Annotated in this window: 51 protein-coding genes and 1 pseudogene (1 of these 52 only partly in view); 32 read left to right on the top strand and 20 right to left on the bottom strand. The window is 71.7% G+C overall.

The features are described 5' to 3' along the window. Positions 1-128 precede the first annotated feature (128 nt). The 4 genes from ABD714_RS10995 to ABD714_RS11010 form a co-directional block, all read right to left on the bottom strand. Complete coding sequence (locus tag ABD714_RS10995) at positions 129-1,595, bottom strand: aldehyde dehydrogenase (NADP(+)) (RefSeq protein ID WP_344812382.1); 1,467 nt, start codon at positions 1,593-1,595, stop codon at positions 129-131. Positions 1,596-1,660: 65 nt separating this feature from the next. After that, on the bottom strand, positions 1,661-2,764 hold the full coding sequence (locus ABD714_RS11000; protein ID WP_344812383.1) for a mandelate racemase/muconate lactonizing enzyme family protein: 1,104 nt from the start codon (positions 2,762-2,764) through the stop codon (positions 1,661-1,663). After that, positions 2,761-3,732 carry an NAD-dependent epimerase/dehydratase family protein gene (locus tag ABD714_RS11005; protein WP_344812384.1) on the bottom strand — a complete coding sequence of 324 codons (972 nt, stop codon included), beginning with the start codon at positions 3,730-3,732 and terminating at the stop codon, positions 2,761-2,763. The genes ABD714_RS11000 and ABD714_RS11005 overlap by 4 nt, the downstream gene beginning before the upstream one ends. 124 nt (positions 3,733-3,856) lie before the next feature. Beyond that, positions 3,857-5,251, bottom strand: a complete 1,395-nt coding sequence (locus ABD714_RS11010) for a Gfo/Idh/MocA family protein (protein ID WP_344812385.1) — start codon at positions 5,249-5,251, stop codon at positions 3,857-3,859. 176 nt (positions 5,252-5,427) lie between these two features. On the opposite strand from ABD714_RS11010, the gene ABD714_RS11015 reads away from it, so the two are divergent. From ABD714_RS11015 to ABD714_RS11030, 4 genes are all read left to right on the top strand, one after another. Continuing rightward, entirely contained in the window at positions 5,428-6,441 is a 1,014-nt protein-coding gene (locus ABD714_RS11015; RefSeq protein ID WP_344812386.1) for a LacI family DNA-binding transcriptional regulator, read from the top strand. A 75-nt stretch (positions 6,442-6,516) separates the two neighbouring features. After that, on the top strand, positions 6,517-7,680 hold the full coding sequence (locus ABD714_RS11020; protein ID WP_344812387.1) for a M24 family metallopeptidase: 1,164 nt from the start codon (positions 6,517-6,519) through the stop codon (positions 7,678-7,680). Further along, positions 7,677-8,429: a ThuA domain-containing protein gene (locus ABD714_RS11025; protein WP_344812388.1), complete on the top strand. Its 753-nt coding sequence runs from the start codon at positions 7,677-7,679 to the stop codon at positions 8,427-8,429. Before ABD714_RS11020 ends, ABD714_RS11025 begins: the two co-directional genes overlap by 4 nt. Then, on the top strand, positions 8,426-9,580 hold the full coding sequence (locus ABD714_RS11030) for a Gfo/Idh/MocA family protein (RefSeq protein ID WP_344812390.1): 1,155 nt from the start codon (positions 8,426-8,428) through the stop codon (positions 9,578-9,580). Before ABD714_RS11025 ends, ABD714_RS11030 begins: the two co-directional genes overlap by 4 nt. Positions 9,581-9,677: 97 nt before the next feature. Here the strand turns inward: ABD714_RS11030 and ABD714_RS11035 are convergent, their stop codons facing one another. After that, positions 9,678-10,307 carry a fasciclin domain-containing protein gene (locus tag ABD714_RS11035; RefSeq protein ID WP_344812391.1) on the bottom strand — a complete coding sequence of 210 codons (630 nt, stop codon included), beginning with the start codon at positions 10,305-10,307 and terminating at the stop codon, positions 9,678-9,680. A gap of 204 nt (positions 10,308-10,511) precedes the next feature. Between ABD714_RS11035 and ABD714_RS11040 the strand changes: the two genes are divergently transcribed. The 3 genes from ABD714_RS11040 to ABD714_RS11050 all read left to right on the top strand — a co-directional run bounded on the left by ABD714_RS11040 (position 10,512) and on the right by ABD714_RS11050 (position 13,421). Then, positions 10,512-10,973, top strand: a complete 462-nt coding sequence (locus ABD714_RS11040; protein WP_425562380.1) for a DUF3151 domain-containing protein — start codon at positions 10,512-10,514, stop codon at positions 10,971-10,973. Between the two features lie 65 nt (positions 10,974-11,038). After that, positions 11,039-12,322, top strand: a complete 1,284-nt coding sequence (locus tag ABD714_RS11045; RefSeq protein ID WP_344812392.1) for an adenylosuccinate synthase — start codon at positions 11,039-11,041, stop codon at positions 12,320-12,322. Positions 12,323-12,380: 58 nt separating this feature from the next. Beyond that, positions 12,381-13,421 (top strand): LacI family DNA-binding transcriptional regulator, encoded by a 1,041-nt coding sequence (locus ABD714_RS11050; RefSeq protein ID WP_344812393.1) that lies wholly within the window; start codon positions 12,381-12,383, stop codon positions 13,419-13,421. Positions 13,422-13,452: 31 nt separating this feature from the next. Here ABD714_RS11050 and ABD714_RS11055 read toward each other — a convergent pair whose 3' ends face one another. Together ABD714_RS11055 and ABD714_RS11060 are read right to left on the bottom strand one after the other, a co-directional pair. Continuing rightward, the gene (locus ABD714_RS11055; RefSeq protein WP_344812396.1) at positions 13,453-14,118 is read right to left on the bottom strand and encodes a ThuA domain-containing protein; all 666 of its coding nucleotides are present in this window, start codon (positions 14,116-14,118) and stop codon (positions 13,453-13,455) included. Positions 14,119-14,148: 30 nt separating this feature from the next. Further along, positions 14,149-15,171 (bottom strand): LacI family DNA-binding transcriptional regulator, encoded by a 1,023-nt coding sequence (locus tag ABD714_RS11060; protein ID WP_344812398.1) that lies wholly within the window; start codon positions 15,169-15,171, stop codon positions 14,149-14,151. A gap of 132 nt (positions 15,172-15,303) precedes the next feature. Here ABD714_RS11060 and ABD714_RS11065 point away from each other — a divergent pair, with 132 nt between their 5' ends. From ABD714_RS11065 to ABD714_RS11075, 3 genes are read left to right on the top strand one after another with little or no spacing between them, the layout of a single operon-like run. Beyond that, entirely contained in the window at positions 15,304-16,449 is a 1,146-nt protein-coding gene (locus ABD714_RS11065; protein WP_344812399.1) for a Gfo/Idh/MocA family protein, read from the top strand. Then, positions 16,446-17,621 (top strand): dihydrodipicolinate synthase family protein, encoded by a 1,176-nt coding sequence (locus ABD714_RS11070; RefSeq protein WP_344812400.1) that lies wholly within the window; start codon positions 16,446-16,448, stop codon positions 17,619-17,621. Before ABD714_RS11065 ends, ABD714_RS11070 begins: the two co-directional genes overlap by 4 nt. Beyond that, positions 17,618-18,484, top strand: a complete 867-nt coding sequence (locus ABD714_RS11075) for a sugar phosphate isomerase/epimerase family protein (protein ID WP_344812401.1) — start codon at positions 17,618-17,620, stop codon at positions 18,482-18,484. Before ABD714_RS11070 ends, ABD714_RS11075 begins: the two co-directional genes overlap by 4 nt. Before the next feature lie 105 nt (positions 18,485-18,589). Here the strand turns inward: ABD714_RS11075 and ABD714_RS11080 are convergent, their stop codons facing one another. From ABD714_RS11080 to ABD714_RS11095, 4 genes are read right to left on the bottom strand one after another with little or no spacing between them, the layout of a single operon-like run. Next, positions 18,590-19,885 (bottom strand): glycoside hydrolase family 32 protein, encoded by a 1,296-nt coding sequence (locus ABD714_RS11080; protein WP_344812402.1) that lies wholly within the window; start codon positions 19,883-19,885, stop codon positions 18,590-18,592. Then, on the bottom strand, positions 19,882-20,763 hold the full coding sequence (locus ABD714_RS11085; protein ID WP_344812403.1) for a carbohydrate ABC transporter permease: 882 nt from the start codon (positions 20,761-20,763) through the stop codon (positions 19,882-19,884). Before ABD714_RS11085 ends, ABD714_RS11080 begins: the two co-directional genes overlap by 4 nt. Positions 20,764-20,821: 58 nt before the next feature. After that, positions 20,822-21,790 carry a carbohydrate ABC transporter permease gene (locus tag ABD714_RS11090; protein ID WP_344812404.1) on the bottom strand — a complete coding sequence of 323 codons (969 nt, stop codon included), beginning with the start codon at positions 21,788-21,790 and terminating at the stop codon, positions 20,822-20,824. Then, positions 21,790-23,181 carry an ABC transporter substrate-binding protein gene (locus ABD714_RS11095; protein WP_344812405.1) on the bottom strand — a complete coding sequence of 464 codons (1,392 nt, stop codon included), beginning with the start codon at positions 23,179-23,181 and terminating at the stop codon, positions 21,790-21,792. Before ABD714_RS11095 ends, ABD714_RS11090 begins: the two co-directional genes overlap by 1 nt. Before the next feature lie 120 nt (positions 23,182-23,301). Here ABD714_RS11095 and purD point away from each other — a divergent pair, with 120 nt between their 5' ends. The 6 genes from purD (at position 23,302) to ABD714_RS11125 (ending at position 29,577) form a co-directional block, all read left to right on the top strand. Next, positions 23,302-24,612 (top strand): phosphoribosylamine--glycine ligase, encoded by a 1,311-nt coding sequence (purD, locus tag ABD714_RS11100; RefSeq protein WP_344812406.1) that lies wholly within the window; start codon positions 23,302-23,304, stop codon positions 24,610-24,612. Further along, positions 24,609-26,042: an adenylosuccinate lyase gene (gene purB / locus ABD714_RS11105; protein ID WP_344812407.1), complete on the top strand. Its 1,434-nt coding sequence runs from the start codon at positions 24,609-24,611 to the stop codon at positions 26,040-26,042. The genes purD and purB overlap by 4 nt, the downstream gene beginning before the upstream one ends. After that, the gene (locus ABD714_RS11110; protein WP_344812408.1) at positions 26,039-26,848 is read left to right on the top strand and encodes an SDR family NAD(P)-dependent oxidoreductase; all 810 of its coding nucleotides are present in this window, start codon (positions 26,039-26,041) and stop codon (positions 26,846-26,848) included. The genes purB and ABD714_RS11110 overlap by 4 nt, the downstream gene beginning before the upstream one ends. 101 nt (positions 26,849-26,949) lie before the next feature. After that, positions 26,950-27,744 carry an ABC transporter permease gene (locus ABD714_RS11115; protein WP_344812409.1) on the top strand — a complete coding sequence of 265 codons (795 nt, stop codon included), beginning with the start codon at positions 26,950-26,952 and terminating at the stop codon, positions 27,742-27,744. After that, complete coding sequence (locus ABD714_RS11120) at positions 27,737-28,582, top strand: ABC transporter permease (protein ID WP_344812410.1); 846 nt, start codon at positions 27,737-27,739, stop codon at positions 28,580-28,582. The genes ABD714_RS11115 and ABD714_RS11120 overlap by 8 nt, the downstream gene beginning before the upstream one ends. A gap of 2 nt (positions 28,583-28,584) precedes the next feature. Continuing rightward, positions 28,585-29,577 (top strand): ABC transporter ATP-binding protein, encoded by a 993-nt coding sequence (locus ABD714_RS11125; protein WP_344812411.1) that lies wholly within the window; start codon positions 28,585-28,587, stop codon positions 29,575-29,577. Positions 29,578-29,592: 15 nt separating this feature from the next. On the opposite strand, the gene ABD714_RS11130 is transcribed toward ABD714_RS11125, so the two are convergent. The 4 genes from ABD714_RS11130 to ABD714_RS11145 form a co-directional block, all read right to left on the bottom strand. Further along, the gene (locus tag ABD714_RS11130) at positions 29,593-30,114 is read right to left on the bottom strand and encodes a hypothetical protein (RefSeq protein ID WP_344812412.1); all 522 of its coding nucleotides are present in this window, start codon (positions 30,112-30,114) and stop codon (positions 29,593-29,595) included. Continuing rightward, positions 30,111-31,607: an FAD-dependent oxidoreductase gene (locus ABD714_RS11135; protein WP_344812413.1), complete on the bottom strand. Its 1,497-nt coding sequence runs from the start codon at positions 31,605-31,607 to the stop codon at positions 30,111-30,113. Before ABD714_RS11135 ends, ABD714_RS11130 begins: the two co-directional genes overlap by 4 nt. A 94-nt stretch (positions 31,608-31,701) precedes the next feature. Then, positions 31,702-33,762 (bottom strand): AAA family ATPase, encoded by a 2,061-nt coding sequence (locus ABD714_RS11140; protein ID WP_344812414.1) that lies wholly within the window; start codon positions 33,760-33,762, stop codon positions 31,702-31,704. Between the two features lie 55 nt (positions 33,763-33,817). Next, positions 33,818-34,621: an alpha/beta fold hydrolase gene (locus ABD714_RS11145; protein WP_344812415.1), complete on the bottom strand. Its 804-nt coding sequence runs from the start codon at positions 34,619-34,621 to the stop codon at positions 33,818-33,820. Between the two features lie 86 nt (positions 34,622-34,707). Here ABD714_RS11145 and ABD714_RS11150 point away from each other — a divergent pair, with 86 nt between their 5' ends. Beyond that, the gene (locus tag ABD714_RS11150) at positions 34,708-35,352 is read left to right on the top strand and encodes a TetR/AcrR family transcriptional regulator (protein ID WP_344812416.1); all 645 of its coding nucleotides are present in this window, start codon (positions 34,708-34,710) and stop codon (positions 35,350-35,352) included. Positions 35,353-35,522: 170 nt separating this feature from the next. On the opposite strand, the gene ABD714_RS11155 is transcribed toward ABD714_RS11150, so the two are convergent. Next, entirely contained in the window at positions 35,523-35,723 is a 201-nt protein-coding gene (locus tag ABD714_RS11155; RefSeq protein ID WP_344812417.1) for a PspC domain-containing protein, read from the bottom strand. 174 nt (positions 35,724-35,897) lie between these two features. On the opposite strand from ABD714_RS11155, the pseudogene ABD714_RS11160 reads away from it, so the two are divergent. Then, positions 35,898-36,758 (top strand): annotated as a pseudogene (locus tag ABD714_RS11160) (phosphoribosylaminoimidazolesuccinocarboxamide synthase); the annotation flags it as partial. A gap of 20 nt (positions 36,759-36,778) precedes the next feature. On the opposite strand, the gene ABD714_RS11165 reads toward ABD714_RS11160, so the two are convergent. After that, complete coding sequence (locus ABD714_RS11165; RefSeq protein ID WP_344812418.1) at positions 36,779-37,228, bottom strand: DUF4190 domain-containing protein; 450 nt, start codon at positions 37,226-37,228, stop codon at positions 36,779-36,781. 151 nt (positions 37,229-37,379) lie between these two features. Between ABD714_RS11165 and purS the strand changes: the two genes are divergently transcribed. The 3 genes from purS (at position 37,380) to purL (ending at position 40,666) form a co-directional block, all read left to right on the top strand. Beyond that, a complete protein-coding gene (gene purS, locus ABD714_RS11170; protein ID WP_425562381.1) occupies positions 37,380-37,625 on the top strand; it encodes a phosphoribosylformylglycinamidine synthase subunit PurS in 246 nt (81 codons plus the stop codon). Beyond that, complete coding sequence (gene purQ / locus ABD714_RS11175; RefSeq protein WP_344812419.1) at positions 37,625-38,302, top strand: phosphoribosylformylglycinamidine synthase subunit PurQ; 678 nt, start codon at positions 37,625-37,627, stop codon at positions 38,300-38,302. The genes purS and purQ overlap by 1 nt, the downstream gene beginning before the upstream one ends. A gap of 102 nt (positions 38,303-38,404) precedes the next feature. Then, a complete protein-coding gene (gene purL, locus ABD714_RS11180; protein ID WP_344812420.1) occupies positions 38,405-40,666 on the top strand; it encodes a phosphoribosylformylglycinamidine synthase subunit PurL in 2,262 nt (753 codons plus the stop codon). A 170-nt stretch (positions 40,667-40,836) separates the two neighbouring features. Here the strand turns inward: purL and ABD714_RS11185 are convergent, their stop codons facing one another. Next, positions 40,837-41,619 carry a sugar isomerase domain-containing protein gene (locus ABD714_RS11185; RefSeq protein ID WP_344812421.1) on the bottom strand — a complete coding sequence of 261 codons (783 nt, stop codon included), beginning with the start codon at positions 41,617-41,619 and terminating at the stop codon, positions 40,837-40,839. A gap of 97 nt (positions 41,620-41,716) precedes the next feature. Here ABD714_RS11185 and ABD714_RS11190 point away from each other — a divergent pair, with 97 nt between their 5' ends. The 4 genes from ABD714_RS11190 (at position 41,717) to zwf (ending at position 46,514) form a co-directional block, all read left to right on the top strand. Further along, positions 41,717-43,051, top strand: a complete 1,335-nt coding sequence (locus ABD714_RS11190) for a dipeptidase (protein ID WP_344812422.1) — start codon at positions 41,717-41,719, stop codon at positions 43,049-43,051. Between the two features lie 589 nt (positions 43,052-43,640). Further along, on the top strand, positions 43,641-44,354 hold the full coding sequence (locus ABD714_RS11195; protein ID WP_344812423.1) for an SDR family oxidoreductase: 714 nt from the start codon (positions 43,641-43,643) through the stop codon (positions 44,352-44,354). Positions 44,355-44,601: 247 nt separating this feature from the next. Further along, positions 44,602-44,868: a hypothetical protein gene (locus tag ABD714_RS11200; RefSeq protein ID WP_344812424.1), complete on the top strand. Its 267-nt coding sequence runs from the start codon at positions 44,602-44,604 to the stop codon at positions 44,866-44,868. Positions 44,869-45,005: 137 nt separating this feature from the next. Further along, on the top strand, positions 45,006-46,514 hold the full coding sequence (zwf, locus tag ABD714_RS11205) for a glucose-6-phosphate dehydrogenase (RefSeq protein ID WP_344812425.1): 1,509 nt from the start codon (positions 45,006-45,008) through the stop codon (positions 46,512-46,514). Positions 46,515-46,590: 76 nt separating this feature from the next. Here zwf and ABD714_RS11210 read toward each other — a convergent pair whose 3' ends face one another. Beyond that, positions 46,591-47,526 (bottom strand): hypothetical protein, encoded by a 936-nt coding sequence (locus ABD714_RS11210; protein WP_344812426.1) that lies wholly within the window; start codon positions 47,524-47,526, stop codon positions 46,591-46,593. 58 nt (positions 47,527-47,584) lie between these two features. After that, positions 47,585-49,351, bottom strand: coding sequence for a CDP-glycerol glycerophosphotransferase family protein (locus ABD714_RS11215; RefSeq protein ID WP_344812427.1), 1,767 nt, complete (start codon positions 49,349-49,351; stop codon positions 47,585-47,587). 246 nt (positions 49,352-49,597) lie between these two features. Between ABD714_RS11215 and purF the strand changes: the two genes are divergently transcribed. The 7 genes from purF to ABD714_RS11250 form a co-directional block, all read left to right on the top strand. Beyond that, a complete protein-coding gene (gene purF, locus ABD714_RS11220) occupies positions 49,598-51,076 on the top strand; it encodes an amidophosphoribosyltransferase (protein WP_425562382.1) in 1,479 nt (492 codons plus the stop codon). Positions 51,077-51,202: 126 nt separating this feature from the next. Next, positions 51,203-52,285, top strand: a complete 1,083-nt coding sequence (gene purM / locus ABD714_RS11225; RefSeq protein WP_344812428.1) for a phosphoribosylformylglycinamidine cyclo-ligase — start codon at positions 51,203-51,205, stop codon at positions 52,283-52,285. Between the two features lie 156 nt (positions 52,286-52,441). After that, positions 52,442-52,654 carry a DUF3073 domain-containing protein gene (locus ABD714_RS11230; protein WP_344812429.1) on the top strand — a complete coding sequence of 71 codons (213 nt, stop codon included), beginning with the start codon at positions 52,442-52,444 and terminating at the stop codon, positions 52,652-52,654. A gap of 39 nt (positions 52,655-52,693) precedes the next feature. Beyond that, positions 52,694-53,815, top strand: coding sequence for a DUF4870 domain-containing protein (locus ABD714_RS11235; RefSeq protein ID WP_344812430.1), 1,122 nt, complete (start codon positions 52,694-52,696; stop codon positions 53,813-53,815). Positions 53,816-54,026: 211 nt separating this feature from the next. Continuing rightward, the gene (locus ABD714_RS11240; RefSeq protein WP_344812431.1) at positions 54,027-55,016 is read left to right on the top strand and encodes an alpha/beta hydrolase; all 990 of its coding nucleotides are present in this window, start codon (positions 54,027-54,029) and stop codon (positions 55,014-55,016) included. A gap of 39 nt (positions 55,017-55,055) precedes the next feature. Further along, positions 55,056-56,318 (top strand): NAD(P)/FAD-dependent oxidoreductase, encoded by a 1,263-nt coding sequence (locus ABD714_RS11245; RefSeq protein WP_344812432.1) that lies wholly within the window; start codon positions 55,056-55,058, stop codon positions 56,316-56,318. A gap of 12 nt (positions 56,319-56,330) precedes the next feature. Continuing rightward, positions 56,331-57,149, top strand: the 5' portion of a protein-coding gene (locus tag ABD714_RS11250; RefSeq protein ID WP_344812433.1) for a glycoside hydrolase family 13 protein. 807 nt of this gene lie beyond the right edge of the window; only the first 819 of its 1,626 coding nucleotides appear in the window; the start codon lies at positions 56,331-56,333; its stop codon lies beyond the right edge, outside the window.

Here is a 57,149-nt window from a genome sequence, read left to right on the forward strand (position 1 = left end):
CGCTCGTTCCCGCCGACGCCCACGGAAGTCGCTCCCGACTGGGCCCGCAGCGGCGCGACACACCGCTCAGGCACCCGATCGGGGAGAGTTCTCCGCACCTTCCCGCTGCGGCCACCCACGGCGCGGACTCAGACCTCGAGCACGCCGTCCACCCGGCGCGGCACGCCGAGCGGGTTGCTCTCGTGCAGCTCCGGCGGCAGGGCCGCCTCGGGGGCGTCCTGGAAGGTGAGGGGCCGCAGGAAGCGGCGGATGGCCGTTGCTCCGACCGAGGTGTGCACCGACGTGGTGGCCGGCCACGGGCCACCGTGGTGCTGGGACCAGGTGACCGCGACACCTGTCGGCCAGCCTCCGAACAGCAGCCGACCCACCCGGGGGGCGAGCAGCGCGGTGAGGTCGCGGACGTCCTCACCCTCGGCGGCGTGGATGGTGCCGGTCAGGCTGCCTTCGACCGTGGCCAGGGCCGCGGCCAGCTCGTCGGCGGAGGCGTACGACACGAGCAGGGTGACGGGTCCGAAGCACTCGGCGAGCAGGGCCTCCGGGTCGTCGACCACGGCGGCCGCCGTGGTGGCGAGCACCAACGGTTCCGGAGCGTCGGCGTCAGCGGCCGAGCGGGCGCCGGCGACCACCGCCACGGCGTCGTGCTCGGCCAGCGCCCCGAGCCCCTGGCCGAAGCCGGTGGCGATCCGCTGGTTCAGCAGCGGAGCGGCCGTGGCCCCGCCCATCGAGGCGGCCACCAGCTGCTCGAACCCCGCACCGGCGGGCACGAACACCACGCCGGGCTTGGTGCAGAACTGCCCGGCCCCCAGGGTGAAGGAGCCGACCAGGCCCGTCGCCAGCGCGGCGCCGTCCTCGCTGACCGCGTCGGCCGTCACCACGACCGGGTTGATGCTGCCCAGCTCGGCGTAGAACGGGACCGGCGCGGGCCGCCCGCTGGCCAGGTCGAACAGGGCGCGGCCACCGGTCAGCGACCCGGTGAAGGCGCCGGCGGTGATGGCCGGCTCCTGGATGAGCACGCGGCCGGCTTCGGTGCCCTCGATCAGCCCGAAGATGCCGTCCGGGGCGCCGGCCCCGGCCAGCGCGGCGGAGACCGCCGCGGCGGTCCGGCGGGACAGCTCCGGGTGGCCGGAGTGCGCCTTGACCACGACCGGGCAGCCAGCCGCCAGGGCGGACGCGGTGTCGCCCCCGGCGACCGAGAAGGCGAACGGGAAGTTGCTGGCGGAGTAGACGGCCACCGGGCCGGTCGGCACCAGCAGGCGGCGCAGCTCCGGCTGCGGCGGCGTGGCGTCCGGGCGCGCGTGGTCGATGATGACCTCGAGATAGCCCCCGTCGCGGAGCACGGCGGCGAACAGCCGCAGCTGGCCCGTGGTCCGGCCCACCTCACCGGTCAGCCGGGCCTCGGGCAGGTGGGACTCGGCCACCGCGACCGGGACCAGCTCGGCCTTGGCGGCGTCGAGAGCGTCGGCCACCGCCTCGAGCCACCGGGCCCGCTCCTCGCGGGAGGCCGCGGCGACCGCCGGGGCTGCGGACGCCGCGGCGGCGGCCGCCTGGGGAGCGGTCAGGACGGCGGTCGGGGCGGGGGTGAGCGTGTCGGTCAACGTGTCTCCTCGGGTCGGCCCGGAGGGTGCCGGGCGAGCTCGTACGGTCTCGGGCGTGCGGGGTGCTACTGGCTTTCGGTGGCTGCTCGGGTCGAGGCGGGCTGGCCGGCGAAGGCGAACCCCAGCCCGGGTCGCTCCTCCACCACCAGGTCGCCGCCCTCCCGGCGGACGGGGGTCGGTGCGGTCACGAAGCCGAGGGGTTCCCAGCCCGCGTCCTCGACCTCCTCCACCCAGACCGTACCCGGGAGGGTCGCGGCGAGCTGGGCGGACAGGTCGGGCAGCAGGTGCGGAGCCAGTCCGCGGGAGCTGGATCGGGCCAGCTGGGCGATCCGCAGGAACGGGGTGATGCCGCCCACCCGGACGATGTTGGGCTGCAGGATGTCGATGGCCTCGGCGGCGACGAACTCGCGGTAACGGTAGAGCGTGTGGATGTTCTCCCCGCAGGCCAGCGGCACCTCGATCCGGCGGCGCAGGGTGGCGTAGCCGGGCAGGTCGTCGGCCCGCAACGGCTCCTCGATCCACCGCAGGTCGAAGCGGGACAGCGCCCGGATCGCCCGCTCGGCCGTCGGCAGGTCCCAGCGCTGGTTGGCGTCCACGGCCAGCCAACGCTGCGGCCCGAGGACCTCGCGGACCGCGGCCACCCGCTCCAGGTCGCGGTCCAGGTCGGGACTGCCGACCTTCATCTTGGCCCCGCGGTAGCCCGCGGCGACCCAGCGCTCGGCCTGGTCCACCAGCTCGTCGAGGGAGTAGTGCAGGTTCACCCCGCTGCCGTACGCGGGCAGTCGGTCGGTGCGGCGGCCGATCAGCCCGGCCACCGAGGTGCCGGCGGTCCGCGCCCGCAGGTCCCACAGGGCCAGGTCCAGACCGGCCAGGGCGATGGTGGTCACCCCGGCGCCACCGGCCTCGTGCAGGTGCGCCCAGGCGTCGTCCCAGATCAGCTCGGGATGCGCCGGGCGGCCGACGGCGAACGCGGTGAGGTCGTGGTCGAGCAGGGCCTGCACCGCGTGCGGGCCGATGGTCGGAGTCCAGCTGAAGCCGACCCCGGTGGCGCCGCCGGCGTCCACCTCGACGACCACGAGGTGCAGCTCGGGCACGTCCGCCCCCCACGGACGCAGCAGCGGGCGGGTGAGCAGCCGGGTGCGGACCGCCTCGATCGGTGGCACGGTCACGGGACCGGGACCCCCGCACCACCCGAGCCGTCAGCGTCAGTGGTCGTCGGGGCGACCGCTGACGCTGACACGTCGGCAGGGGCGAGCGCCAGCTCGGTCCGCCAGCTGCGGGTCGGTCGCCAACCCAGCTCCGAGGCGGCCCTGGCGATCGAGAACGCGGGGCTGTCGCCGGTCAGGCCGGCAGCCAGGTCCTCGGTGCCGGGGAAGAACCGCGGGATGAGCTCGGCCAGCGGCTTGGTGGCCAGGGCGTCCGCGGCGCCGACGAAGAACGTCTGCCCGTTCTCCAGCTCGGGCGCACCGGCCAGCCAGGTGTCGACGAAGTCGGCGGCGTCCCGGGCGTCGACGTAGTTGAACAGCGAGACCGCGGCGAGGGCCGGATCGGCCAACCGCTCGGCGACGGTGTGACCCTGCTGGGTCGGGGCTCCCGCCCACTCCTCCGGCGACAGCACGAAGCAGGGCCGGAAGCTGCCGACGGCGACCGCCGGTCCCTGCTGGGCCGCGAACATCGCCACCAGGTGCTCGATGGCGGCCTTGGAGGCGGCGTACGCGTTCCACGGCCGCAGCGGGTGCTGCTCGTCGATCGGCAGGTACGCCGGTCGCCACCCCGTCGGGGCGCCGTAGCCGAGCGGGGTGGGGCTGGACGACGCGAGCACGCGGCTCGCGCCGTGGGTCACCGCCGACTGCAGGACGTGGAAGGCGATCGAGGTGTTCGTGTCCCAGATGACCGGCTCCGGGGCGCTGAACGGGGTGGCGATGGCGGCCAGGTGCACGACGGCCTCGGGCCGGAGCCGGGCGAAGACGGCATCGGTCGCCCCGGCGTCGGTGAGGTCGACCGACACCTGCTCGGCGGCCGGCAGACCCGCCAGCTCGGCGCGGTCCACGGAGATCACCTCGTGGCCGTGACCGACCAGGCCGGTGACCACGCTGGCGCCCAACCGGCCGGCACCTCCGGTGACGAGGACCTTCACGACCGCGCACCTCCGGTGACGAGGACCTTCACGACCGCGCACCTCCGGTGACGAGGACCTTCATGACCGCGCACCTCCGGTGACGAGGACCTTCATGACCGCGCACCTCCGGTGACGAGGACCTTCATGACCGTGCCCCGGGTGAGGTCACCGGCTCGGTCGCGTCGGTGCCGACCACGCCGGCGGCGGCGGCCTCACTCAGCGGGAGCCCGAACTCGGCGGTCTCCACCGCGCGACGCTCGGCCAGGCTGAGGTTGCCCGCCACCCCGACGATCACGCTGCGGATGCCGTCCAGGTAGCCGGCCGTCCGGCCGAGCGGGTCGTCAGCCACGCCGCGGAACAGGTCGTCCAGCAGCATCGCGTCGCCGCCGCCGTGGCCGCCCTCGCCGACGGGGATCTCGATCTCCTGCGCGGTCTCCCAGTGCCGCTGCAGCAGCACCCGCTCGCCGACCGGGCGGACCTCGTCGGACCCGGCCGCGTCGTGCACCGCCGACGGGTCGACCACGACCCCCTTCTTCTCGTTGGCCGACGCCAGGTGACCGCGCTCGACCACGTCCAGCTCGATCCGGCCCTCAGTCCCGTTGAAGGCGACGCGGTAGCCCTCCCACGGTCCGAAGGCGCTCAGCGAGTAGGACATGGTGGCGCCGCGGGCGTAGTCGACGATCAGGTTGAGGCTGTCCTCGACGGTGATGCTGTCGTTGAAGACGTCCAGGTCGCGCTGGTAGCCGTCCGCGGACTCGGCGTCGAGGTAGAGACCCTTGAGCAGCGGGTCGGCGGCCAGGTCCAGCCGGAACGGGTCGTTCGGGTCGTTGTCCCGGCTCAGCGGGGTGCGCTCGCCGAGGCCGCGGGCGTCGGCGTTGGTCCGGCCGTAGAACTTCAGCCCGCCGCTGGCGTAGACGCGGGTCGGCACGTCGGCCAGCCACCAGTTGACCAGGTCGAAGTGGTGGGTGCTCTTGTGCACCAGCAGCCCGCCGGAGACGTCCTTGCGGCGGTGCCAGCGGCGGAAGTAGTCGGCGCCGTGGGCGGTGTCGAGCAGCCACTCGAAGTGCACCGAGGTGACGTCGCCGATCGCTCCCTCGGCGATCAGGCGACGGACCACGGAGTTGCGGGGGGAGTAGCGGTAGTTGAACGTGACGGTCAGGTCGCCCGGCGAGGCGTGCACCGCGTCCACGATCGAGCGCAGTCGCTGGTCGTCGATCGTCATCGGCTTCTCGGTGATCACGTCGAGCCCGTGCTCCAGCGCGGCGGTCACGTAGATGTCGTGGGTGGCGTCGGGCGAGGTGACGATCAGCGCGTCCGGGCGGGTCTCCTCGAACAGGCGCGTCAGGTGCTCGGGGGCGTAGGTGGGCACCTCGGCCAGACCGTAGCTGTCCTGGTAGTACGCCATCCGGACCGGGTTGGGATCGCAGAGAGCCACCAGCTCACCCACGTCGGCGTGGGTTCCGGTGAGGGCCCCCACGTACATCCGGGCCCGGGAGCCGGTGCCCACGATCGCGTAGCGTCGACGCTGGTCGACCATCTGTGCTCCTCCATGAGTAATCGGTTTCTCGCGGTTTCAGCGTAGGCGCCGGCTGCTGGGAGCGCAAGCCTTTGCGTGATGCGGGAACCGGCCTCGACTTCGCGTGCGCCGGCGGCTAGGGTCGGCGACAGACCGACGGGAAATGGTTTCTCAGAGTGGTCGGCGAGGAGAGACCTGTGGGACGTCGACCCAGCCGCGACCGCGCGACCATCGGTGACGTCGCCACCGAGGCCAAGGTGTCCCGGGCCACCGTGTCGCGGGTGATGAACGGGCTCGCCACTGTCGACCCCGCCATCGCGGAGCGGGTGCGCGCGACAGCTGTCGCGCTCGACTACCGGCCCAACCAGGTGGCGCGGAGCCTGGCCCTCGGCCGGACTCAGACCATCGGGTACGTGGTGCCCGATCTGACCAACCCCTCCTTCCACTCCGGGCTGCGCGGACTGAGTCGTGCGGCGGCCGAGCAGGGCTACCGGGTGCTCGTGGCCGACAGCGCCGAGCACGCCGACGAGGAGCCGGGGCTGGCGCTGGACACGCGGCGGCGCTGCGACGCGGTGGTGCTGGTGGCGCCCCGGATGTCGGAGTCCGACCTCGCCCGGCTGCTGCCCGACCTGCAGCCGGCGGTGCTGCTCAACCGCGTGGTGGCGGGCGCCGGGCTGCCGCAGCTCGATGTCGACTGGGCGTCGGGCATCCGGGATCTCGTGCGTCACCTCTCGGGGCTGGGTCACCGCCGGATCGCCTACCTGCAAGGACCCGTGGCCAGTCGCTCGAACACCGCCCGGGAGCTCGCCCTGGCGGCGGCGACCGGCGTCGAGGTGATCAAGATCAGGTGCGGGGCCATGTTCCCCGACGGGCACGCCGCGGCCGGCCAGGTGCTCGACTCCGGTGTCAGCGCGGTGATCGCCTTCAACGACGTGGTCGCCCTGGGGCTGCTCGGGGCGCTGCACGAGCTCGGCACCGACGTCCCCGGCGCGCTCTCGGTGGTCGGCTTCGACGACATCCCGTTCGCTGCCTACACCTGGCCGCCGCTGACCACCGCCTGGGTGCCGCAGGAGGAGATGGGCCGGCTGGCCTGGCAGCGGCTGTCGGCCCTGCTCACCCCGGGCCACCCCGTCGTCGACGACGCACCGGTGCTGCTGCGCCCGCGGCTGGTGGTGCGGGGCAGCACGGGGCGTGCGCCCCTCCGGGTCTGACGTGACAACGAGCCAGAAACCGTTTACGCTCCTCACGCAAGCGTTTACGTCCGCCGCTCGACGTCGAGGAGCCTCATGACGACCGCCACCGAGTCGGCCGATCGGGCCGCCGCCCCGGGCCCGCGTCACGACCTCGCGGCCCAGCGGGCCGACCGCGCCGCCAAGCGCGAGCGCCTGCTCGACCTGCTCGCCCGTCACGGCGCTGACCGCCTGGTGCTGACCTCGGCCACCGCCTTGGGCTGGTATCTCGACGGGGCCCGGAGCCACGTGAGCCTGGCGGCGCCTCCCATCATCGCCGCGGTGGTGGACGCGTCCGGCGACACGGTGCTGGCCACCGACAACGAGGTGGACCGGCTGATCGGCGAGGAGCTGCCGCCCGGGGTCGACGTCCGGGTCGTGGCCTGGGACCAGCCGCTGCCCCTGCCGGCAGGTCCCGGCATCCTCACCGAGGACGACGTGACCACCGAGCTGCGCCGTCTCCGGGTGCCGCTGCTGCCGGTCGAGACGGCACGCTTCGCTGCGCTGGGGGCCGAGACCGCTGCCGTGCTGACGGGGGTGCTGCAACGCGCCCGACCGCAGCAGCGCGAGCTCGACGTGGCCGCCGAGGTCTCCGCCGAGCTCATCCGCCGCGGAGCCGAGCCGCTGGTGGTGCTGGTCGGTGGTGGCTCGCGCACCGGGGTGCGCCACCCGCTGCCCACCGCCGCCCCGCTCGGACGCCGCGCGCTGGTGGTGGTGTGCGCCCGCCGGCAGGGCCTGATCGTCAACGTCAGCCGCAGTGTCGTCTTCACCCCACCGACCGCCGTCGAGGAGGACGCCCAGCGCCGGATCCTCGCGGTGGAGGCGGCCTACTTCGACGCGCTCGTGCCCGGCGCCACCCTGGCCGCCGCCTTCCGGGCCGGCTGCCAGGCGTACGGCAGCCACGGCTTCGACCCCGACGAGTGGCGCCGCCACCACCAGGGCGGGGTCGCTGGTTACGCCGGCCGGGACCCGCGGGCCACCGGCCTCACCGACGACCCGATCCGGGTGGGCCAGGCCTTCGCCTGGAACCCCACCGGGGACGGGGCCAAGGTGGAGGACACCGTGCTGCTGACCGAGCAGGGTCTGGCGGTCCTCACCGTCGACCCGGCGTGGCCGACGATCGCGTACGGGGGTCGGCAACGTCCGGACCTGCTGCGGCGGTACCTCGATGCGCCGAGCGCGGCGAGCCCCACGGCCTCGGCACGGGGAGTCCGACCGTGAGCCGCCTCCGGGTCACCGTGTGGTCGGAGAACCACCACGAACGCCACGAGCCGGCCATCGCCGCGCTCTACCCCCGCGGCATCCACGGGGCCATCGCCGCGGCCCTCTCGGTCGACCGCGGGCTCGAGGTCCGCACGGCCACCCAGGACGAGCCGGAGCAGGGACTGGGCGGTGGGCTGCTGGAGAGCACCGACGTGCTGCTGTGGTGGGGTCACAAGGTGCAGGGTGACGTCGCGGACGCCCACGCCGAGACCGTCCGCCGCCGGGTGAGCGAGGGGATGGGCTTCGTGGCCCTGCACTCCGCTCTCAACTCCAAGCCGTTCCGCGCCGTGATCGGCACCACCGGTCGCAGCTTCGGGTTCCGGCACGGTGGCCGCGAGCTGGTCTGGACCGCCACCGCCGGCCACCCGATCGTCCAGGGCATCCCGCACCCGGTGATCGTGCCGGACTCGGAGATGTACTGCGAGCCGTTCGACGTCGACCAGGTCGAGGAGACGGTCTTCATCTCCGCCTTCGACGGCGGCGAGGTGTTCCGGTCCGGGCTGACCTTCCGGCGCGGACGCGGCAAGGTCTTCTACTTCGGTCCCGGACACGAGGAGTACCCGATCTACCACGACGCGACGATCCAGCAGATCCTGCGCAACGCGACCCGGTGGGCGGCCCCCGAGCCCCGGCCGACGCTCGTCGTCCCGACCGCCCCGCGCGACCGGGACAAGCCGGTCGGCTGGTTCGCCGGGAGCCCGTCATGAACGCAGGGACCACCCCGCCCGGAGCCGGGACCGCCTCCATCGCCGTGGTCGGCATCCACGGGCACGGGGCGTCGCACGTCCGGAACGCACTCAGCCGGGGTCGGCTGGTGGCGGTGATCGACCCGCGTCCGCCGGCCGAGGGCTCGCCCGCCGACCTCGCCGGCACCCCCTGGTACGCCGACCTGGACAGCTTCCTGGCCAGCGGCACCGGGGTGGACGTGGCGATCCTATGCACCCCGTTGCCCACCCACGCACCGATGACGACGACGCTGCTGCGGGCCGGGGCCGACGTGCTGCTGGAGAAACCGCCGACCACCACCATGGCCGAGTTCACCGACCTGCTCGCGGTCGAGTCCGAGACCGGCCGCATCTGTCAGGTGGGGTTCCAGAGCCTGGGTTCGGCGGCCCTCGCCGCGGTGACCGAGATCGTCGCGCGCGGGGACGTCGGCGAGGTCTCGCACATCGGGGTCGCCGGGACGTGGGTACGGGCGACGTCGTACTTCCGCCGCGCTCCGTGGGCCGGGAAGCGGCTGCTGGACGGTCGGCCGGTCGTCGACGGCGTGACCACCAACCCGCTCGCCCACGCGACGGCGACCGCCCTCCGGTTGGCGGACGCCCGCCGGGTGGCCGACGTGGTCGCGATCGACCTGGAGCTCTACCGGGCCAACGACATCGAGGCCGACGACACCTCCAGCCTGGTGCTCCGTTCCCGCACCGGGCCGACCATCGCGGCCGCGCTGACCCTGTGCGCTCCGGTGAACACCGACCCGTGGGTCGCGGTCTACGGCAGCGCCGGGGTGGTGCGGCTGTTCTACACCCGCGACGAGGTGAGTCTGGAGGTCACCGGCCAGGAGCCGGTGCGGACCAGCTACGAGCGGGTGGACCTGCTGCAGAACCTGCTGGACGCGCGGTCCGGTGCCGGTGCGCTGCTGAATCCCCTGGCCGACAACGGCGCGTTCATGGCGGTGATGGAGGCCGTGCGGCTGGCGCCGGACCCGGCTCTCATCGACGCGACCCAGGTGTCCTGGGAGCCGGTGGACGGAGCCGATCCGGCGGACGTGCACCCCGTGGTGCGCGGGGTGGCCGACGCGGTCCACCGGGTCGCGGCCAGCGGCACGGGGTTCCGTGCCGTGGCCGCTCCCTGGGTCTAGATCTTCTGCGGGACAGACCTTCCGGGACGTGGTCCCGATCGGGCCGGAGTCACCTCGCCGGGTGAACGGCCCCGGGCCGGAGCCGCCCGGTGCCGGATCAGAGGTTGACCGGGCGCAGCACCCGGTCGATGGCGTGGGCGATCTGCTTGTTGCCCTTGTTGATGTCGGCCTTGATCACGTACGGGTTGGCGTCGTCGGGATCGGCGTCGACCAGCTTGATGAACACGTAGCGCACCTTGACCCGCACGGTGCCGCCGGACGCCATCGTCAGGTCCGCGCCGTTGGCCTTGAGGGCCTGCTTGTAGGTGATCGTCGCGCCCGGCACGACGTGGTAGAGCAGCACGGCCTCGACGGTGTCGATGCCGAGTCCGGCGACGGCGGTGAAGACCGACTTCTCGCTGCGGTACGTGGTGCCGGTCAGGTCCTTGACCAGCAGCTGGAAGGCCCGGTCGGTGGGCAGGAAGGCCGTGACCCGCGTCTTGCCGTCGGCCAGCACCTTGACCGCACTGTCCGGCTTGGCCTTGAGCACCGCCTGGACGGCGTTGTCGACGATGTCGAAGTCGTTCCAGCTGCGGTCGAACCCGCTGCCGTCCTTGGCCAGCACGGCGGCCAGGCTGCGGTTCCCCGACGTCGAGCTGTGCGCCGATGCGGTGGGCGCGGCTCCTACGGCCAGGGCCCCCGCGACGAGCAGCGCGGCCCCCATCGTGGCGATGCGGCGAAGCACCATGTCGATCCTCCTTGATCTCGCCGGGCAGGGCCCGGCCGGTGATTGGTCGAGCCTTCTTCCCGGGGATCGGAGCATCCGGATGCGGACCCGGGACCGAGCGCTTTTTACTGGTGGGCAACGTTTTTCGCGGTGCTGCCGGGCGTGGGCTGCCCGCGGGTGCCGAACCCGACGGCGGACCCGTCGGGGACCACTAGGGTGGGCGGGGTGAGCGAACCTGTCACCCACCGCAACCTGCTGGCGGCCGCCGGCGCCGGACCCGCCCCGAGTCTGCTGCCCGTCATCGGGCCGGCTCTCACCGACGGAGCCGGTCACGCCGAGCTGGTCGCCGCGGTGGTGGCCGAGCCGGCCGGCAGCCGGGCCTGGGCCCAGCTGGCCGAGGAGGCCCTGGCCGTGGGGACGTCGGAGGGAGACGTGACCGCGTACGCCTACGCCCGCACGGGCTACCACCGTGGACTGGACGCCCTGCGCCGGTCGGGTTGGAAGGGGGCCGGGCCGATCCCGTACGAGCACGAGCCCAACCAGGGCTTCCTGCGCGCGCTCTGGTCGTTGGCCCGGGCGGCCCAGCGGATCGGTGACCTGGTGGAGTACGAGCGCTGCGCGCAGTTCCTCCGTGATTCCACCGAATCCGGCTACCGGGCCCTGACCAGCGCCTTCCCGCTAGAGTGAGGCAGTAAGAGTCCCCGCGGCACCGCTGCCCGGGGACTTCACTGCTGAGAGAAGGCGGCGATCACATGCCGGGCATTGTGGTGGTAGGAGCCCAGTGGGGCGACGAGGGCAAGGGCAAGGCCACCGACGAGCTGGGTGACCGGGTCGACTACTGCGTCCGCTACTCCGGCGGCAACAACGCCGGTCACACGGTGGTCGTGGCCGGTGAACGCTACGCCCTGCACCTGCTGCCGTCCGGGGTGCTGAACGCCAACTGCACGCCGGTGATCGGCAACGGGGTGGTGGTCGACCTCGACGTGCTCTTCAGCGAGATCGACGGTCTGGCCGCCCGCGGCGTGGACACGTCCTCGCTCCTGGTGTCGGCCAACGCCCACATCATCGCGTCGTACCACCAGACCATCGACAAGGTCACCGAACGCTTCCTGGGCAAGGCCAGGATCGGGACCACCGGACGCGGCGTCGGACCGGCCTACTCCGACAAGGTCAACCGGATCGGGCTGCGCATCCAGGACCTCTTCGACGCCTCGATCCTGCGGCAGAAGGTCGAGGCCTCGCTGGACCAGAAGAACCACCTGCTGGTGAAGGTCTACAACCGGGCCGCCCTCGATCCGGTCCAGGTCACCGAGCACCTGCTGTCCCACGCCGAGCGGATCGCGCCGCATGTGGCCGACGTCAGCCGGGTGCTGAACACCGCCCTGGACGCCGACAAGGTGGTCCTGTTCGAGGGGGCGCAGGCCCACCACCTCGACGTGGACCACGGCACCTACCCGTACGTGACCTCCTCCAACCCGATCGCCGGCGGGGCCTGCGTCGGGGCCGGGGTCGGTCCGACCCGGATCGACCGGGTGATCGGCATCGCCAAGGCGTACACCACCCGGGTGGGTGAGGGACCGATGCCGACCGAGCTGTTCGACGACGACGGCGAGAAGCTGCGGGAGATCGGGGCCGAGTTCGGCACCACCACCGGCCGCAAGCGGCGCTGCGGCTGGTTCGACGCCCTGGTCGTGGAGGCGGCGGCGCAGGGCAACGGGTTCACCGACATCTTCTTGACCAAGCTGGACGTGCTGACCGGGTGGGAGCAGATCCCGGTCTGCGTGGCCTACGACGTCAACGGCGAGCGCTTCGACACGCTGCCGGTCAACCAGTCCGACTTCCACCACGCGACCCCGGTCTACGAGCACCTCGACGGCTGGACCGAGGACATCACCGGCTGCCGCTCGTTCGAGGACCTGCCCAAGAACACCCGCCGCTACGTGGAGCGGTTGGAGGAGCTGTGCGGGGCCCGGATCTCCGGCATCGGGGTCGGCCCGAGCCGCGAGCAGTCGATCGTGATCAACCAGCTGATCTGAGCCGCGTGGAGCGTGCGTCCCCAGCCTGACCTGACACGAGTTAGGTTAGGCTGGCGGCATGCCGCGCAAAGCCACCTCCCAGGACGTCGCCGATCTGGCGGGCGTCTCCCGCAGCGCCGTCTCGCTGGTCCTGAACGGACGCGGGGCCGGCAACATCGCCGCCGACAAGCAGGCGCTGATCGTCGCGGCGGCGCAGCAGCTGAACTACACCCCGAACACGGTGGCCCTGAGCCTGCGCAGCCGGCGGAGCTCCACCATCGGGGTGGTGACCGACGCCATCGCCACCAGCGCGTTCGGCGGGCAGCTGCTCGAGGGGGCCGCCGACGTGGCCGTGGCCGAGGGCTACCTGCTCCTCGTGATCGACACCCAGAACGACCTCGGCCGGGAGCGCCGGGCGTACGAGACCCTGCAGAACCGGCAGGTCGACGGCTTCCTGTTCGCGGCCATGAGCCTGCGGGCGTACGACGTCCCGACGGCCCTGCGCAGCGCCACCTGCGCGCTGGCCAACTGCTTCGATCCCGCCGACAGCGCGCCGGCCTTCATCCCCGACGAGGTGGCCGGCAGCCGGGCGGTCACCCAGCACCTGATCGACCGGGGTCACCGGGACATCGTGATGCTCACCGGGACGAGCGACGTCGTCGCCTCCGGGTTGCGCGAGCAGGGCTTCGCCGAGGCGGTCGCCATGGCCGGGCTGCAGGTCCCCGGCCCGGTCACCGCGGGCTGGGAGATCGACAAGGGCTACGCCGCCGCGATGCACGTGCTGAGCGGCGACCGCCCACCGACCGCGATCGTCTGCGCCAACGACCGGTCCGCCGTCGGCGTGGTCCTCGCCGCGGCGCACCTGGGGCTGTCGGTGCCGGGCGAGCTCTCGGTCGTGGGCTACGACGACGACGAGAACGTGGCGCCCTGTCTGGTGCCGGCGCTGACCACCGTGCGGCTGCCGCACCGCGAGATGGGGGAGCGGGCGATGCGGGTGGTGCTGGACCGGGTTCTGGACGACACGCCGGCGTCCGCGGTCAGCGAGACCCGGCCGGCGCTCCGGACCTTGCTGGACTGCCCGCTGGTCATCCGGGAGTCGGTCGCGCCCCCGTCGCGTTGACCCGCGCTCCGGGTCCGCGCTGCCGGCAGGGTCAGCGGGGCTCCGTCAGCCAAGAGACCGCGCGGAGCAGCAGGGCACGGTGGCCGGGGCTGTCGTACGAGCGCTCGTCGTGTCCCAGTCCGTCGTAGACCACGCGACCCGGTCCCTGCCGGCGTGCCCAGATCAGCGGGTGGACCACGCCGTCGTGCCGGTGATCGCCGACCACCGTGACGTCCTGGCCCACCTCCAGGTAGCAGTAGCGCTCGTCCAGCACCTCGAGGTCGGAGTCGTCGCCGGCCACCGGGTGCGCCGTCGGGTGCAGGTCGATCCGGGCGAGGTCGAGGGGCGGGTGCATGGTCGTGCCCCGGACCCAGTGCCCGCCGAGGATCTCCGGCCAGCGGGGCATGGTGGTGAACGAGGTGGCACTCACGTGCACCCCGAGCAGACCGCCACCTCCGGCCAGGTGGGCGAGCAGCGCCTGCTGGAGCTCGATCATGATCGGAACCGGCCGGGGCGGGTCGGGGTTGCCGATGTTGATCACCAGCAGCGCGTGTGCCGACGGCGACCGCAGCGTCTCCTCGACCGTCTCCGAGACCTCGACCCGGTGACCCGCCGAGCCGATCAGCTCGGCCAGCCGGGCGGACGTCGCGGCGAAGGGGTGCCAGGGGTCGACGTACGGTCCGGCTCCGCTGATGATCATGACCTCGGCCATGATCATGACCTCGCCCTGATCGCGCTCAACGGGGGCTCACGAGCGGGGCGGGGCGGTCGACTCCCGGACCACCAGCTGCGCCGGGATCATCTTGCGGCGGGGACGGGTGGCCTGCGGGCGGGTGGTGAGCAGCAGCGCCTCGCGACCGAGCTCGCTGAGCGGGAACGCCGCGGTGGTCAGCGACGGTGAGATCAGCTCGGCCACGGGCACGTCGTCGACCCCGGTCACCGAGATCGTGCCGGGCACGTCGACCCCGGCCCGCCGAAGCCCGGTCAGCACCGAGATGGCCATCGCGTCGCTGAGGGCCATCACCGCCGTGGCCCGCGGCTCGCCGTCCAGGGCGCCGAGCGCGGCCCGGCCGGCGTCGTGCCCGGTGAAGTCGGTCTCCACGACCGTGACCCGGGCGCCCGCGGCGGCCAGCACCTTGACCGCCTCGCCCTGCCGGTCCTCGACAGTGGTCAGGCTCGGCAGCCCCGAGATGACCACCACGTCGCGGTGGCCGAGCTCGACCAGGTGCCGGGCCACCTGCCCGGCGGCGCCCCGGTTGTCGGGCTGCACGGCGTCGACGCCGAGGAAGTGGCGCCCGATCACGGCGGCCCGGCCGCCGCCGGCTTCGTAGCGGGCGAGCAGCTCCTTGGCCTGCAGCTCCCGCTGCGGGTCGGTGTAGCCGGAGCCGGCGATGATGATGGCCCGGGCGCGCTGGGCGACCAGGCTGCGGATCTGCTTCAGCTCACGGTGGGGATCCCGGGTCGAGTGCCCGATCTGCACGGTCAGATCGGCGTCCTCGGCCGCGCGGACCACGCCCGCGGCGATCTCCGTGAAGTACGGGTCGTCGATCTGGTTGAGGATCAGGCCGACGATGGTGGTGCTCCCACCGGCCAGCGTGCGGGCGTAGGAGTTGGTGACGTAGCCCAGGTCCTCGGCGATGCCGCGCACCTTCTCGGCCACGGTGTCACTCACCCCGCCCAGTCCTCGCAGCGAGCGGGAGGCGGTGGCGATCGACACCCCTGCGGCGGCGGCGACCTCGGACAGCCGGACGGCTGCGGGCGGACCTGCCACGGCTGCCTCCTCACCGGACGAAAGACCCTCTTGTCCTCTGGGGTCACCGTAGCGTACGCTGTCGCAAACGGTTAACGTAAGCGTTTGCGTTCTCAGTCGGGTGTTCGTCGGATGAAGGGCAGTGAGGTCGAGATGGCGGTTCGGACAATCAAGGTGATCATGAACGGGGTCACCGGACGGATGGGGTACCGGCAGCACCTGGTGCGCTCCATCCTGCCCATCCGGGACGAGGGCGGCGTGGTGGTCGGGGACGACCGGATCCAGGTCGTGCCGGTGCTGGTCGGCCGCAACGCCGACAAGCTGGCCAAGCTGGCCGAGCAGCACGGCGTCGGCGAGTGGACGACCGACCTCGCCGCGGCGCTGGCCGACCCGGAGGCGACCGTCTACTTCGATGCCCAGGTGACCTCCGAGCGCACCGGCGCGATCCTGGCGGCGCTGGACAAGGGCCTGCACATCTTCACCGAGAAGCCCATCGCCGAGAGCGTCGCGGACGGACAGAAGCTGGTCACCGCCGCCGAGAAGGCCGGCGTGATCACCGGGGTCGTGCACGACAAGCTCTACCTGCCGGGTCTGGTGAAGCTGAAGCGGCTGATCGACCTCGGCTTCTTCGGGCGCATCCTGTCGGTCCGGGGCGAGTTCGGCTACTGGGTGTTCGAGGGCGACGTCGTGCCGGCCCAGCGGCCCAGCTGGAACTACCGCGCCGAGGACGGCGGCGGCATGGTGCTGGACATGTTCTGCCACTGGAACTACGTGCTGGAGAACCTGTTCGGGCGGGTCGATGCCGTCTGGGCCAAGGCCGTCACCCACATCCCGGAACGCTGGGACGAGCAGGGTCGGTCCTACCCGGCGACGGCCGACGACGCCGCGTACGGCATCTTCGAGCTGGAGGGCGGCGTCATCGCCCAGATCAACTCCTCCTGGGCGGTCCGGGTCGACCGCGGCGAGCTGGTCGAGTTCCAGGTCGACGGCACCCACGGCTCGGCCGTGGCGGGGCTGTTCGACTGCCGGATCCAGCCGCGCGCGCAGACCCCGAAGCCGGTCTGGAACCCCGATCTGCCCACCGACCAGGACTTCCGGTCGCAGTGGGACTCCGTGCCCGATCTCGAGGACTACCCGAACGGGTTCCGCGCGCAGTGGGAGCAGTTCCTCCGCGACGTCGACGCGGGTCGTCCGCACGGGTACGACCTGGCCGCCGGCGTGCGCGGGCTGCAGCTGGTCGAGGCCGGGCTGCGCTCCTCCGACGAGGGCCGACGCGTCGAGCTCAAGGAGCTCGCGTGAGTGTCACATCGGTCGCCACGATCAGGCTCCCGCGGGCCGACGGCTCGTTGACCGAGGTCGCGCTGGAGGCCCCGCGCGCGTGGGCCGACCACCCGCAGCCGTACGAGACCCGGGTCGCGTTCGCGGCCGCCCACGTGGTGGCCGACCCGTACGCCGAGAACGTCCCCGGGGCTCCGGCCGCGATCGACTGGGACGCCACGCTGGCGTTCCGCGCCCACCTGTTCCGCTACGGCCTGGGTGTGGCCGAGGCGATGGACACCGCCCAGCGGAACATGGGTCTGGACTGGGCGGCGACGCAGGAGCTCATCTCCCGCAGCGCCGCCCAGGCCCGGGCCGCCGGGGCCCGGATCGCGTCCGGGGCCGGCACCGACCACCTGCCGGTGGGTCCGGCCAGCCTCGCCGAGGTGACCGCCGGCTACCTCGAGCAGGTCGCCTTCGTCGAGGGCGCGGGGTCCCAGGTCATCGTGATGGCGTCCCGTCACCTGGCGGCGGCCGCGACGACCGCCGAGGACTACCGCAGCGTCTACGACGCCGTCCTCTCCCAGGTCAGCCAGCCGGTCGTCCTGCACTGGCTCGGGGAGGCCTTCGACCCCCAGCTGGCCGGCTACTGGGGCAGCGCCGACGTGGCCACCGCCACCGACACGTTCGTGCAGCTGGTCCATGATCACGCGACCAAGGTCGACGGGGTCAAGGTCTCTCTGCTGTCCGCCGCGCACGAGACGGACCTCCGTCGCCGGCTGCCGGCCGGGGTCCGTCTCTACACCGGCGACGACTTCAACTACCCCGAGCTGATCGAGGGCGACGGCGAGCACCACTCCGACGCGCTGCTGGGGGCTTTCGCGGCCATCGCGCCGGCCGCTTCCGCGGCGCTGACCGCCCTCGACCGGGGTGACGTCGCCGGCTACCGCACGGAGATGGGGCCGACGCTGGAGCTGTCCCGGCACATCTTCTGCGCGCCGACCTTCTACTACAAGACCGGGATCGCCTTCCTCGCCTGGCTGTCCGGCCACCAGGACGGCTTCGGCATGGTGGGCGGGCTGCAGGCGGCCCGGTCGCCCGTGCACCTGGCCCGGGTCTTCGAGCTGGCCAACACGGCGCGACTGCTGCCGGATCCCGAGCTGGCCCGTCACCGGCTCGGTCTGGTCCTCGCCGCCGCCGGGATCCCCACGTGAGCGCGCCGGCGGCGTCGCCACCGGTCACCGACCCCACGCTCGCCCGGCTGTCGCTGAACCAGCGGACCACGGCGAGCTGGACCCTGCGGGAGGCCATCGACGGCTGCCGGGCCGCGGGTCTGTCCTCCATCGGGGTCTGGCGCGAGCAGCTGGCCGAGGCCGGCCTGGACCAGGCCGTCGGCTGGCTGGCCGACGCCGGCCTGCGGGTCTCCACGCTCTGCCGCGGCGGCTTCTTCACCGCCTCGGATCCCGCCGCCATCGAGGCCGCGCACGCCGAGAACGTCCGTGCCCTCGACGAGGCCGCCGCCATCGGGGCGGCCACCTTGTGCCTGGTCCCGGGTGGACTGCCGTCCGGTGACCGCGATCTCCCCGCTGCCCGTCGCCGTGCCGCGGAGGCGATCGAGAGGCTGGTGCCGCACGCGCGTCGGGTCGGCGTGTCGCTCGGCATCGAGCCGATGAACCCGATCTACGCCGCCGACCGCGGTGTGGTCTCCACCCTCGGTCAGGCGCTGGACATCGCCGAGCCGTACGCGGTCGAGGAGGTGGGGGTGGTGCTGGACACCTTCCACGTGTGGTGGGACCCGGACCTGGAGGCGCAGATCGCTCGGGCGGGTCGGCGGATCCACAGCTACCAGGTGTGCGACTGGATCACCCCGCTGCCCGCGGACACCCTGCTGGCCCGCGGGATGATGGGCGACGGTCACATCGACTTCGCCACCATCGGCGGCTGGGTCCGCGACGCCGGCTACACCGGCGACATCGAGGTGGAGATCTTCAACGCCGACGTGTGGGCCACCCCGGGCGACGAGGTGCTGGCCACCCTGTCGGCCCGCTACCGGGAGCTCATCCAGCCGTACGCCTGAGTGGCTCGGGCGGGCGGCGCGGCGTCAAGCTCTCCCCGACTGGCCGTGAACCGGCGCGACACGCCGTTGCGGGCGCCGATCGGGGAGAGTCTGACGAGTCCTGCGTCAGCCCAGACGCCAGGCCCGGACGTCGTCGCGGGCGCTGACCTCCCAGTGACTGGTGGCGGTGGGGTAGTGCCGCGAGGTGGCCGACGGACCGTCCGCGAACACCTCGACGATGGAGCCGTCGACCAGGACCCGGGCCGCACCGTCGGTCCTCACCGTCGTCGCCCGAGAGCCCGTCGCCCGAGAGCCCGTCGCCGGATCGACCAGCAGGAGCTCGAGCGGTCCCGCGGCGGCGATCTCGAAGGCTGCCTCCCGGATCGGTGCGGTGACGTCGAGCTCGGCGGAGCGCAGTCCGGTCAGCTCGGGGGCCGGCCGGCTGACCAGCCGGTCACCATCGAGGCTCAGCTCACGCGGGAAGGTGAGCGTGCCGGCCCAGCCGGCCTCAGCGACCTCCTCGGCCGTGCGCTGCGCGCCCTCCCAGGCCCAGCCCCACAGCAGGATCCGGTCCCCGTCCACCAGCGCCTGCGGGGCGTAGAAGGTCGGTCCCTCGTCGACGGTGCCACCGGACTCGGCCACGAACCTGAGTCCGGCCCCGGTGGGGACCAGGTCGCCGACCAGGTAGCGCACCCCGGCCAGGTCGTGGGTCCCGTCGACGTGCCGCCACAGCGACAGCAGCAGCACCCAGCGCCCCCCGAGCTCGAACAGGTTCGGGCACTCCCAGATGTTCGCGGGCGCGATCGAGGCCGCGACCGGGTCGTCGACGGTGAGCAGGGGACCCAGGGGCTCCCAGGCGTCCAGGTCGTCGCACCTGTAGAGCAGCAGCTGGGGGTCACCGGTCGGGTGACCGGCGCCCTGCACCGCGTACCGGTGACCACCGGAGCGGAAGACGAACGGGTCGCGCACCTCCGCGATGGTCGGGTCGACGGGGGTGCCGACCTTGATCACAGGATCCTGTCGCCACTCCCGCAGGGTCCGGTCGCTTCGGGCCACCGCGACCCCGGCGTTCCAGGCGTGGTCGGGGACCGCTGTGTAGACCGCCGTCGGCACCCCGTCGTCGTCGACGAGGCAGCCCGACCAGCAGCCGTTCTCGTTGCCCGAACCGGGGGTCGGCGCCAGCGCGATCGGCTCGTCGGTCCAGTGCCGCAGGTCCGCCGAGCTGGCGTGGCCCCAGTGCACGTTGCCGTGCGTCGGACCGTCGGGGTTGTGCTGGTAGAAGACGTGGTAGCGCCCGTCGAGGTGGCAGACCCCGTTGGGGTCGTTGAGCCAGCCGCTGGGCGGCAGGATGTGCAGACGCGGTCGGGCCGGGTTCACGGCGTCATCGTAGGGGCGGCGGACCTCGTCGGGCAGGGTGCTCACTTGCTCACCCCGGCGGTCAGACCCTCACGCAGCGGACGCTGGCCGAGGACGAAGACGAGCAGGGCGGGGATCATCGAGATCACCACACCGGCCAGCACCGTGGCCACGCTGCCGGAGCCGAGATTGCCCTGCAGGCTGACCAGCCCGAGCGGCAGGGTGAAGTTCTGCTCGCTGATGGTCATGATCAGTGGTCGGAAGAACTCGTTCCAGTGGAAGTTGAAGGCGAGGATGCCGACGATGGCGAGTCCGGGCAGGGCCAGCGGGGCGTACACGGACCAGAAGGTCCGGAACGGACCCGCGCCGTCGATCTGCGCGGCCTCGGCGAGCTCGGCGGGCAGCCCGAGGAAGTACTGCCGCATCAGGAAGGTGCCGAAGGCGGTGGGGATCGCGGGCAGGATGAGCGCCAGCAAGGTGTCGGCCAGGCCCATCCCGCGGATCAGCATGAAGACGGGCACGATCGTCACCTGCATCGGCACCATCATGGTCGCCAGCACCACCCCGAACAGCAGGTTCGACCCGCGGAACTCCACCCGGGCGAAGACGTAGCCGGCTAGGGCCGCGGTGAGCATCTGGCCGAACGCGCACGCGGCGGTGACCAGGACGCTGTTCCAGATCAACAGCACCATGTCCACCTGGTCGAACACGTCCACGAAGGCGCTCAGCCCGAAGTCCCGCTCGGCCGTGCCGGCGATCTGCGGTGTGAGGGCGGTCCACACGGTCCAGATCACGGGACCGAGGGTGAGGAAGGCCGCGACCAGCAGGACCACGACCTTGCCGATCGTGCCGGGCTTGAGAGCTCGTTTGAGCCGACGCCCGGAGGAGCTCGGCGGGTCGGTCCGGGCGGACACGACCGGAGGCGGTGCGGTGGTGACACTCATGGGCGGAGCCTCTCGGGAGTGGGGGCTGACTGCGGGCAGCTGGTGATCATGGTCCGGCTCACTGGTAGAAGACGAAGCGTCGGCTGAGGCGGAACTGCAGGAAGGTGACCGCCATGATGATCAGTGTCAGCACGATGCCGATGGCCGACGCGCGACCGAACTGGAGCTGCTGGAAGGCCGACTCGTAGATCACCATCACCGCGGTCCGGGTGGAGTCGCCGGGCCCGCCCCGGGTGAGGACGTACGGCTGGTCGAAGATCTGCAGGGCGCTGATGATCGCCATCACGGAGGCGACCAGCAGGGTCGGGCTCACCAGCGGCACGGTGATGTTGCGGAACTGCTTCCAACCGGTCACCCCGTCGATCGAGGACGCCTCGTAGACGTCGCGGGGGATGGCCGCGAGACCGCCCACGAACAACAGGAACGAGAACCCGAAGTTCTGCCAGACGTAGACCAGGATCACCACGATGGCCGCCCCGGGACCTGAGGTCAGCCACGGCACCGGGCCGAGCTCGACCACGGCCAGCGCCCGGTTGACCAGGCCGAAGTCCTCGTTGAACAGGTACGCCATGATCAGCGAGACCGAGGCGGCGGACAGGATGAGCGGGAAGAACAGGGCGCTGCGGAAGAAGCTGCGCATCCAGGTGGGCATCTTCGACTGCACCAGCACGGCCAGCCCGAGAGCGACGGCGAGCTGGAGGGTGACCGCCACCACGACGAAGCCGAACGTGTTGACGAAAGCGCGACGCACGGTCGGGTCGGCGACCAAACCGGTGAAGTTGTCGACCCCCGCGAACCGCGGTGCGGTGATCACGTCCCAGTGGAAGAACGCGAGCACCACGGAGGCCACGATGGGGACCAGTGTGAACAGCGCGATCCCGCCCAGCGTGGGCAGCAGGAAGAGGATGACCATGATCTTCTCGGCCCGGCGGCTGCGCCCACCGGCCGGGTGCGGGGTGCGGACCTCCTGGCCCGCGGCGGGTTCGAGCTCGGCCAGTCCGGCGGCTCCGGGGTGCGCGGTGCTCATCAGCTTCTCCTCAGGGCGATCTCGAGGTCGCGCTGCAGGGTGTTCAGCGCGTTGGTCAGGTTGCCGCGCGGGCCGGTGAGGGCCGGCGTGACGTTCTTGATCAGGGCCGTCTCGACGGCGGCCTGCTGGGGTGGCGCCGGGATCGGCCCGGTGGTCGGGAACCGGTCGAGGGTGTCGTAGAACACCTGCCAGTGCTTGGGTCCGAGACCGGAGTAGAACGCCTCGTCGACCATCGACCGGCGGGTGGGCGTGGTGTTCGGGGCGGGCATGGCGATCTCCATCGCCTCCTTGCTCGCGCAGAACTTGATCCACTCCCAGGCGGCGTCCTTGCGCTGTGAGGTGCGCATCATCGCGTAGCCGGCCGCACCGAACTGGTGACGCTGTCCCTTCCACTGCGGGAAGAACGAGACGTCGAAGTCGGACTCGCCCATGCCGCCGGCGTTCAGCCCGTCGACCCAGAAGCCGCCGGCGGGGGTCATCCCGACCACTCCCTCGGCGAACCGGCCGACCAGCTCGTTGCCGCCGCCCTGGGCCGGGACCGAGGAGAGACCCTCGTCGATCATCTGCCGCAGGAACTCGAAGCTCTCGGTCACCCGCGGCGTGTTGGCCGCGGCCTCGGTCCACTCGAAGCCGCCGCCACGCCGGGCGGAGGAAGGGTCGTCGGCGTAGAACTGCGACCACATCCACTCGCCGCCGGTCGCCTTGGTCTCGGTCAGGAAGCTCGTGTCGTTGATGTAGAGCCACGGCACCACGCCGCCCCAGAGGCGGTTGGTCCAGAAGAAGGGCAGGAAGTTGTCCGCGTTCCCCTTCCGCATCGCTCGCGCCACGTCCAGGAAGTCCTCGTGGGTCCAGTCGTCGGCGGGCCGCTCGAGACCGGCCTTCTCCAGAGCTCCCGCGTTGTAGTAGACGTTCGCTGCGTTGAAGTCCATCGGCAGCTGGAAGAGGCTGCCCTGGTACATGAAGGCCTCGACCAGCGACGGGTGCACGTCGTCAAAGAAGTTCTGCAGCTCGGCGGCATCCCGGCGGACGTAGTCGTCGAGGGGTTCCGCGAGACGCTCGGCGAAGAGCTGGGCGCCTTCGGTGGCCACGACGCAGACGTCCGGTGGAGTGCCGGCCGCCACCATGGTCAGGATCTTCGCGAAGAAGTTGCTCCAGTCCTGGCCCTGGACGGCCACGATCCGCACCGGGATGTCGGGGTGGGCCTCGTTGAACGCCCGCACCAGACCGGTGCGCGCTTCGGCGTCCTGGGCAGTGCCGAGGATCGCGACGGTCAGGGCGTCGGTCCCGCGGCCGGGAATGTCCTGCGCGGTCAGCCGCGGCCAGGACGCGGCGAAGCCCAGTGCTCCGGCTCCGGCGAGGCCCAGCAGTGCGCGGCGACTGAGGTCGGCCATGATCCTCCTTGGGTGAACTAACTCGTGTTAGGTAGTCTGCATTGCCCGCCTAACACGTGTCAACCCCGGCGTGGGATCTGGACGGTCGGTGGCCGGACGGGCGATCGGTAGGCTTCGCGGGTGCCTGCGCCCGACCCGATCCAGCCCGCTGATCCCGCCCGGCGCCTCCGCGTCCTCGTCATCGGTTCCGGCGGTCGCGAGCACGCGCTCGCGCTGGCCCTCGCCGGCGATCCGGGTGTGGTCGAGGTCCACTCCGCCCCGGGCAACCCGGGGACGGCCGCCGTCGGGCCCAACCACCCGGTGGTGGCCGACGACCCGGATGCCGTGGCCGCGCTGGCCACCGGTCTCGGGGTGGATCTGGTCGTGGTGGGACCGGAGGCCCCGCTGGTGGCCGGGGTCGCCGACGCCGTCCGCGCCGCCGGGATCGCCTGCTTCGGTCCGTCCGCGGCGGCCGCGCAGCTGGAGGGCAGCAAGGCGTTCGCCAAGGAGGTGATGGCGGCCGCCGGGGTCCCGACCGCGGCCGCCCGGCTGTGCCTGAGCGCCGGAGACGCGGCGGCCGCGTTGGACGAGCTCGGGTCGCCGTACGTGGTCAAGGACGACGGCCTCGCCGCGGGCAAGGGGGTCGTGGTGACGACCGACCGTCAGGTGGCTCTCGACCACGCCATCGCCTGCGGCCGGGTGGTGATCGAGGAGTTCCTCGACGGGCCCGAGGTGAGCCTGTTCGCCGTCACCGACGGCACCACAGTCGTCCCCCTGCAGCCCGCCCAGGACTTCAAGCGCGCGTACGACGACGACGCCGGCCCGAACACCGGCGGGATGGGGGCGTACACGCCGTTGCCGTGGGCGCCCGACGACCTGGTCGACGAGGTGCTTCGCACGGTGCTGCAGCCCACCGTCGACGAGCTGGCCCGGCGCGGCACCCCGTTCTGCGGGCTCCTCTACGCCGGTCTCGCGCTCACCGGTCAGGGGGTGCGGGTGATCGAGTTCAACGCCCGGTTCGGCGACCCGGAGACCCAGCCGCTGCTGGCGCGGTTGAGGACGCCGCTCGGTGGCCTGCTGCACGCCGCCGCCACCGGCACCCTGGCCGGGCAGCCACCGCTGGACTGGGCGGACGGCGCGGCGGTGGCCGTCGTGCTGGCGGCGGAGCGCTACCCGGCGACCCCGGTGACCGGCGGGGTCATCGGTGGGTTGGAGGAGAGCGCCCCCGACGGGGTCATGATCATCCACGCCGGCACCGGGCTGGACGCCGAGGGCCAGGTGATCAGCATCGGCGGACGCGTGCTGGCGGTGGTCGGCACCGGACCCGAGCTCACCACCGCCCGGCACGCCGCGTACGCCACCATCGCCCGGCTGGAGCTCGAAGGCTCCTTCTACCGTACGGACATCGCCCGCCGAGCGGCGGACGACCAGATGAGAGCAGCGCAGCAGTGAGTGTCCCCAACGTCCTGGCCAACCGCTACGCCTCGGCGGCGATGCGCACCGTGTGGAGCCCGGAGAACAAGATCATCGCCGAGCGGCGGCTGTGGATCGCGGTGCTGACCGCGCAGCGAGATCTCGGCGTGGACTTCGGCGGTGACGACCCCGACGCGGTGATCGCCGCCTACACCGCGCAGGTCGAGCGGGTCGACCTGGCCAGCATCGCCGCCCGGGAGAAGATCACCAAGCACGACGTCAAGGCCCGGATCGAGGAGTTCAACGCCCTGGCCGGCTACGAGCACGTGCACAAGGGGATGACCAGCCGCGACCTGACCGAGAACGTCGAGCAGCTGCAGATCGTCTCCTCCCTGCAGATCATCCGCGACCGGCTGGTCGCCTCGCTCGCCCAGCTGGCCCGGTTGGCCACGACCTACGCCGACCAGCCGATCGCGGGACGCTCGCACAACGTGGCCGCCCAGATCACCACCCTGGGCAAGCGGTTCGCCACCGCGGCCGACGAGCAGCTGATCGCCTTCCGCCGGATCGACGAGCTGATCGCCCGCTATCCGCTGCGGGGCATCAAGGGTCCGGTCGGGACCGGGCAGGACATGCTCGACCTGCTGGGCGGGGACGCGGCCAAGCTGGCCGAGCTGGAGCAGCTGGTCGCCACCCACCTCGGGGTGCCCACGATCTTGACCAGCACCGGGCAGGTCTACCCGCGGTCCCTCGACTTCGACGTGGTGACCGCGCTGGCCCAGGCCGCCGCCGCCCCGTCCAACGTCGCCACCAGCATCCGTTTGATGGCCGGGCACGAGCTGGTCACCGAGGGCTTCCGCCCCGGTCAGGTCGGCTCCAGCGCGATGCCGCACAAGATGAACACGCGCTCCTGCGAGCGGGTCAACGGTCTGGCGGTGATCGTCCGCGGCTACGTCTCCATGGTCGGCGAGCTGGCCGGCGACCAGTGGAACGAGGGCGACGTCTCCTGCTCGGTGGTCCGTCGGGTCGCCCTGCCGGACGCCTTCTACGCGTTGGACGGCCTGTTCGAGACCTTCCTGACTGTGCTCGGTGACTTCGGGGCGTTCCCGGCGGTGATCGAGAACGAGCTGCAGCGCTACCTCCCGTTCCTCACCACCACCAAGGTGCTGATGGCGGCCGTCCGCAAGGGCGTCGGCCGGGAGACCGCCCACGAGGCGATCAAGGAGCACGCCGTCTCGGTGGCCCTGGCCATGCGGGAGCGCGGTCTCGCCCGCAACGACCTGTTCGACCGGCTGGCCGCCGACGAGCGCCTCGGGCTGAGCGCCGCGGAGCTGGACGCCCTGGTCACCGAGCCGCTGACCATGGCCGGGATCGCCCAGAGCCAGGTCGCCTCCCTGGTCGCCCAGATCGAGGAGATCGCCGGGCGGCATCCCGACGCGGCGGCCTACCGACCCGGTGACGTGCTGTGACCCAGCCGCCCGGGCACGCATCCGGCCCCGCGTCCGGCCGACGGTTCGTCGGCCGGGTCGCGTTGGTCACCGGAGCGGGCCACGGCATCGGTCGGGCGGTGGCCGAGCGGCTCGCCGCCGAGGGTGCGCGGGTCGTGCTCGGCGACCTCGACGAGGAAGCGGCCCGGACCGCGGCCGCGAGCCTGGCGCCGGCCGAGGCGGTGGGTACGCACCTCGACGTGCACGCCACGCCGTCGGTGGAGGCCACCGTCGCCCTCGCCGTCGCCGAGTTCGGTCGGCTCGACGTGCTGGTCAACGTGGCCGGCGGGTCGGTCGCGGTGCCGGCGTTCGAGGACCTGACCGACGAGGCCTGGAACGACATGCTCGACCTCAACTTTACCGGCGCCATGCGCTGTATCCGGGGGGCGCTGCCGCACCTGCGGGCCCGACCCGAGGGTGCGGCCGTCGTCTCGGTCAGCTCGGTGAACGGTCTGGCCGCCTTCGGCGAGACCGCCTACTCGTCGGCCAAGGCCGGTCTGAGCGTCCTCAGCCGCAACCTCGCCGTCGAGCTGGGACCGGCCGGGATCCGGGTCAACGTCGTCGCCCCGGGCACCGTCCGGACGCGGGTCTGGGACGGGCAGGCCGGTGGCGCTGACCGACTGCGGCCGCTGTACCCGCTCGGGCGGGTGGGGGAACCCGCCGACATCGCCGCCGCGGTGGCCTTCCTGGCCTCCGACGACGCTGCCTGGATCACCGGCGTGACGCTGCCGGTCGACGGTGGCGCGCTCGCCGGCCCGGCCCAGCTGATGCCCCTCCTCGGCTCCTGACCCCGAGCCCCCGGTCCGTCCTCGGCCGACACGCCGGGGTGGCGAGCCGACGCGCGGGGATCGTTGACCGGGCCCGACGGCCGCTCTAAGGTCTCGCGATTGTGCGTACCTACTTCCAGCTCGCCGCGGCGGGCTTCCACCGGTACAGCACCTACCGGATGGCCATCGCCGCCGGCGTGGTCACCCAGTCCGTCTTCGGCTTCATCCGGGTCGGTGTCCTGTTCGCCGCCATCGCGTCGGCGGGCGGCGAGCTGGCCGGCTACGACCGGCAGCAGGCGTCGACGTACGTGTGGCTCGGTCAGGCCCTCCTCGCCCCGATCGCGATCTTCGGCTGGACGGAGCTGGCGGACCGGATCAAGACCGGGGACATCGCCGTCGACCTGGCCCGGCCGGTGGACGTGCAGCTGTCCTGGTGGGCCGCCGACCTCGGCCGGGCCGGCTTCCAGCTGCTGACCCGAGGTCTGGCCCCGTTGCTGATCGGCGCGGTCACCGTGGGGCTGGCCCTGCCCGGTTCCTGGACGGCCTACCCGCTGGGTCTGCTCAGTGTCCTGCTCGCCGTCTCGCTCAGCTTCGTCGTCCGCTTCGGGGTCAACCTGATCGCCTTCTGGTCCCTGGACATCAGGGGCTTCATCGGTCTGTACCTGGTCGTCGTCGCTCCGTTCAGCGGGCTCTACGTGCCGATCCACCTGTTCCCCGACTGGCTCCGGACCGTCGCGTACGCCACGCCCTTTCCTTCGTTGCTGCAGTTCCCGGTCGACGTGCTCGGTGGGCGGGTGCTCGGGTGGGAGGCCGTGCAGGTGGTGGCCATGCAGGCGGGGTGGCTGGTGCTGCTGGTCGCCGTCACCCGGGTGGCGATGCACCGGGCCGCCCGCCGTCTGGTGGTGCAGGGTGGTTGACACCGCGCGGGCGACGTCGGGGCGGACCGGGGGCCGGATCACCCGGCGTGAGTCGATGATGGTGCTGCTGGGCTCGAGGATCCGCAGCCAGACCGCCTACCGGACGAGCTTCTGGCTGACGGTGGCCACCTCGGTGGGTGTCGGTCTGCTCGAGTTCATCGAGATCTACGTGATCTTGACCAACGTGCCGGTGTTCGGGGGCCTGGACTTCGCCCAGGCCGCCCTGGTGTTCGCCCTGGCCAACATGGGCTTCTCCTTCGCCGACATGATCTTCGGGCAGTTCGACGCGATGCCGTCCCACCTGCGGCTGGGCCGGCTCGAGGTGATGCTGGTCCGACCGCTGCCGCTGATCGTCCAGCTGGTCACCGGCGACTTCCAGCTCCGCCGGCTCGGCCGGGTGGCGGTCGGTCTGGTGATCATGGTGATCGCGCTCCGCCACCTCGATCTCGCCCTGACCCCGGCGGTGGTCTACCTGCTGATCATCACCCCGCTGGTCGGCGGGGCGATCTACGGCGCGTTCTTCGTGATGGCCGGCGGCGTCCAGTTCTTCGTCATCGACGGGGCCGAGTTCACCTCCGCGTTCGTCTACGGCGGCTCGTACGCCGGCCAGCTGCCCGGCAGCGTGCTGATCGAACCGATCCGGATCCTGTTCACCTTCGTCTTCCCGGCGACCGCGGCGGCGTACCTGCCGTCCTTGATCATCCTCGGCCTGCCGGGGCCGGCGTTCCTGCCGGCCTGGCTGGGCTGGTTCGCCCCGTTGTTCGCCGTCTGGGTGTGGGTGCTGGCCCTGCTCGCCTGGCGTGCGGGGATCCGCAGGTTCACCGGAGCAGGGGGCTGACCATGACCACCACACCCACCGACGGCACCACCGAGCCCATCATCGAGTTCACCGACCTGCGACGGTCCTTCGTCGTCCGCCAGAAGGCCGGCCGGGTGCGGCGGACCAAGAAGACGGTGCACGCCGTCGACGGGGTCAGCGTCCGGGTCGCCGCCGGTGAGGCCTGCGGCTACATCGGTGCCAACGGAGCCGGCAAGTCGACGACCATCAAGATGATCACCGGCATCCTGGTGCCCACCGCCGGCGCCGTCCGCACCTGCGGACTCGATCCCGTGCCGCAGCGGCGGCAGCTGGCCCGGGAGATCGGGGTGGTGTTCGGCCAGCGCAGCCAGCTGTGGTGGGACCTGCCGCTGCGCGACTCGTTCACCATCCTGGCCGCCATCCACCGGCTCGACCCCGCCGCGTCCCGGGACCGGACGGCGCGGCTGGTCGAGGGGCTCGGCATCGCCGACCAGCTGGACACCCCCGTACGCCAGCTGTCGCTGGGCGAGCGGATGCGCGGCGAGGTGGCCGCCGCCCTGGTGCACAGCCCGCGGCTGCTGGTGCTGGACGAACCGACCATCGGCCTGGACATGATCAGCAAGGAGCGGCTGCGCCAGTTCCTGATCGCCGAGCGCGCCGAGCGCGGCACCACCCTGCTGCTGACCACCCACGACATGAGCGACATCGAGCGGCTCTGCGACCGCGTGCTGGTGGTCGACCACGGCCGGCTGGTGTACGACGGCACGCTGCCCGGGCTGGCCCAGCGGGTGGCCCTGCAACGGGTGCTGGTGGTCGACCTCTGGGAGCCGCGACCGCCCCTGCAGCTGGACGAGGCCACTCACCTCGGCAGCGAGGGCGAGGGCGTACGCCAGCGGCTGGCCTTCTCGCCCACGACCACCACCGCGGCCCGGGTGCTGGCCGAGGTGGCGGCGCAGGTGGAGGTACGGGACCTCACCCTGGAGGAGCCGGCCATCGAGGACATCGTCCGGACGCTCTACCACTCCGGCGCCTGAGGGGTGGCCGGCGCGTCACGGCCGGATGGTGATCGACTTCTCAGCGGTGGCGCCCTGCGTCCGCGGGAACAGGTCCTCCGGTGCGATCGTGGCGTGGACGTGCGCCGTCAGGTCGGTGGTTCCGGCTCCCTCGCCGCGGAACCTGAGCTCCAGCTCCTGCACCTCACCGGGCTCGAGGACGTCGTCGGGGCTGATGCCGGCGGCGGCGGGCTGGAAGAAGACGAACATCTCCGAGACGAGGGTTCCTCCCGGCAGCACGGGTGCCGAGCGGCTGCCGGTCGCCCGCGCCTGCAGCAGCGCGCTCATCGAGGTCGACAGCTTCAGGACGGCGCCGGAGTCGACCTGCAGGTGCACGGTGACGTCCTGCAACCGGATGCCACGGGGCGCGGCGGCGTTGGTGATCGTGAGGTCGAAGGTGCCCTCCTCGAGACGCTGGAGGTTCCGGGTGACGTTGCTGATCCTGACCTCGACCTCCTGCCGGAGGTAGTCACCGGTGAGCTGGCTGAGATCGGACAGGCTGAGGGTGCTGGTGGTCATGACAGTGCTCCTTGTGGGGTTCTGGTGGTCGTGGTTCTGGACGTGGTGGTTCCGGTCAGGGCATCGAGCAGCGCAGCGCGGCCCGGACGGTCCGGCGGATGGGGCGGGGACCCGAACCACGGCCCGACGTGGGCGCGGATCTCCGGATCGGCGAACACCTCGGCGGGCAGGGCCAGCAGCGAGGCGATCGTGGCGTGAGCCCGCAGCAGCAGCGGGTCGGTGCTGGCGCCCGCGACCAGGGCGGTGCTGCCCGCCCAGGCCGGGTCGTCGGTCCGGTACGGCTGACCGGCCGCTTCCGCGGCCATCTCGGCGACCCGGTGCCGGCCGAACCCGATGGTGGCCCGGACGTACGGCTCCACCCGCTCCCGCAGCAGCGCCGCGTACGCGATCGAGACCGGCCTCGAGCCGCCGGAGCCGTGCCCGGTGACGGCGTCGCGGAGGGCGACGGCCTGCAGTGCGCCCAGGCTCAGGCCGCGGCCCAGGAACGGGCTGGTGGTGGCCCAGGCATCACCGACGGCCACGAGCCCGTCGACCACCGGCACCCCCTCCGGGGCGTAGTGGCGGACGACGTCCTGCAGTCCCGCCAGGGGCCGTACGTCGTCGAGCGGCGTCCCGGCCAGCCAGCGCTCGTCCACGCCGCCGGCCCGCAGCGCCGCCTCCCAGCACGGCGCCTCGCGCAGCCGGCGGGTGGCGGCGTCCGTCGAGCCGACGATGATCGCCAGACCCCAGGTGCCGTTGTCGGTGGGCAGGGTGAGCACGGAGTAGGACTGGTGGTGCGTCAGGGCACCGCCCGTTCCCGTCGGTGGGCCGTCGGGGGAGTGGTAGTGCCGCGTGTAGTAGGTCAGACCGACCGTCGCGCGCTCCTCGACCGGGGCGAGTCCCAACGGAGCCAGCCAACCCGGCACCGGGCTGCGGTGCCCGGTGGCGTCGACCACCAGATCGGTCTCGAGCACCGCATCCTCGGTCCGGACTCCGCCGATCCGCCGGTTGCCGTCCGCCCCGGTCGTGGTCGTCAGTCCGATCACCCGCGCGCCGCGGCGCACGGTCAGACCCGGCTGCGCGGCGGCCACCGACGCCAGCGCCGCCTCGATCACCGGCCGGCGCCCGGTCACCGTGTCGAACTGCTCGTCACCGGCCTGGTGGCCGCCGGTGGCCGAGGCAGGATGCAGATGCAGCAGGTTGACCGACCGGCCCCCCAGGGCGAGCAGGGTGTCGGCGACGTCAGGGAGCTCCGCCCGCATCAGCCGGTACCAGCGGGGCAGTGCGACGTGCACCTGCCGGAACTGGTTCACTCCGGGCCGGCTCCAGTCGCTCCAGGCCTGGTCCGCGGTGGTGCCCGGCTCGGCGTCGTCACGGTCCAGCACCGTCACGACGCACCCGGCCCGGGCCAGCAGCAGGGCGGTAATCAGACCGGTGGGTCCGGCACCGAGCACCGCCACCTCGTGTACAGGCCGAGCGTCGAGACCTCGGGTGGTGCTGTCGAGCTGACTCATGGCGCCTCCTTCGTGGCGTCGCCATGGTCCTGCGAACCGGTGTTCACCTACCAGGTCACTCGGTGCCCACTTCCTGCCCGACGCGTCCTGCCGGTCAGGTGCGCCGGGAGCCGTTCGGCTCCAGCTCGATCGCCCACAGCACCTCCACCAGCCGATCCGTGGCTCGGGCGAGGTGACGCCGGTAGGTGCTGAACGGCAGGTCCAGCAGCTCGGCCGCCGCCTCCTGGGACGGCGCGCCGGCCAGGAAGGTCCGCTCCAGCACCCGGCGGTGCTCTGCGCCGCCGCGCTCACGATCCAGGTCGGCGACGGCCTCGCGCAGCACCCGGTTCAGGGTGGCTGGCGGATCGGTCGCGTCGGGCGGCACCAGAGCGCTGGTCAGCAGCTCGGACGAGTCGAGACCGCCGGCCCGGGTCAACCGGCGCAGGGCAGCCCGGACGGCGGCGTCGAACGACGTACGGGTCAGCGGCAGCGGTCGCAGCAGCTCGGCCGGTGGCGGCCCCGTCTCCCCGGTCAGCTCGCGGGTCTCCATCATCTCGAAGAAGGCCGAAGCCGGGAACTGTCGTCGATCCCAGCCGAACAGGGTGACCGGCGCCCCGCCCACGTCCAGCTTCAGCATCGGGGTCAGCCCGAGGTAGTCGAAGTACGCACCGTAGTGGACACCGAAGCTGACGATGAAGGTCCAGGCGGCTGGGGTCGTACGCCACTCGAGGATGCACGAGACGCCGTTGACCAGCAGCTGCAGCGGGTCGCCCTGATAACGGTGGTCGGCCCCGGCGAACCGGTTGACGTTGACCCGCTCACCGGGACGCAGCGGGCCGCGGTCAGACACGAACTTCCAGATCGCGGCCGCGATCGGGTCGTCGGCCATCAGGTCGCCCGGACCGGGCAGATACACCTGGACGGCGAACGCGGCCGTGCCGTCATCGGCCCGGCAGTGGTAGGCGCTGCGGGGCTGGGCAGTCAACCACCGGCGCGCCAGGTCGGCGGACTCCGATCCTTCGTGGGTTTCGATCAACGCGATGATCTCCTCGCGCTCGGCCGGACCGGCGCGGGGCACGCTCAGCTGTCCGCGGTCGCGCAGCACCGAGGTCTCGGCCGCCAGCGGCGTCTTGCGGTGCAGCAGCAGCACCTCGGCGGCCGCCCGGTCGGGATGCGGCTCGGCGCGGTCGACCATCCGCTCCTGGAAGTAGCCGCGCACCGCCCGGTGCAGTTGCGTGTACTCGGCCGGTGAGCGGTGCGCCAGCTCGGCCTCGAACAGCTCCCGCACGACGTCGTGCACATACAGCCCCAGAGCCCCCTGCCGGACGTACGGCCGCGACTCCAGCCAGGCCCACACCTCCGGGGCGCGGGAGCCGATCATCCGGGTGAGCAGGTCCTGCGTGGTCCGGGTGGCGTGCGCACAGGTGGCCAGCCCGGTCCGGTGCGCGTCGTCGGGGACGTCGTCCAGGATCAGGGCGCACAGCTGGCCGACGGCGTCGGGGGCGTCGGACAGCTGGTCCGGCCGACGACCCGAGCGGTCCACCTCGGCCAGCATGGCCAGGGCCAGCGGGTAGCCGCGGCCGAGCTCGGCGAGCCGGTCGACCTGGTCGGTCACCCCGAGGCCCAGCAGCAGATCGCGGCTGTCCGCCGCGTCCAGCTCCTCGAGGCCGTGCACGCTGACCAGTCGTCGCCAGCCCGGGTCCAACCACCAGGCTGCCGCAGGCGCTTCGCGGCCGGCCACCACCGTCACCGCGTCGGCGGGACGGGCCGGGAGGAACTCGGTCCGGAACCACCGGTCCAGGGGCGTCAGGAGCTCGTAGCCGTCCACCAGCAGCACGGCCGACGGGTCGTCGACCGTCCGCTCCCTCACTGCTGCGAGCACGGCGGCAGGTGAGCACTCGACGTCGCGTCCGTCCAGGTAGGTCACCTGGCGGCCGCCGGTCCGGGTGCGTCGTGCCATCGCGTCCAGCAACGTCGTCTTGCCGATCCCGCCGGGACCGTGGACGAACATCACTCGGATGTCCGAGGTTCCCGTCAGGGCGTCCGAGAGCAGCTCGAGCTCGCGACCGCGACCGACGAAGCCGTCGTCCCGGGCCACGCCCAGCCGACCCGCGAGCTGGTCGCCCGCCGGTCCTCTCGGGGGAAGGTGAGCCGCCCCGAGCTCGGGAGCCACCACGCCGTCAGGGTAGGCCCGCGGGCCGGGGGTGTCGAGGCCTTTGGTCGCGGCCCGGTCAGGCGGTTGCCGGTGCCGCCACCGAGGTCACGAAGGCGGCCAGCTCTGCCGCCATCGGTGCCGGCTCCCAGGAGTGCATCGCTCCGGGCATCTCCTTCTCCACCCCGTCCGGGACCGCCGCGACGATCATCCGGGCACCGACCGGCATCTCGTCGAACGTCTCGGTCCCGTACATGGCCAGCACGGGCACCTCGATCCCGGCCAGCGAGCCGGTGGCCAGCTCCGCGGTCGCCCAGGCCAGCGACTGCGCGTCGGCGCGGGTGCTCACCACGCCGGCGGCGATCAGCGGCCACTCGGGCGACGCCTCGGCGCCGGCCAGCCACTCCGGTGGCATGTCCTTCATGTAGTGCCGCTGGGCCCCTTCGGTGTCGCCGGCGTCGATCAGCCGCTCGATCTCGTCGGACCAGGCCCGGGTCTCGTCGGCACCGGTGGCGACCGGCGCCTCCCAGAGCGCCAGTCCGTTCACCGGCAGCCCGGCCGCCGCGGCGCGCAGCGCGAGCGAGCAGCCGGAGGAGTGCCCGCAGAGCACGGCCCTCCCGCCGGCCACCTCGATGGCCGCCGCGATGGCGTCCAGCTCACGGTCCAGGTCCAGCACGCCGTCGGCCGCGCTGTCCCCGCGGCCGAGGCGGTCGAAGACCACGGCCGTGACCCCGAGATCGGCGACGCGCTGGGCTGTCTCGGTGGTGATCGGGTCGACGGCGCGGAACGGCCCGGCCCCGGCGATGAACACCAGACCCGGCCCGCTCCCGTACCGGTCGTAGCCGACCCGGTCTCCGCGAGTGGTGGTGGTGACGTCGGTCATGGTTCCTCCTGCTGCATTTTCTGGACTGGCGAGTTCTGTTTCTTCAAACTAGACTGCCGAGTACGAAGTGTCAACGGGAGGCTGCCATGACGGACGGTTTGCGACCGAGCTCGCTGCGCAAGCGGTCGGCCATCCTCGACGCGGCCGAGCAGGTGTTCCTCCGGGACGGCTACCTGGGCGCCAACATGGACGAGCTCACCGCCCTGTCCGGTGTCTCCAAGCAGACGGTGTACGCCCACTTCGGCAGCAAGGAGGGTCTCTTCGTCGAGCTGGTCACCAGCATGACCCGGGGCGCCGGCGACGGCGTGCACACCGACGACCTGCCCGATCCGTCGTCACCGGAGGAGCTGAGGTCGGCGCTGGTCGACTACGCCGTGCGGCAGCTCACCGCCGTTCTGACGCCGCGGATCCTGCGGCTGCGGCGGCTGGTGATCGGCGAGGAGTCCCGGTTCCCCGAGCTGGCCCGGGTGCTGTGGCAGAACGGTCCGGAGCGGGCGGTGGAGGCGCTGGCCGGTCACGTCGCCCGGCTGGACGAGCTGGGCTGGCTCGTCGCCGCCGACCCGCGGGGTGCCGCCACCTACCTGAACTGGCTGGTGATGGGGGAGCCCGTCAACCGGGCGATGCTGCTGGGGGACGAGGACCTTCCCGACGCCGCCGGCGCGCGGGCCCACTGCGCCGAGGCGGTGCGGATCTTCTTGGCCGCCTACGGGGCGCGCGATCAGACCGGCTGACTGCGTCGTTCTCAGCGCGACCTGCGTCGATCAGCCGCGACACGCCGGGAACGGCCAGGTCGCCCTGCGTTCGACGCAGAACGCCACGGAGAAGACCACGAGGAAACGAGTCGCGCCCCCCGCCGCAGGGGCGAGGGGCGCGATCGAGGGGTGAGTTCAGCCGGTCGGGCTCAGTAGATCGAGGACTTGCGCTCGTCGGGGATGAGCAGCCAGCCGGCCAGGTAGATCAAGATCTGCGGGCCGGGCAGCAGCATGCTGAGCACGAAGATCAGGCGGACGACGTTGCTGGACAGACCGAAACGGCGGGCGATGGCCGAGCACACCCCCGCGATGACTCGGTCACTGGACGGACGGGCGAGACTGGCGGCCATGGTGGCTGGTCCTTCTTCCTGGTTCGGGTGGAGTGAGCCCCGAGGGGCTCGTGTGTCCACCATGCCCGCGTCGACCGCAGAATGCACGGGTTCGGGCCGGAGTTCCGGGGTGGTTCAGGGTCGGTCCGGGGCGAGTCCCCACGGTCGGGTGACTGGCAGGATGAGCCCGTGACGTTGACGACCGGTCCCCGCTTCGCCGACCAGCTCGGCCTGCCGCTGGTGCACCGCGGCAAGGTCCGCGAGCTCTACGCCTACGACGACGAGCGGCTGCTGATGGTGGCCACCGACCAGATCTCGGCGTTCGACCACGTGCTGGACAGCACCATCCCCGACAAGGGGGCGGTGCTCACCCAGCTGTCGCAGTGGTGGTTCGGGCAGCTCACCGACATCGTCGACCACCATGTGCTCTCCACCGAGGTGCCCGAGGCGGTCCGCGGCCGCGCGGTCATCTGCGAGCGGTTGGAGATGATCCCGGTGGAGTGCGTAGCCCGCGGCTACCTCACCGGCTCCGGCTGGGTGGAGTACCAGGAGTCGTCGGCGGTCTGCGGCGTGCCGTTGCCGGCCGGCCTGCACGACGGGTCTCGGCTGGCCGAGCCGATCTTCACGCCCGCCACGAAGGCCGAGCTCGGAGAGCACGACGAGAACGTGTCGTACGAGGTCGTCGTCGACACCGTCGGCGCCGAGGTGGCCGACCGGATCCGGGAGCTGACGCTGGCCGTCTACCGCCGGGCCGAGGTGATCGCCCGGGAGCGGGGGATCGTGCTGGCCGACACGAAGCTCGAGTTCGGCCGCCGTGCCGACGGCACGATCGTGCTGGCCGACGAGGTGCTGACACCGGACTCCTCGCGGTTCTGGGACGCGGCCGGGTGGGCCGACGGGGTGCTCGACTCCTACGACAAGCAGTACCTGCGCAACTGGCTGCTGGAGGAGTCCGGCTGGGACCGGCAGAGCGGCGAGGCCCCGCCGGCGCTCCCGGAGGCTGTCGTCGCGGCGACCCGGGAGCGCTACCTGCAGGCGTACGAGCGGCTCACCGGGACCCCGTTCACGCCCTGAGATCAGCTGCAGGTGACGGTGACGCCGTTGACGTCGTGGACCCCGGGGCCGAGCTGGGCGCACTGGCTCAGCACCGCGGTCAGCGCGACGATCGAGACGGCGGCGATGACGAGCCCGGCGACCGTGGTGACGATGCCCACGATGACGCCGATCAGGGCAGGGGTGTTCGTGAAGCCAGCCTTCTTCGACTTCCGCAGGGCCACGATGCTGACGACGAGACCGATGATCGCGGTGAAGAACGACAGCACCAGCCCGATGATCCCGAGCGTCCTGCCCGGGTCCTCCGCCGGTGGGCCCCCGTACGGCTGCTGCCCCTGCGGGGCGTAGCCCTGGGAGTAGCCCTGCTGGGGGTAGCCCTGTGGAGGATGGTTCTGCTGCGGGTAGCTCTGCTGGGGATCGCCCGGGGAGGGCTGGCCACCGGGCGGCGGGACCTGGGGATCGGACTTGAGCACTCCTCGGCCGGTAAGGGATCCGTTCTCATGGTCCCAGTGGGTCGCAGGCACCGCCAGCAGGAGTCGCGGCCGTTCGGGCCATCGTGACCGCATCGTGACGCCTCGTCTCGTCGGCCGAAGGCGAGCCGTCGGCCCCAGTAGGATCGCCGTCATGGCGCGAGTGGTGGTCGACGTGATGCCCAAACCCGAGATCCTCGACCCGCAGGGCAAGGCGGTGACCGGGGCGCTCGGCCGGCTGGGCTACAGCGGGCTGACCGTCCGGCAGGGCAAGCGCTTCGAGGTCGAGGTCGACGGTGACATCACCGACGAGCGACTGGCCGAGGTCCGCGACGCCGCCGAGAAGCTGTTCGCCAACACCGTGATCGAGACCTTCGACGTCCGGGTGGACGAGGACTGATGGCCCCGCGGATCGGTGTCGTCACCTTCCCCGGCTCCCTGGACGACCACGACGCCCTGCGCGCCGTCCGGGTCAGCGGCGCCGAGGCGGTTCCGCTGTGGCACGGCAGCGACTCGCTGGCCGGCGTCGACGCGATCATCCTGCCGGGCGGCTTCTCCTACGGGGACTACCTCCGGTGCGGGGCGATCGCCCGGTTCGCCCCGGTGATGACCGAGGTGATCCGCGCCGCCGGTGCCGGGATGCCGGTGCTCGGCATCTGCAACGGGTTCCAGGTGCTCTGCGAGGCCCATCTGCTTCCGGGGGCGCTGATCCGCAACGAGCGCCAGACGTTCGTCTGCCGGGACCAGCGGCTGCGGGTCGAGTCGGCGGACACTACCTGGACCTCGGCGTTCACGCCGGGCCAGGAGATCACCATCGTGCTGAAGAACGGCGAGGGTCGCTACCTCGCCGACACCGAGACCGTGGCCCGGCTGGAGGGGGAGGGGCGGGTCGTGTTCCGCTACCTGGACAACCCCAACGGCTCGCTGAACGACATCGCCGGTGTCTGCAACGAGCGCGGGAACGTGGTCGGGCTGATGCCCCATCCGGAGCACAACGTGGAGGCCCTCACGTCCCCCAGCCTGGACGGGCGCCCCTTCTTCGCCAGCGTGCTGGACTTCCTGGCAGAGAGAGTCTGAGCTCGCTGCGATCAGCGTGTGAGAACGGGGTGCTTCTGAGACCCTCGACTCACACACTGATCGGCCGCGGGTGCACCCTGCTCGCCCCGGTAGCGTGGGCGCGTGGCCGATACCGTCGAGAACGCAGCTTCCACTCCCGACCAGCCGCAGCCCTGGGCCGAGCTCGGGCTGAAGGAGGACGAGTACCTGCGGATCCGCGAGATCCTCGGACGTCGTCCGACCGGGGCAGAGCTGGCCATGTACTCGGTGATGTGGTCGGAGCACTGCTCGTACAAGTCCTCCAAGGTGCACCTGCGCGCGTTCGGTGAGCTGACGCAGGAGACCCCGGTCGGCAAGCTGCTGGCCGGCATCGGCGAGAACGCCGGTGTGATCGACATCGGCCAGGGCTACGCCGTCACCTTCAAGGTGGAGTCGCACAACCACCCCTCCTACGTCGAGCCGTACCAGGGCGCGGCCACCGGGGTGGGCGGCATCGTCCGCGACATCCTGGCCATGGGCGCCCGCCCGATCGGGGTGATGGACCCGCTCCGGTTCGGTCCGCTGGACGCTCCCGACACGGCCCGGGTGCTGCCTGGGGTGGTGGCCGGGGTCGGCGGCTACGGCAACTGCCTGGGGCTGCCCAACATCGGCGGCGAGGTCGTCTTCGACGCCTCCTACGCCGGCAACCCGCTGGTCAACGCCCTCTGCATCGGCGTGCTGCGGCACGAGGACCTGCACCTGGCCAAGGCGACGGGGGTGGGGAACAAGGCCATCCTCTACGGCGCCGCGACCGGGGGAGACGGCATCGGCGGAGCCTCCATCCTCGCGTCGGAGACGTTCGATGCGACCAAGCCGTCGAAGCGGCCGGCCGTGCAGGTCGGTGACCCGTTCATGGAGAAGCTGCTGATCGAGTGCACGCTCGAGCTCTTCGCCGCCAAGCTGATCACCGGCATCCAGGACTTCGGTGCGGCCGGCATCTCCTGCGCCACCTCCGAGCTGGCCGCGGCCGGCGACGGCGGCATGCACGTCGACCTCGACGTCGTACCGCTGCGGGACTCCACCTTGAGTCCCGAGGAGATCTTGATGAGCGAGTCCCAGGAACGGATGATGGCGATCGTCGAGCCCGGCGACGTGGACGCCTTCCTGGAGATCTGCCGCAAGTGGGACGTGCAGGCGACGGTGGTCGGCGAGGTCACCGACGGCGACCGGCTGATCATCGACTGGCACGGCGAGACCATCGTCGACGTCGACCCCCGCACGGTGGCGCACGACGGCCCGGTCTACGAGCGGCCGTACGCGCGTCCGGACTGGCAGGACGCCGTTCAGGCCGACGGGGTGGAGCGGCTGGCCCGCCCGTCCGGCGGCGCCGAGCTGGCCGACACCCTGCTGCGCCTGGTCGGCTCACCCAACCTGTGCGACAAGTCGTGGGTGACCGACCAGTTCGACCGCTACGTCCGGGGTGACTCCGTGCTGGCCCAGCCCGAGGACGCCGGGATGCTGCGGATCGACGCCGACACCGGCCTCGGGGTGGCGCTGGCCACCGACTGCAACGGGCGGTTCGCCTACCTCGACCCGCGGGCGGGTGCGCAGCTCGCGCTGGCCGAGGCGTACCGCAACGTCGCGGTCACCGGGGCGCAGCCGGTGGCCATCACCGACTGCCTCAACTTCGGTTCGCCGGAGGACCCGGCCGCCCTCTGGCAGTTCACCGAGGCGATCGCCGGTCTGGTGGAGGGCTGCCGCGCACTCGGCACCCCGGTCACCGGCGGCAACGTCAGCTTCTACAACCAGACCGGGGACACCGCCATCCTGCCGACCCCGGTGGTCGGGGTGCTCGGCGTCATCGACGACGTGACCGCGCGGATCCCGATCGGTTTCGGTCGGGACGGCGACGAGATCTGGCTGCTGGGGGAGACCCGCGACGAGCTGGCCGGGTCGGCCTGGGCCGACGTCGTTCACGGACACCTGGGTGGGCTGCCGCCGTCGCTGGACCTGGCCCATGAGCAGCGGCTGGCCGGTCTGCTGGTGCGGGCCGCCCGGCGCGGGCTGCTCAGCAGCGCCCACGACCTGGCCGACGGCGGTCTGGCCCAGGCCCTGGTGGAGAGCGCGCTGCGTCGTGGCATCGGCGCCAGCGTGTCGCTCGGTGAGCAGGACCCGTTCGTCGCGCTCTTCTCCGAGAGCACCGGTCGGGTGCTGGTCTCGCTGCCGGCCGACCGGACCGACGAGCTGGTCGAGCTGGCCGCGGCGCACGAGATCTCGGTCGCCAGCCTGGGCGTGACGGGTGGCGACGACCTCCGGGTCGGGGGACAGTTCACCCTCGGCCTGGACGAGATCCGGACGACCTGGCAGGCCCCGATCCCCACCGCCATGGCCGCCGCCGGTCACTGAGGCGGCGCAGGCCGACGCACCTGCCGCCGAACCCCGACCCGGCCACCCACCCCGCCGGACGCGCTGACGCCCCCTTTCACCGGTTCACGCCCCCACTGCGAGGGGTGCGTGACGGAGCGAAAGGGGGGCGTCAGTGGGTTGGTGGGAGAGGGTTCACCTCGCGGTACGGCTCACGGGGCGCCCTGCTTGACCCGGTCGGCGTACGCGGCCCGGAGCCGGTCGTTGTTCTCGTCCCCGCCGGGGATGTTGGCCGAGATCAGCACGGGCACCGGCTGATCGGCCTCCAGCAGCAGCCCGCACGCCTCGGTCACCATCATCTGGGCGATCAGCGAGCTGGTCACCGTGGAGGTGGCCAGGATCGGACCCTGCGGGGAGCCGTCGGCGGCGTCCGGCAGATCGAGGACGGCGTCACCGAACGCCCCGCAGTTGTCGATCACCACGTCGGCCAGCTCGAACAGCCGCTTGCCGCTCGGGTGTCGGGAGGTGATCTTGGTGGTGTGGTCCATGGAGGTCACCGCGATCAGCTTGTGACCGCGCTCGGTGACCAGCCGGGCCAGCTCGACGGTCGAGCCGTTGCCGCCGGAGTTGGAGCAGATCACGAAGACGTCCTCCGGCTGGATGTTGTGCACCTCGAGCAGCTGCGCGGCCAGGGTGTCGTCCCGCTCCAGGTGCGGGTCCATCACCTCGTCCACCGACTTGGGCCCGAAGAAGGCCAGGTCGGTGATCGCGATCTTGTTGGCCGGAACCAGGCCCCCGGCCCGGCCGGCGATCTCCATGGCGAAGGACCGCGAGTGCCCGGTGCCGAACACCTGCACCACGCCTCCCTTGGCCACCGACTCCGCGAGCAGGGCAGCGGCCGCCGCGATGGGCTCCTGCTGCGTCGTGACGACCTGCTGGACCGCCTCGGACAGGACGGCGGCGGCGGTCTGCTGGTTGACGCGCTCGTGGCTCATGGGTTCTCCAGTGGTCGTGTCTGTACGTGTCAATTCTTGACCCGTTCGAGGTCGAGTCGGTGGGAATCCTATTCCCTGAACGCCTTACGCTCCCACCATGGACCTCGTTCAGGCGGTACGTGACCAGTTGCCCGGAATTCGTGCCGATCTCGATGCGCTGGTCGCCATCCCGTCGATCAGCGCCGACCCGGACCGGTCGGCCGACCTGCGTCGCAGCGCGGACATGGTGGCCGCCCTGCTGACGGGCGCGGGCTGTCCAGAGGTCGAGGTCGTCGACGCCGGCGGCGGTCCGGCCGTGCTGGGCCGCTACCCCGCCCCCGCCGGTGCCCCGACCGTCTGCCTGTACGCCCACCACGACGTCCAGCCGACCGGTGACGAGACGCAGTGGACCAGCCCGCCGTTCACCGCCACCGAGCGCGGCGATCGGTTGTTCGGTCGCGGTTCCAGCGACGACAAGGGCGGGTTCGCCGTCCACCTGGCCGCCCTCCGCGCCTTCGGCGGCACGCCGCCGGTCGGGGTCACCGTGTTCGTGGAGGGGGAGGAGGAGATCGGCTCGCCGACCCTGGCCGCCATCCTGGCCGCCGAGCGGGAGCGCCTCGCCGCCGACGTCTACGTGATCGCCGACTCCGGCAACTGGGCCGTGGGCGAGCCCGCCTTCACCACCACCCTGCGGGGGCTGGCCGACTGCGTCGTGGAGGTCCGGACGCTCGACCACGCCGTCCACTCCGGGGCGTACGGGGGAGTGGCGCCGGACGCCCTGACCGCCCTGTGCCGGCTGCTGGCCACGCTGCACGACGACCGGGGCGACGTCGCCGTGGCCGGGCTCCATCACGGAACCGGCCCCGACCTGGTCTACCCGCCCGAGAGGCTGCGCGCCGAGTCGGGCGTGCTGGAGGGGGTCGACTACCTCGGCAGCGGCTCCGTCGTGGAGCGGCTGTGGAACAGGCCGGCTCTGGCGGTGATCGCCCTCGACACCACCTCGGTCGCCCAGGCGTCCAACACCTTGATCCCGAGCGCCCGCGCCAAGATCAGCCTGCGGGTCGCTCCCGGCGACGACGCCCGCCGAGCCCTCCGGTGCCTGCGCGAGCACCTGGAGACCCACACGCCCTGGGGTGCGCGGGTGACGGTCACCGACGGGGACACCGGCGAACCGGCCGAGATCCCCTTCAGCGGCCCCGTGGCCGAAGCCGCCCGGGCGGCGTACGCGACGGCGTGGGGTCGGGAGCCGGTGCTGATCGGTCAGGGCGGCTCCATCCCGCTGGTCGCGGAGTTCGCCGACGCCTTCCCCGAGGCGGCGATCCTGGTGACGGCGGTCGGCGACCCGGACTCCCGGCCGCACGGCATCGACGAGTCCCTGCACCTGGGTGACTTCGCGGCGGCCTGCGTGGCCGAGACGCTCTTCCTCGCCGAGCTGGCCGACCGCCTCACCTGACGCCTGCCCGCACCTCCACGCCGTTTCTTTGCTCGCCGCCCGGCGCTGCGCCCTGCCCGGCGCTGCGCCCTGCCGCCTGCTGTGTGAACTTTCCGTCAGATGGCGCGAATCCGGGTGCTGACGGTTTCGGGCGCACGAGAAGCCGTCGAGTGACGGAATGTTCGAGTGTGGGCACCCCGCTGCGCACGAGAAGCCGTCGAGTGACGGAATGTTCGAGTGTGGGCACCCCGCTGCGCACGAGAAGCCGTCGAGTGACGGAATGTTCGAGTGTGGGCACCCCGGCGCGCACCAGAAGCCGTCGAGTGACGGAATCTTCAGGCACCAGGCACAGGCACCAGGCACCAGGCACCAGGCACCAGGCACCAGGCACCAGGCACCAGGCACCGGGCACCGGGCACCGGGCACCGGGCACCGGGCACCGGGCACCGGGCACCGGGCACCGGGCACCGCTGGCGACGTCGCGGACGCCCCGCGTCTGTCACCACCAACTCGCCAGGCCCAGTAGTAGTTGACCTATAGGTCGAGAACGAGCTACGCTTTTTCTGTAACTCAGAGTCAAGAACTCGAACCTCGACCAAGGAGCACCCGCATGACCACACTGCACGGAGCCGTCGTCCTCGTCACCGGAGCGAACGGAGGCATCGGCACCCACTTCGTGCACGACGCCCTCGCCCGGGGCGCCGCCAAGGTGTACGCCACCGCCCGCCACCCGCGCACCTGGGACGACGAGCGCGTCGTGCCGTTGACCCTCGACGTGACCGACCCAGCGTCGATCGCCGCCGTGGTGGACGCCGCCTCCGACGTCACGGTGCTGATCAACAACGCCGGCATCGCGACGTCGAGCTCCGGCATCCTCGAGCACACCGACGAGGAGATCCGCGCCAACGTCGAGACGAACTTCCTGGGCCCGCTGTTCCTGGCCCGGGCCTTCGCCCCGCTGCTGGTCGGTCGGGAGCACGCGGCGATCATCGACGTCCACTCCGCTCTGAGCTGGTACGCCGTCGCCGGGATCTACAGCGCGACCAAGGCCGCCCTCTGGTCGGCCACCAACTCGCTGCGGCTGGAGCTCGCCCCCAAGGGTGTGCACGTCGTCGGCGTCCACGTCGGTTGGGTGGACACCGCGATGGCCGCGCACGCGACCGACGCCAAGGTCGATCCGGCCGATCTGGTCCGCGACGTCTACGACGCCCTCGAGGCCGGCCGCTTCGAGGTGCTGGCCGACGAGACCTCGGTCCAGGCCAAGGCCGGCCTCAGCGCGCCGGTGGAGGCGGTCTACCCGCAGCTCCAGGCTGCCGCGGCCTGATCCCGCCCGCGTCCGGACGTGATCCGGCCCCGCGTCCGGACCTGATACGGTCCCGCGTCCGGACGTGATCCGGACCTGATCCGGTCCCGCGTCGGACCCGATCCGGCCTGCGAACCTGCGCCCAACCGCGGTCCGAGCGGGCGGATCAGACCAGTCGGTCCGTGGGCGCAGCCCGGCAGTGGCCAAGATCATGAAACGCCTTCTGAATCGAGTCAGACCACAGCGGACCAGTTGACTAGACTGAGGGATGGATCTGCTCGATGCGGATCCAGGCAATGGCGCCTCCATACGAACTCTCGATGGAGGAGAACTCATGTTGGAGTCCTTCAACGCCGCACGTACGCGGCGCACCCAGGCTCGTCGTGCCCGGCTGGAGCGTCAGCAGCTCCAGGCCGACCTGGCGAGCTTCACCACGGACGCGGATCGCTTCGACCTCGAAGCGATGCTCGATCGTCACTCCCAGCAGCAGACGCTGGAGATCCGGCGGCTGCTGGCCCACCAGGCCGTCAGCTGACCTGAACCGACGGCGGGGGCGCCGGCCGATGGCCGGTGCCCCCGCCGTCCCGGGTCTGCCGCGCGACCACGACGCCGGCCGTCGGCTCCGGAGGGACCCGACGCACGATCGTCACCTGAGGATGCGAGCATTTCGCTGTGTCCGACGACAACGCGCCCGCCCAGACCATCGCGTACCCCGCGCCCGGCGCCCGGCCCCGGCACAACCGGGAGCCGGCTCTGCCGCCCCACGTGATCGTCCTCTTCGGCGCCACCGGCGACCTCTCCCGCCGCAAGCTCATCCCCGGCCTGGCCCACCTGGCCCTGTCGGCGCTGGCCCCGGACATCCAGGTGGTCGGCACCTCCCTGGAGGAACTGGACGACGATCAGTTCCGCGCCTTCGCCAAGGAGTCGCTGGACCAGTTCAGCCACCGCGCCCTGACCACCGAGCAGTGGGAGCTCTTCGCCTCCCGGCTGCACTACGTGCCCCAGGGGCGGGGGGCCGAGGGGCTGGCTGCCGCCGTCACGGCCGCCGAGCACGAGCTCGGCGGGACCGCTCCGCGGCTGCACTACCTGAGTGTCCCGCCGGTCGCGGCGCCCGCCGTGATCAAGATGATCAAGGACGCCAACCTGGTCGAGCACTCCCGGGTGGTGATGGAGAAGCCGTTCGGCACCGACCTGCGGAGCGCGGTCGAGCTGAACGCCGGTCTGCACGAGACGTTCCGTGAGCGGCAGATCTTCCGGATCGACCACTTCCTGGGCAAGGAGGCGGCGCAGAACATCCTCGCCTTCCGCTTCGCCAACGGCCTGTTCGAGCCGATCTGGAACCGCAACTTCATCGACCACATCCAGATCGACATCCCCGAGACCCTCGGCCTGGACAAGCGGGCGATGTTCTACGAGTCGACCGGGGCGTACAAGGACATGGTGGTCACCCACCTGTTCCAGGTGCTCGCCTTCGTCGCCATGGAGCCGCCCACCGCGCTGGAGCCGTTCGCCATCAGCGAGGAGAAGAACAAGGTCTTCCGCTCGCTGTTGCCGATCAACCCCCGCGACGTCGTCCGCGGTCAGTACGCGGGCTACCGCGACGAACCGGGTGTGGCCCCGGACTCCGACACCGAGACCTTCATCGCGCTCAAGTGCGGGCTGGACAACTGGCGCTGGGCGGGCGTGCCGTTCTACCTCCGCACGGGCAAGCGGATGGCCGAGGGTCAGCGGATCATCTCCATCGCCTTCAAGGAGGCGCCGCGGAGCATGTTCCCGGCCAACTCCGGCGTCGGCTCCCAGGGGCCCGACCACCTCACGTTCGACCTGGCCGACGAGTCGAAGGTGTCGCTGTCGTTCTACGGCAAGCGCCCGGGACCGGGCATGCGGATGGAGAAGCTGTCGATGCAGTACTCCACCGACGAGACCTCCTACGCCGCCGACGTGCTGGAGGCGTACGAGCGGTTGATCATGGACGCGATGCGCGACGACCACACCCTGTTCACCACCGCCGAGGGCATCGAGAGCCTGTGGGACCGCTCGATCCCGCTGCTGGAGGACCCGCCGCCGGTGAAGTCCTACCCGGCGGGCAGCTGGGGCCCGAACTCCATCCACCAGCTCGTCGCGCCGAGCGCGTGGCGACTGCCCTTCGAGCGGGGCTGGCGACAGAAGAGCAAGGGCTGACCCGGGGCCGTACCCGCCGGTCAGGTGGACCCACCCTCGCGGGGTGGGCTCACCTGGGCGTCTCGTGTCGGCCGGCTCAGACCAGACCGGTCAGACCGCTCACCGAGGCGTAGTGCGTGTTCGTGATGGGGTTCAGGGAGCGGCCGCGGCCGTCCTCGCCGTAGCGGTAGTGGCTGGCCCCGGACTCCGTGGTCAGGTAGTACCAGCCGGCCGCGAGGGCCGAGCCCTGGATCATCGACGGGGCGGCGAAGCTCGAGGTGCGCCCCGACGACAGGTTGACCACCGTGATCGTGCTCGCCTTGGTCCGACCGTACGAGCGGCTGTAGATGACCCGCCCGTTGCTGAAGGACGCCCCCTGTACCTGGCTGGGGGTCGTCATCGAGGCGATGGGCTTCGCGCTCAGGTTGCCCGTCGCGGTGATGTTGTAGCGGTACATGGTGCCGGACGTGTTGATGTCCGTGGTGTGCCGACCGACCCACAGGTCGCCGGCGCGCACGGTGACGTAGGAGCTGGTCTCCACCCGGAACGCCTTGTCCCAGGTGAGGTACTGGTGGGGCTTCGCGGCGGCCAGCCGGCTCAGCGAGTAGCGGTAGACCCAGGACAGGCCGTTGACCGACGTGCTGGACACCCACAGGTACTTGCCGTGGACCACGGCGCCGCCGGCGTGGCCGCCGACCATCGTGACCCACTTCCGCTCGGTCTGGTTGCCGAGCCGGTTGCGCACCGAGATCAGGGCCTTGGCCCCGGTGTCGTCCTCGTCGTAGTACGTGGTGATCAGGGCGTCCTTGGCGGACCAGTACGCGAGCCCCTGCGGGATGTAGTTGCTGAGGTGGCCGATGGCCGGGCCCGACCAGAAGCGGCTGTTGTAGGTCGGGTAGGCCGACTTGCCGGGGTAGTCGCCCGGATCGGCCCGCGCCGCCGCCGGTGCGACGAGCGCGGCCAGCAGAGCGGCCAGGGTGACGACGAGCAGGCGGCGCAGGGTGGTCGCGAGGCGATGACTGGTGGTCCGCACAGGGATCTCCTTCAGGGGAGCGACGGGTGAGGGGGCAGACCCTGCCACACCCGCCGGGTCACGCCACCAGGTCGCCGGCCACCCGCAGGAACCCGTCGGCGGCCGAGGGCCCGATGTTCTCACCCAGGCAGTAGGTCCGGTAGGCGCGTCGCCGCTCGGCCAGCGGGTCGTCACCGTGCAGGTGGTCGAGCGCGGAGTCGAGCGTGCTCAGGTCCGGTTCGATCACGTACGCCACCCGGGCCGTCGGGAACTCGGCCAGGAACTCCTCCCCGCCGTTCTGCACCGCGCACATGGCGAACGGCTTGCCCGAGGCGAGGAAGTCCGAGGCCACCGAGGACACGTCGGTGATCAGCGCGTCGCTGTGGTTGAAGCAGGCCGGGATGTCCCACTCCTTCTCGGCCGGCGCACCCCAGACGTGCTGCCGGCCGCTGGCGGTCCGGTCGGCCGCGAGCAGCTCGTGGATGGCGGCGATGCGCGCCGCATCCGTACGGTCGTTGTAGGACAGGGGATGCGGTCGGAAGACCACCGTGGAGCCCCGCTCCAGCACGGCCTTGATCATGGTCAGCCCGTTGGGCAGCGAGCTGTAGTTGGTGCTGGGGCGGCCACCCTTCCACGTCGGGGCGTAGAGGATCGTGCGGGGCGTCCCGGCTGGCAGCGGCTCGTCGGCGACCATGATCGACTCGATCTGCGGGCGCCCGACGATCGCGAAGCGGCCGGGCGGCACCTCGATGCCGTGGGCGGCGTAGCGATCCACCCCCTGTTGACCGGAGACGAACAGCTTGTCGTACGTGGCGTGCCGCGGGTGGTAGTTGGCCTGCTTGTCGGAGTCTCCGTGGTTCAGCCAGACGTGGGTCATCTGGTAGCGCTGGAAGGTGGCGTTGGCCGCGCTGCCCTGGACGTAGAACGCGGCCTTCATCGACGGCACCACCATCGAGTCCAGGTGGTCCGACATCTTCTTGTCCGTCCGCGGGACCAGGATCGGGGCCTTGGTCAGCCGGGCGATCTCGGCCACCGTGGCCGGGTTGCGGGTGATCACCACGTACGGCTTCCCCAGCCGCTCCAGGTACGGCAGCCACATGCCCAGCTGGTACCGGGCGCCCTGCACGGTGGCGTAATAGACGACGAAGGCCGGGGCGTACGCCCGTAGCGCCGCCGGGGTGTCGCGTTCGATCCGCTTGCTCGCCTCGGTCGCCCGCAGGGCGTGCACCGTGGTGAGCAGGGTCGGCGGCACCGTGGCCAGGGCGGGCAGCAGCAGGGTCCAGCCGGGCGCGCCGAGCGCGGCCAGCAGGGCCGCGACCAGCACGGCGAGCACGTTGCCGGCCGCGATCCAGCCGGCCGAGAGCGGGGCCTTCGGCACCGGCTTGACCCCGGGCAGGTGGCGGACGATCACCTTGGTGGTGCCCAGCAGCGTCTTGACCAGCGGCTCGGCCATGACCAGCAGCAGCAGGACCGCCAGACCGGTCCAGGCGGCGGCGACCTCGAGAGCACCCGCATCGGGGCGCCGGTGCAGGAACAGACCACCGACAGCGACCACCAGGAGCAGCCGGACACTGACGAAGTAGCCGAGTAGACCGGCCTTGGGCCGGGGGTAGAAGTCCGACCAGCGACGGGCCAGGATGCCGACCAGCGCAGCGAGCCCGGCCAGAGCGCCGACGGCCCGGATCGTCGTGCCGTCCGCGGCGAGCAGCACGCAGGCCGAGACGACCGCCCCGAGGTTGATCACGTTCCGGACGGCGAAGTCGCCGAGCGCGGCCCGGAGCCGACGGACCCGGTGCTTCACCGACGACCCCGACGACCGGGAGGAACCGGGGGACCGCGTAGACATGGCGACGACCCTAACGGCCACAGCCCCGTCCGCCGGGGACCGTCGCGCCGCGGCGCGACGTCGGTCCCGGCGCGGTCGACGCGATAGCATGAGGCAGTGCCAGACTCAGCGGGCTCGCTCCCGGGCCGACAGTCCTCGAGCTCGTCTCCGACTCGTGCCCCGGGCTCGCCTCCGCTGCGACGCGCGGACGGTCGCCTGAACCACGACCTCGATCCCCACGACCGCGGACCGCAGGACGCCTGCGGCGTGTTCGGCGTCTGGGCCCCCGGCGAGGAGGTCGCCAAGCTCAGCTACTTCGGTCTCTACGCGCTGCAGCACCGGGGCCAGGAGTCGGCCGGGATCGCGGTGAGCAACGGGTCCCAGATCATGGTCTTCAAGGACATGGGTCTGGTCTCCCAGGTCTTCGACGAGTCCACCCTGAGCTCGTTGCGCGGTCATTTGTCCATCGGCCACGCGCGCTACTCCACCACCGGTGCTTCCGTCTGGGCCAACGCCCAGCCGACCTTCCGCCCCACCGCCACCGGCGGCATCGCGCTCGGTCACAACGGCAACCTGACCAACACCCTCGAGCTGCAGAGCTGGCTGACCGAGCGGGACGCCCAGGAGGGCTCGCTGGTGCCGGGGGCGCTGTCCCACGAGGCGACCAACGACACCTCGCTGGTCACGGCCCTGCTGGCCACCTACTCGGGCTACACCATCGAGCAGGCGGCGATGGAGGTCCTGCCGCACCTGAAGGGCGCGTTCAGCCTCGTCTTCATGGACGAGGAGACGCTCTACGCGGCCCGCGACCCGCAGGGGGTCCGGCCGCTGGTGCTGGGCCGGTTGGAGCGCGGGTGGGTGGTGGCCAGCGAGACGGCCGCACTGGACATCGTGGGCGCCTCCTACGTCCGGGAGGTCGCGCCCGGCGAGCTGATCTGCATCGACGCCGACGGACTGCGCAGCAGCAGGTTCGCCGAGGCCGACCCCAAGGGCTGCCTGTTCGAGTACGTCTACCTGGCCCGCCCCGACACGATGATCAACGGCCGTCGGCTGCACTCGGTCCGGGTCGAGGTCGGCCGCACGCTGGCCAAGGAGTACCCGGTCGAAGCCGACCTGGTCATCCCGGTGCCGGAGTCGGGCACCCCGGCGGCGATCGGCTACGCCGAGCAGTCGGGGATCCCGTACGGGCAGGGCCTGGTCAAGAACTCCTACGTCGGCCGGACCTTCATCCAGCCCAGCCAGACCATCCGGCAGCTGGGCATCCGGCTCAAGCTCAATCCGCTGCGGGACGTGATCGCGGGCAAGCGGCTGGTGGTGGTGGACGACTCGATCGTCCGCGGCAACACCCAGCGGGCCCTGGTCCGGATGCTGCGGGAGGCCGGCGCGACCGAGGTGCACGTACGGATCTCCTCGCCGCCGGTGAAGTGGCCCTGCTTCTACGGGATCGACTTCGCCAGCCGGGCCGAGCTGATCGCCAACGGGCTGTCGGTCGACGAGATCTGTCGCTCGATCGGCGCGGACTCGCTCAGCTACGTCAGCCTGGAGGGTCTGGTCGAGGCCACCGAGTCCGGCATCGACCAGCTCTGCCGGGCCTGCTTCGACGGCGTCTACCCGATCGAGCTCCCCCTGGCCGAGCGGTTGGGCAAGCACGTGCTGGAGACCGAGCCCGCCCAGCGCACCGGCGACGACGGTCTGGTCACCGCGAGCACGGGAGCAGGAGCCGCAGATGCCCTCGCCCGCCCCTGACCGTCTCCGTGGTCGCGCTGCGCGCACCGCGGCCGGCGGCTCCACCACGTCGCGCGCGTTCGTCGCGTTCCCGGACGACGAGCAGGTCGCCCGGAAGCGCTCCTGCACTCCCGAGAGGCTGTGCTCGTGACCGGTACCGATAGCTCTGGACCTTCGGCGTACGCGGCGGCCGGGGTCGACATCGAGGCCGGCGACCGGGCGGTCGAGCTGATGAAGGAGTGGGTCGGCAAGACGCGCCGGCCCGAGGTGCTGGGCGGTCTGGGCGGTTTCGCCGGGCTCTTCGACGCGGCTCCGCTGGCCAAGCTGGCGCACCCCGTGCTGGCCACGTCGACCGACGGCGTCGGCACCAAGGTGGCCATCGCCCAGGCGATGGGGATCCACGACACGATCGGGTTCGACCTGGTCGGCATGGTGGTCGACGACCTGGTCGTGTGCGGGGCCGAGCCGCTGTTCATGACCGACTACATCGCCTGCGGCAAGGTCGTCCCGGAGCGGATCGCCGCCATCGTCAAAGGCATCGCCGAGGCCTGCGTCCAGGCCGGCTGCGCGCTGGTCGGCGGCGAGACCGCCGAGCACCCCGGGCTGCTGGAGCCTGACGAGTACGACGTCGCCGGCGCCGCCACCGGTGTGGTGGAGCGGGACGCGATCCTCGGCCCGGACCGGGTCCGACCGGGGGACGTGGCCATCGCCATGGCCTCCTCGGGACTGCACTCCAACGGCTACTCCCTGATCCGTCACGTCTTCTTCCGCGAGGCGGGGTGGGCGCTGGACCGCGAGGTGGCCGAGCTGGGCCGGACCCTGGGCGAGGAGCTGCTGGAGCCCACCCGGATCTACAGCCTGGACTGCCTGGCGCTGATCGGGGCGTCCGAGGTGCACGCCATGAGCCACGTGACCGGGGGCGGGCTGGCGAACAACCTGGCCCGCGTCGTGCCCGAGTCGGTCCGGGTGCGGATCGACCGGGCCAGCTGGACGCCGCCGCCGGTGTTCGACCTCGTCGCGACAGTGGGCTCGGTGCCCCGTGCCGACCTGGAGGCGACGCTGAACGTCGGGGTCGGGATGGTCGCGCTGGTGCCGCCGGAGTCGGTCGACGCCGCCCTGCGGACGCTGGCCGACCGGGGCCTGCCGGCCTGGGTCTGCGGTGAGGCCGAGGTGGCCGGATCCGAGGTCGGTGACCGCGTCGTCGTGGAGGGCCGGCACCCGGCTCGCTGAAACGATCCGACGCCGCCGCGGGTTCGCCCGTCTCGCGACCGGGTCGCTACTTGCAGCATTGCTCCGATTGGGTAGCCTTTGCCCCACGACTGTTCATTCATCCTGCGCCGTGGCTGAGCCAGCGGCAGACGACAAGTGCGAGGGGGTCGACCCGACATGGGGCGCGGCCGTGCGAAGGCAAAGCAGACCAAGGTGGCCCGGGAGCTGAAGTACCGCTCCGTCGACACCGACTTCACATCCTTGGAGCGTGAGCTGCGAGGTCCGGAGACCGGGCACGAGATCCCCCCGGGCTACGAGGACCTCGCCGAACGTCACAGCGACGACGATGACGGTGACGACAAGTACGGCGACCTGCGCAAGTCGGGGTAATCCCGCCACGCGAACTACCGGGGCAATAGCCTGGGTGGCATGAGTCAGAACCCCTACTCCGCTCCCGACTCCGAGGGTGGCAAGCCCTCCGACTCGCACGAGCCGGAGGACTACGTCTCGACCTCCGACGCCGACGACAGCCAGGCGTCTGCTTCGACCGGTTCGTCCCTGGACGCACCGGTCGATCAACCTCAGGGTCACTACGCGCCGCCGCGCACCTCCGACGCCCCGTCGTACGGTTCGTCGTCCCAGGGATCGGCGAGCTCGTACGGTTCGGCGTCGGACCCCGGTGGCCAGCCGTCCCAGTCGGGCGCGTACGGCCAGGCTCCCGGCCAGGGCCAGCCGCCGGCGTACGGGCAGGGATCGGGCTACGGTCAGCAGCCACCTCCCGGGTACCCGCCGACCGCCCAGAGCGGTCAGTCGGCCTCCGACCCGTACGGGCAGCCACAGGGCTATCCGCCCAGCGCCCAGAGCGGACAGTCGGCCTCCGACCCCTACGGACAGCCGCAGGGCTACCCGCAGCAGGGCTACGGGCAGCAGCCGCCGCCCTATCAGCAGCAGCCGCCGCAGAGTGGGCAGTCCGCCTCCGACCCGTACGGGCAGCCGCAGGGCTACCCGCAACAGGGCTACCCCCAGCAGGGCGGCCAGCCGCCGCAGGGTTACCCGCAGCAGGGCTACCCCCAGCAAGGTGGGCAGCAGGGCTACGAGCAGCAGGGCTACGGCCAGCAGGGCTACGGCCAGCAGGGCTACGGTCAGCCCCAGCAGCCGGGCTACCCGCAGCAGCCGGGCTACCCGCCGGCCGGCTACCCGCAGCAGTACCAGGGCCAGCAGGCCCCCCTGTCACCCAGCGACGAGCGGCTGTGGGCGACCCTCGCCCACATCTCCATCCCGTTCTTCGGGCTGGTCGGTCCGCTGATCGCCTACCTGGTGTTCAAGGACCGCAGCCCCTGGTTGAAGGAGTCGACGACCGAGGCGCTGAACTTCTCGATCCTCTACACCATCGCCCAGGTGGTCAGCTCGCTGCTGACCCTGGTGGTGATCGGCGGGATCCTGCTGCCGCTGATCGGCATCGCCGCCCTGGTGCTCTGCATCATGGCCGCCATCGCCTCCAACAAGGGCGAGCAGTACAAGTACCCCGTCAACTGGAGGCTCGTGAAGTAACCCGTCCTGCTAGGACGCAGCAGTGGTGCTCGCCCGCGCCTTTGGCTGCTCGTTCGTCGCGACGCAACACCGGACGACAAGCGTGTCCGGTGTTGCGTCGCTCCTGCACTTCACGGCCGCGCGGGCTTGCGCTCCACTGGCGGCCTCACAACTGCGCGGGCTTGCGCTCCGCTCCGCCTACAGACAGTCGTGGTGACGCATGCTTGAGCACGTGACCTGGGAACCGGACATCCTCGACGGGTTCGAGTCGCTCGAGATCGGCTTGCCGGAGGCGGCGCGGGCGCCGGGGGAGCCGGCGGACACCGAGGTGGTGGCGACGCTGGTGCGGCGGGCGGGGGGTGAGCGGTCGCGGCACGCCGTACTCTTCGTGCACGGGTGGAACGACTACTTCTTCGCCACCCACGTGGCCGACGTGCTGTCCGAGGCCGGGTTCGCGTTCTACGCCATCGACCTGCGCCGGTACGGGCGGAGTCTGCGGCTGGGTCAGCTGCGCGGGTTCATCGCCGACCTGACCGAGTACGACCAGGAGCTGTCAGCGTCCGCCGACCTGATCGCGGCGGACCACGAGGAACTGACCCTGCTGGGCCACTCCACCGGTGGCCTGACCGCCACGCTGTGGGCGGCCGACCACCCCGAGCGGGTGGCCGGGGTGATCCTCAACTCCCCGTGGCTGGATCTGCAGGGCTCGGCCATGGTGCGGGCGCTCGGTGGCCCGGTGATCGACGCGGTCGGCGGCAACCGGCCGACGGCGGTCATCCCGCTGCCGGACTCCGGCTTCTACGCCCGGACCATCCACCTCAGCCAGGAGGGGGAGTGGGACTACGACACCGAGCTGAAGACGAGCCCGTCCCCGGCGATCCGGGTCGGCTGGCTGCGCGCGGTGCTGCAGGGCCACCAGAAGGTCGCCGCGGGTCTCGGGCTGCCGATGCCGGTGCTGGTGATGACCTCGTCCCGGACGGACTTCGCGCGCAAGTGGCACGAGGGGCTGCGCGAGGCCGACACGGTGCTCGACGTCGAGCAGATCGCCCGCCGGGCCACCAGGCTCGGACGGCACGTCACGATCGTCAGGTTCGAGGGTGGTCTGCACGATCTCTTCCTGTCCCGCCGGGACGTGCGCGAGCAGGTTTTCGACGAGCTGCGCCGCTGGTCAGGGGCATACCTGACGGGCGCTGGTCCGGTGCTTTCGGATGCTGGTCTTTGATCCCGCCGGGGGCCCTGATTGAATGACACCGTGACTGAGATGCCGCACGTAGTCGTCATCGGTGGTGGGTTCGCCGGTCTGTCGGCGACCGAGACCCTCGCCAAGGAGGGTTTCCGGGTGACGCTGATCGACCGCCACCCCTACAACACCTTCCAACCCCTGCTCTACCAGGTGGCGACGGGAGGTCTGAACGCCGGTGACGTGACCTACTCGCTGCGCTACTTCAGCGCGCGCTACCGCAACGTCAACTTCCGGCGGACGACGGCGATCGGGCTCGACCACGAGAAGCGGGAGGTGCTCTGCGACGACGGCGTCAACATCGCGTACGACTACCTCATCATCGCCAACGGCATCACCACCAACCACTTCGGCATTCCCGGGGCGGCGGAGTACAGCGTCTCCATGTACACCCGGGCCGAGGCGCTGCGGGTGCGGGACATGATCTTCGGTGGCATCGAGACCATCGCCGGCATGTCCGAGGAGCACACCGGCGGGTTCACCATTGTGGTCGTCGGCGGCGGCGCCACCGGTGTCGAGATCGCCGGTCAGCTCGCCGAGCTGAAGAGCCACGCGGTCCCGGTGGTGTGGCCCGAGCTCAACCCCGCGCTGATGCACGTGGTGCTGGTCGAGATGGGTCCCGCCCTGCTCGCCCCGTTCGACGACAAGCTCCGCCGCTACACCCTGCGCGAGCTGGTCAAGCGCGGCGTCGACGTCCGGCTGAAGACCGCCATCTCCGAGGTGCACGCCGACCGGGTGGACTTCAAGGGCGGTCAGACCATGCAGGCGGACCTGGTGATCTGGGCCGCCGGGGTGTCGGGCTACCCGCTGCTGCGCGACTGGGGTCTGCCCATCGGTCGCGCGGGTCGGATCGAGGTCAACTCCGACCTGAGCTCCATCAACGACGACCGCGTGTTCGCCGTCGGCGACGCCTCGGTCATCGTGGACAACCCGCTGCCGCAGCTGGCCCAGCCGGCGCTGCAGACCGGCAAGCACGCCGCCCAGCAGATCACCCGGATCCACCTGGGTCAGCCGACGGTCCCCTTCGAGTACTACAACAAGGGCACCATGGCGACCATCGGTCGGGCCGACGCGGTCGTGCAGATGCCCAACGGGCTCAAGCTCACCGGTCTGTTCGCCTGGCTCGGCTGGATCGCCCTGCACATCATGTTCCTGCTGGGCAGCCGCAACCGGATCCAGACCCTGATCAACCTGGCCGTGCGCTACTCCGGTCTCGGACGCTCGGGTGTGATCGTCGGAGACGTGGCGGAGACACCGCGCCTGAAGGCGATCAAGCAGAAGTAGCGGGTCCCGGTCGTGGACGACACCTGGTGGCGGACGGCCGTCATCTACCAGGTGTATCCACGGTCGTTCGCCGACTCCGACGGTGACGGGGTCGGCGACCTGCCGGGCATCACGGCGCGGCTGACGTCCCTGGCCGCCCTCGGTGTCGACGCGGTCTGGCTGTCGCCCTTCTTCGCCTCGCCGCAGGTCGACGCCGGCTACGACGTCAGCGACTACTGCGACGTCGACCCCGTCTTCGGCTCGCTCGACGACCTGGACGCGCTGCTGGCCCGCGCCCATGACCTGGGCCTGAAGGTGATCGTCGACCTGGTGCCCAACCACACCTCCGACCAGCACCAGTGGTTCCGGGCCGCCCTGCGCGACGGCCCGGGCTCGGCCGCCCGCGCGCGCTACCACGTCACCGACGACCCTCCGGACTGGCAGTCGGTCTTCGGTGGGCCGGCCTGGACCCGGCTGCCGGACGGCCAGTTCTACCTGCACCTCTACGACCCGGCCCAACCCGACCTGAACTGGTCCGACGCCGGCGTCCGCGCCGAGTTCGAGCAGATCCTGCGGTTCTGGTTGGACCGTGGCGTCGACGGGTTCCGGGTCGACGTCGCCCACGGCCTGGTCAAGGACCCGCGCTACCCGCCGTACGCAGGCAGCCCGCTGGGTCTGCTGGCGAAACGCGACGCGCCCTACTGGGACCAGGAGGCGGTGCACGACATCTACCGCTCCTGGCGGGCGATCCTGGACGGCTACACGGCCGCCGACCCGGGCCGGCCACGGATCCTGTGCGGCGAGGCCAACGTCGCCGTGGACCGCGCGATCCGCTACGTCCGACCCGACGAG

The sequence above is a fragment of the Microlunatus aurantiacus genome, assembly GCF_039536605.1.
In the GTDB taxonomy this organism is placed as follows: Bacteria; Actinomycetota; Actinomycetes; order Propionibacteriales; family Propionibacteriaceae; genus Microlunatus; species Microlunatus aurantiacus.

Excerpts from the sequence above, each read along its gene's own strand:
- ABD714_RS11010 (WP_344812385.1), bottom strand. The coding sequence starts at position 5,251 with ATGGTCGACCAGCGTCGACGCTACGCGATCGTGGGCACCGGCTCCCGG.
- ABD714_RS11020 (WP_344812387.1), top strand. The coding sequence starts at position 6,517 with ATGACGACCGCCACCGAGTCGGCCGATCGGGCCGCCGCCCCGGGCCCG.
- ABD714_RS11030 (WP_344812390.1), top strand. The coding sequence starts at position 8,426 with ATGAACGCAGGGACCACCCCGCCCGGAGCCGGGACCGCCTCCATCGCC.
- ABD714_RS11035 (WP_344812391.1), bottom strand. The coding sequence starts at position 10,307 with ATGGTGCTTCGCCGCATCGCCACGATGGGGGCCGCGCTGCTCGTCGCG.
- ABD714_RS11045 (WP_344812392.1), top strand. The coding sequence starts at position 11,039 with ATGCCGGGCATTGTGGTGGTAGGAGCCCAGTGGGGCGACGAGGGCAAG.
- ABD714_RS11050 (WP_344812393.1), top strand. The coding sequence starts at position 12,381 with ATGCCGCGCAAAGCCACCTCCCAGGACGTCGCCGATCTGGCGGGCGTC.
- ABD714_RS11055 (WP_344812396.1), bottom strand. The coding sequence starts at position 14,118 with ATGATCATGGCCGAGGTCATGATCATCAGCGGAGCCGGACCGTACGTC.
- ABD714_RS11065 (WP_344812399.1), top strand. The coding sequence starts at position 15,304 with ATGGCGGTTCGGACAATCAAGGTGATCATGAACGGGGTCACCGGACGG.
- ABD714_RS11085 (WP_344812403.1), bottom strand. The coding sequence starts at position 20,763 with ATGAGTGTCACCACCGCACCGCCTCCGGTCGTGTCCGCCCGGACCGAC.
- ABD714_RS11090 (WP_344812404.1), bottom strand. The coding sequence starts at position 21,790 with ATGAGCACCGCGCACCCCGGAGCCGCCGGACTGGCCGAGCTCGAACCC.
- ABD714_RS11095 (WP_344812405.1), bottom strand. The coding sequence starts at position 23,181 with ATGGCCGACCTCAGTCGCCGCGCACTGCTGGGCCTCGCCGGAGCCGGA.
- ABD714_RS11125 (WP_344812411.1), top strand. The coding sequence starts at position 28,585 with ATGACCACCACACCCACCGACGGCACCACCGAGCCCATCATCGAGTTC.
- ABD714_RS11130 (WP_344812412.1), bottom strand. The coding sequence starts at position 30,114 with ATGACCACCAGCACCCTCAGCCTGTCCGATCTCAGCCAGCTCACCGGT.
- ABD714_RS11135 (WP_344812413.1), bottom strand. The coding sequence starts at position 31,607 with ATGAGTCAGCTCGACAGCACCACCCGAGGTCTCGACGCTCGGCCTGTA.
- ABD714_RS11145 (WP_344812415.1), bottom strand. The coding sequence starts at position 34,621 with ATGACCGACGTCACCACCACCACTCGCGGAGACCGGGTCGGCTACGAC.
- ABD714_RS11150 (WP_344812416.1), top strand. The coding sequence starts at position 34,708 with ATGACGGACGGTTTGCGACCGAGCTCGCTGCGCAAGCGGTCGGCCATC.
- ABD714_RS11155 (WP_344812417.1), bottom strand. The coding sequence starts at position 35,723 with ATGGCCGCCAGTCTCGCCCGTCCGTCCAGTGACCGAGTCATCGCGGGG.
- purS (WP_425562381.1), top strand. The coding sequence starts at position 37,380 with ATGGCGCGAGTGGTGGTCGACGTGATGCCCAAACCCGAGATCCTCGAC.
- purQ (WP_344812419.1), top strand. The coding sequence starts at position 37,625 with ATGGCCCCGCGGATCGGTGTCGTCACCTTCCCCGGCTCCCTGGACGAC.
- ABD714_RS11185 (WP_344812421.1), bottom strand. The coding sequence starts at position 41,619 with ATGAGCCACGAGCGCGTCAACCAGCAGACCGCCGCCGCCGTCCTGTCC.
- ABD714_RS11190 (WP_344812422.1), top strand. The coding sequence starts at position 41,717 with ATGGACCTCGTTCAGGCGGTACGTGACCAGTTGCCCGGAATTCGTGCC.
- ABD714_RS11195 (WP_344812423.1), top strand. The coding sequence starts at position 43,641 with ATGACCACACTGCACGGAGCCGTCGTCCTCGTCACCGGAGCGAACGGA.
- ABD714_RS11200 (WP_344812424.1), top strand. The coding sequence starts at position 44,602 with ATGGATCTGCTCGATGCGGATCCAGGCAATGGCGCCTCCATACGAACT.
- ABD714_RS11215 (WP_344812427.1), bottom strand. The coding sequence starts at position 49,351 with ATGTCTACGCGGTCCCCCGGTTCCTCCCGGTCGTCGGGGTCGTCGGTG.
- ABD714_RS11230 (WP_344812429.1), top strand. The coding sequence starts at position 52,442 with ATGGGGCGCGGCCGTGCGAAGGCAAAGCAGACCAAGGTGGCCCGGGAG.
- ABD714_RS11235 (WP_344812430.1), top strand. The coding sequence starts at position 52,694 with ATGAGTCAGAACCCCTACTCCGCTCCCGACTCCGAGGGTGGCAAGCCC.
- ABD714_RS11245 (WP_344812432.1), top strand. The coding sequence starts at position 55,056 with ATGCCGCACGTAGTCGTCATCGGTGGTGGGTTCGCCGGTCTGTCGGCG.